Genomic DNA, 55,113 nt, shown 5'->3' on the forward strand with positions numbered 1-55,113 from the left:
TGCATCGCTGCCATCCGTGACAGTGGAGTGAGGGGTCTGACGATTGTCTCCAACAACGCTGGCGTGGACGGGTTCGGCCTCGGCCTGCTGCTCGAGACGCGGCAAATCGCCAAGATGATCTCTTCCTACGTGGGCGAAAACAAGGAGTTTGAGCGCCAGTATCTGGCTGGTGAGCTTGAAATCGAGTTCGTGCCCCAGGGGACGCTTGCGGAGCGGATACGAGCAGGTGGTGCTGGCATCCCCGGCTTCTACACAAAGACCGGTGTTGGCACGCTCGTCGCGCGTGGCAAGGAGCACAAGGAGTTCGACGGTGAGACCTATATTCTCGAGCGCGGCATCCGGGCGGATCTTGCCATTGTGAAGGCGTGGAAGGCGGACCCCTATGGCAATCTCATCTTCCGCAAGACAGCACGAAACTTCAATCCGGTGGCAGCGACCGCAGGGCGCGTGACGGTCGCCGAAGTGGAGGAGATCGTCGAACCCGGCGCGCTTGACCCCGACTGCATCCACACCCCGTCTGTCTATGTCCAGCGGCTGTTTGCCGGCCGCCATGAGAAGCGGATCGAGCAGCGCACAGTGCGGGCGCGCACGGCGGCATGAGGGGCATAGCACTCGGCCTTCTGCTGCTTGGCGGCTGCGCAACGGCACCGGCAGCAGGGGTGGCGCCGGCCGTCTCGCCAGCCCTGCAGGCCACCACCTGGACCTACGGATCGGCGGAAGCGGCCGTGCTTGCTGAAGCAAGCTTCCGGGCACTCCTTGACAAGGCCGAGTCGCAGCTTGGCAACTTCTATTTTGGCGCCCAGTTCGAGAGCGCCATTGTGCAGGCGATCGAAGGTGACAAGGTGCGGATGCGGGTATGCGATCGCACGTTCATGAAGCCGGCCGTGGTGTTCGACATTGACGAGACCTTGGTGTGGAACATGGGCGCGCAGGCCGACCAGGTCGCGCGCAACACGGGCTTCGATGCTGCGCGCTGGGCGCTCTGGGAACAGCAGGGCGGCGAGCTTGTTGTTGCCGTGCCGGGGGCCGTTGCTGCAGTCGCGCAGCTAAGGAAGCTCGGGATTACGCCTGTCTTCAATTCCAACCGCTCGGCTGCCTCGGCGACAGCGACGGCGCGGGCGCTCGCCCGGCTCGGCTTTGGCGAGGCCATCCATGGCGAGACGCTCTGGCTCTTGGGGGACGTCGATGGCAGCAGCAGGAAGCACGGCCGGCGGGAGGTGATTGCGTCCCGCTTCTGCGTGCTCGCCCAGGTGGGAGACCAGGTGGGCGACTTCGTCGACCGGATCGATTTTGCAGCGGATGGGAGCAAGAATCCGCCTCACGAGCGCAGGCGGCTTGCACAGACGCTGTTTTCGCCGCTGTGGGGTGAGCGCTGGTTCCTCATCCCAAACCCCATGTACGGCCGCTGGAACGAGCCGCCGCTTGCACTTGATGATGTCGTGCCGCCGGCCGCACGCTGGACCCCGAAGGAGTAGCTGATGGCCCACAACCCCAGGGGCTGGACTCGCGACGAGATGGCCGCGCGCGCAGCCCGCGAACTCAAGGACGGCTTCTATGTCAATCTCGGGATCGGGATGCCGACTTTGGTTGCAAACCATGTGCCCGAAGGCATTGACATCACGCTCCAGTCGGAGAACGGGATGCTCGGCATGGGTCCCTTCCCTTTCGAAGGGGAAGAGGACCCCGACCTCATCAATGCCGGCAAGCAGACAGTCACTGAGCTGCGGCGCACCAGCTACTTCAGCTCCGCTGAGAGTTTCGCGATGATCCGCGGTGGCCACATGGACCTCTCGATCCTGGGAGCCATGGAAGTGGCAGAGAATGGCGACCTCGCCAACTGGATGGTGCCGGGCAAGATGGTCAAGGGCATGGGCGGAGCCATGGACTTGGTCGCTGGCACGCCGCGCATCGTCGTCATGATGGAGCATCTCGACAAGGCGGGGCGGCCGAAGTTCGTGGCTGAATGCACACTGCCACTGACGGGACGGAACTGTGTCGACGTGCTCATCACCGATCTGGCCGTCTTCGAGCGACCCGACCGCCGGGGAAGCCCCTTCCGCCTGATCGAACTGGCACCCGGCGTGAGCGCCGAGGAGGTGCGGGCAAGGACTGGTGCCCACTATCTCGGCTGAGCCGGCAGCACCAAGGTCAGCTAGCCCTGGCCGAGCAGGTTCTGGGTGACCATGCAGTAGAGCATCGGCAGCGACAGGAAGGTGTTGGTGCGGCTGAAGATCATCGCCGTCGTCGCGGCCTTCGCCTTGGTGTCGGCATCGGCTTCGACGATGCCAAGCGCCTTCTTCTGATTGGGCCAGATCACAAACCAGACGTTGAAGGCCATGATGAGCGCAAGCCACATGCCAAGACCAATCAGCCGGTAGGGAGACTGGAGGGTGAGCGCTTCGACAAGATAGCCCGAAAGATAGGCGACGATCAGGCCGGTTAGCACCGTGACCGCTGCCGCCCAGCGGAACCAGAACAGCGCCTCGGGCGCGATATATTTGGAGACTGCCGGCTTCAGCTCGGCAGGGACCTTGGGCATCGTCGGGATCTGGACGAAATTGAAATAGTAGAGGAGCCCGATCCACATGATGCCAACCAGGACATGGAGGTAGCGGAAGAAGGCATTGACCCAGGTGGCGTCCGCCCCGCTTGAGAGATGGAAGCCAAACATCACGACCAGCAGCAGGGCAGTCCCGATGCCGACCGCGTTCCACAGATTGCCGAGAAGCTTCGCCATGCCCTTTCTCCTTGCCCCATGCGACCCCGCGTGCGCGCGGAAAGCGGACCCCCTTAATCCCCTTTTCCTTCGCCTTGCAATCGCTGGCGACCCTCGCGAAAGCCGCTCGGGCGATGCGAAGCCGTCCCTTCCTGCTCTATATGGTCGGAATCGCCTTCTTCTGCGCGATGGACGCAATCATGAAGGCGCTTGTTTCGACCAACCCGGCAGTGGTTGCGACCTTCTGGCGCTATGTGGCAGCCCTCGTCTTCATCCTGCCCTTCTGGTGGCGGGAGGGGCGGCCGCGCTTGCGCTGCGACATGGCCGCTCCCCATCTGCTGCGCGGGGCGTTGATTGCGACTGCTGCATTCCTGTTCTTCTGGTCGCTTTCGGTGCTGCCGCTCGCTGAGGCCGTCACCTTCGCTTTTGTGGCGCCGCTCCTGATTCCCCCCCTTGCGGCACTCTTCCTGGGCGAGCGGATGGACGCAAAGAGCCTTGCTGCCATCCTCCTCGGCTTTGTTGGCGTGCTGGTTGCTGTCGGCACCGACCCGACCGCGATAGCGCACGCACGCCTGCTTGGCGTTGTCGCTGTTCTCGGCTCGGCTGCCGCCTATGCTGGCTCGATCATCTTGATGCGAGCCCGAGCTGCCGTCGACGGCCCCTCGGTCGTGAGCCTCCTTGGCGCCATCGTGCCGGCCATCTTCCTCCTTCCTTTCGTCCTCTTGCTGCCCGAGGGGCGGGTGCCGCCCCCGTCAGACTGGCCGCTTTTGGCTGGCGCAGGGCTTACAGGGGCACTTGCGCTGCAGTTCATCGCCCGCGCCTACGCCAGGGCCGAAGCGCAGCAGCTGGCGCCGTTCGAATACACGGCCCTCTTCTGGGCTGCCCTGTTCGGCTGGCTCTTCTTCGCCGAGCCGCTCTCCTCACGCACGCTCGCAGGCGCGAGCCTCATCATCGCCGCCTGCCTGTGGCAGGCGCGGCGCGCTCAGCTTCCGGCGCCGTCGAGTCCGGCTTCCTAAGCGTCGAAGGTGCCGCGGGCAGCCAGTCGGTCGAGCCAGCCTGGGATCCAGTCGAGGTCCGCAGGCAAGGAGACGCCAGCGGCCGGGGCGAAACGAAGGAAGGCCCCAAGCGGAATGTCGGCAAGGCTGAAGCGGTCGCCGCACACGAACCGGCGGCCGGCGAGAAGCGCGTCGAAGAAGCGCAGCCGCTCGGCCCAGTGCGCCATCATCTCTTGGCCTGCGGCTTCAGAGAGGAGCGGCATCCGGGGTGCGAAGAAGCTGCGGGCCAGAGTTGCACGGAAGCCCAGCATAAAGGGTTCAAGAAGCGCGAGGTCGAAGCGGCGCACCCACATCCGTGTCTCGGCCCGCTCGACGGCGTTGGTGCCAATGAGGGCCGGCTGTGGGTGCAGATCTTCAAGGAGTTCGCAGATCGCCGTGACTTCGGTGACGACCGTGCCATCGTCGAGCTGGAGTGCCGGCATCTGGCCTAGGGGGTTGATGGCGCGAAAGGCTTCGCTGCGGTTCTCGCCGGCCATGATGTCGACAGGAACGCGCGCAAGCGCAATGCCCTTCTCGGCTGCGAAGGTGCGCACCACCTGCGGGTTGGGGCCAAGGCTGTCATAGAAGCGCATTCTCACGCCTCCCTTGCCGGCTGGGGCGTCCAACTTCTAGCAGCGCAGCCGTGGACCCTGCCACCTCTCTTCCCCGCCAGCATTTTGGCCTCGTCTTCATGGCGCTCTTGGTGACGGCGGCAGGGAACACGGCGCTCCAGTCGGTGCTGCCAGTCATCGGCCGGGCGCTTGCCATCCCCGACCTCGGGATCGCCTTCGTCTTCTCGCTGTCGGCGCTCATCTGGACCTTCTCGGCACCCTACTGGGCGCTCCAGTCGGACCAGCGCGGCCGGCGGCTGCTCATCGAAGTGGGTCTGGCCGGGTTCGGGATTTCGATGCTCTTGTGCGCGATCATCATCCTCTCCGGGCTGCGCGGGCTCATTGCACCGTTTCTGACCTTCGGCCTGTTCACGCTCGCGCGCGCACTGTTCGGGGTGTTCGGCTCGGCTGCCAACCCGGCCGCACAAGCCTTTGTCGCCAGCCGCACGACAGCTGCTGAGCGGACGAGTGCGCTTGCGCTCCTCTCTTCGGCCTTCGGGCTCGGCACCATCCTGGGGCCAGCCGTTGCCCCCCTCTTCATCCTGCCGGGAGTCGACTTGTCGGGGCCGATGTTTGCCTTCGCTGCGATTGCTGCAATGGTCATGCTTCTCGTGCGGCTGGGTCTTCCCGACGATGATCCCACGCATGCGCAAGCGCGAAGCGGGCGGGGCGCTGCAGTCTCGATCGCAAGTGTCGGCGGAGCGCCGGGCGCTGCGCATGTGATTGCCGCCGAGGCTGCAAGCGAATCGGGCGAGCGGCGGCGAGTCTCGGTCTTCGATCCACGCGTGCGCGCCTTCATGATCTATGGCCTGGCAATCGGTTCGCTCCAGGCGGCAACCGGGCAGGCACTCGGCTTCTTGATCATCGACCGGATCGCTGGCAGCGGTGGCGCCGAGGCTGCGAAGCTCATCGGTCTTACCTTCATGGCCGGCGCTGCAGCGACGCTTCTTGTGCAGTGGGGGCTCATCCGCCTGTTCGCCATGACTCCTGCGCAACTGATGCGCACAGGAGCATTGGCAGCTGGGATCGGGACTGCAGGGATCGCGCTCGCGCCCGATTTCCACGCCCTCGTGCTTGCATTCGCGCTGCAGTCAGCGGGCTTTGGCATGGCCCGGCCCGGCTTCACAGCTGGCGCCTCGCTTGCCGTCAACCGGGCCGACCAGGGGGCAGTGGCTGGCGCCGTCACGTCCGTCAACGGCGCCTGCTTTGTCGCGGCCCCCGCGATCGGAATCGGCCTCTATGAGCTGCTGCCTGCCCTTCCCTACTGGCTTGGAGCAGCCGGATGCTTTGCAAGCGCTGCCTATGCCTTGCTCAACCGGCAGCTCTACGACAGCCGCCCGCGCTGACTTTTGCGCGGCCTGACAGGCGCACTGTTCGATGCCAAGCGCAGCCCACCCGCTCAGGGCCTGGCGCAGACCACACATTCAGGGTCCTTGGGCACGCGCACCGCGCGGCTGGCAAGCGTTCGCCCATCAAACAGAAGGAGTTGGCCAGGCGGGCGGGTGGCAAAGCCGGTCAGATGGCGCAGCGCCTCAAGCGCCTGGAGGCTCCCCATCACGCCAGCAAGCGCACCGAGGACACCTTGCTCGGCGCAAGTCTCCCCCGGCCGGTCCTCGGCAGCGCCGGCAAAGCAGGCCCAGCAGGGCGAGTCGGGCAAGTGGCCGGCGAACAGGCCGAGCTGGCCATCGAACGGGCCCAAGGCGGCGGCAATGAGCGGTATCCCGAGCCTGACGCAGGCGGCGTTGACGGCTGCGCGCGTGGCGAAGCTGTCGGTGCCATCGAGGACGAGCTGGTGGCCGGCGAGCAGCGCCCGGGCATTGCCGGAGGTCAGGCGGACCGGCTGCGCGCAAAGCGCGACATGGGGGTTCAGGGCAGCGAGGCGCTCGCCCGCCACCTCGACCTTGCGTCGGCCGATGTCGGCGGTCGTGTAAAGCGTCTGGCGCTGGAGGTTGGAAAGCGCGACCACATCATCGTCGATCAAGGTCAGGCGCCCGATCCCGGCAGCGGCAAGATAGGGAAGCGCCGCCGAGCCGAGCCCGCCAGCGCCCACCATGGCAACCGACGCAGCCTTGAGCCGGGCCTGGCCAGCACCGCCGACATCGGGGAGGATGATGTGGCGGGCATAGCGTTCGAGCTCGGAGTCGGAGAAGCTCATTCCCGGCCGGTCGAGCCGAAGCCGCCGCTGCCGCGCGCTGTTGGCTCCAGTTCGTCCACTTCCGCAATGGCCGCCTGCACCACGGGGGCAAGCACCAGCTGGGCCACACGCATGCCAGGCCGGATGGCAACCGGTTCTGACCCGAGATTGGCGAGAATGATCTTCACTTCGCCGCGATAGTCGCTGTCGATGGTCCCCGGTGCATTGAGGACTGCAATCCCATCACGCAAGGCCAAGCCGGAGCGGGCGCGGACTTGAAGCTCATGGCCCTCTGGCACGGCGACCATGAGGCCAGTGGCCACTGCGGCGCGGGCACCGGGGGCAAGCGTCAGCGCTTCGGCAGCGCAGACATCCATGCCAGCTGCGCCTTCGGTCTGGTAGGCGGGCAGCGGCAGGCCCGAACCATGCGGAAGGCGCGCAATTCTCAGGGTTGGCCGGCTCATGGGCGTGCAAACCAGCGCGCGAAGCGGTCCGCAAGCATGGCAGCCACCTCCTCCTTGCTTGCCTCGGGCAGGCTTTCAACACCGTCAGCGGTGACAAGATGGACGGTGTTGCGCGCGCCTCCCATCACATCGCCAGAGACATCGTTGGCAACGATCATGTCACAGCCCTTGCCGGCCAGCTTGGCCTGTGCATGCGTGAGCACATCATGGGTCTCAGCAGCGAAGCCGACGACTCGGGCCGGGCGATGCGGCCCTGGTGCTGCGAGGCGCGCAAGGATGTCGGGATTCTCGACGAGCGCGAGCGTTGGTGCACCCTCCCCCTTCTTGCGCTTGGCCGGCGCCGGATCGACGCGCCAGTCCGCAACTGCGGCGACGAGGACGGCAAGGTCGGCGGGGAGTGCAGCCATGACGGCCGCCTCCATCTCGCGCGCGGTCTCGACATCGACTCGCCGGACACCTGCAGGCGTCGCTAGCGCAACAGGCCCGGCGACCAAGGTCACACGCGCGCCGCGGCTGGCCAGGGCATCGGCAATGGCGAAGCCCTGGCGACCTGAGGAGCGGTTGGCAAGGTAGCGCACGGGGTCGATGGGCTCATGGGTCGGGCCGGCAGTCACGAGCGCATGCCGGCCAGCGAGCGGGCCCTGAGGCGCAAGCCGGGCTTGGATGGCCGAGAGCAACTGGGCCGGTTCGGGGAGGCGGCCCGGCCCGTGCTCGCCGCACGCCATGGCGCCCACCTCCGGCGCGATCACATGAACGCCCCGGGCGCTGAGCGTGGCCACATTGGCTTGTGTTGCCGGATGCTCCCACATGCGCACGTTCATGGCAGGTGCGACCATGACGTGCTTGTCTGTGGCAAGAAGCAGGGTGGAGGCGAGATCGTCGGCAAGGCCGGCGGCCATTTTGGCAAGGAGGTCGGCCGTTGCCGGGCACACAAGCAGCAGATCGGCCTCGCGCGAAAGCCGGATATGGCCCATCTCGGCCTCGTCCTTGAGGTCAAAGAGGTCCGTATAGGCGCGCTGCTCGGCGAGTGCAGCAGCAGCCATCGGGGTGACAAACTGCTGCGCAGCCCGCGTGAGCACGGGGGTCACGCAGCCGCCAGCACTGCGGACGAGACGGATGAGCTCGAGGGCCTTGTAGGCAGCGATGCCGCCACCGATGATGAGGAGAAGGCGCTTGCCAGCAAGCATGGCCGGTGCCTAGCGGCCGCGCGTGCGGCTGCCAATCACCCCAAGAGCGCCATCGCAGCAGCCCCGAGGGCAGCGCCGGCCACAAGCCAGGGCCAGCGTGCCGGCCGGGGCGGCGGCAGCGGGGGCAAGGGAATGGCCGGCGGGGCGGCGCCATCGGGCGGCAGCAGCGCAAGCGCGCGCCGGGCAGCAGCGGGAAGCCCGCGCAAAAGCCCGGCGCCACCGAGCAGCCGGTCAGCAAGCCGCGCTTCGGGGCCGAGTTCGTCGCGGATCCAGCGTTTCACATAAGGCGAGGCGGCATCCCACATGTTGATATTGGGGTCGAGAGCGCTTGCCACCCCCTCCACCATCACCATGGTCTTCTGCAGCAGCAGGAGGTGAGGCTGCGTTTCCATGTCAAAGCTTCGCGTGATGGCGAACAGGCCATCGAGCAGGCCGCCGACCGAGATTTCGGAGGTGGCGCGGCCCCGGATGGGCTCGCCGACAGCGCGCAGCGCCGTCGCAAACGCACCGCGATCATGGTAGGGGGGCACATAGCCAGCTTCGAAATGAATATCGGCAACGCGCTGGTAGTTGCCAGTGATGAGGCCGTAGAGGATTTCGGCGAGATAGACGCGCGCCCGGCGGTCGAGCCGGCCCATGATCCCGAAATCGAGGAAAGCGATGCGGCCGTCCGGGCAGAGCAGCAGATTGCCCTGGTGCAAGTCGGCGTGGAAGAAGCCGCGGCCGATCGCCTGGGCGAGAAAGGCGCGCACCACCGTGCGGGCAAGCGCCGGCCGGTCGGCGCCGCTCGCCGCAACCGCAGCGAGGTCGGTCAGCTTGATGCCATCGACCCACTCGAGCGCAAGGACCCGGCGGCTGGTATAGTCCCAGCGGACGGCAGGAACTCTTACCCCCGGCTCGGCGCGCACGGCATCCGCAAGCTCCGAGGCATTGCCAGCCTCGCGGCGAAGATCGAGTTCGGCAAGCGTCCACTGGCGGAAGGTCGCGATCACCTGGCGAGGCCGCAGCCGCGCAAACTCGCCACCGAGCGCTTCGAGCCGGTCTGCGGCCCAGGCATAGGTTGAGAGAGCCGAGGCGAAACGCTCCTCGATCCCCGGCCGCAACACCTTCAAGGCGAGGACTTCGCCCCTGTGGGTGACAGCGCGATGGACTTGGGCAACGGAGGCAGCACCCGCTGGCAGGGGCGCCACTTCGGCAAAATGGGCCCGCCAGCCGCCGGGAAGGGCGCGGTCGAGCGCTTCTGCAATCGCGCTCCAGGGCGCAGGCTCCAAATCATCTTGGAGCCGCCGCAAGTCGTTGGCTGCATCCGCCCCGATGAGATCCGGGCGGGTGGCAAGCGCCTGGCCGAGCTTGACGGCTGCCGGGCCGCAGGCGCGCAAGCCCCCGGCGAAATCGGGGGTTTTCGGTGCAAACGCGCCGAAGCGGAGCAGCCGGGCGAGAAGGGCCAAGCCGCCAGGCACATCGGGGTGGCGCTCGAACGGGCGGAGCGCGCCATGCCGTGCCAGCCGGCGCGCGTCAGCAAGAAGGCGCAGCGCATGGCTGGAGGCGACGCGCAATCAGATCTTCCAGCCGCGGTGGATGGCGACCGCACCGCCAAGAATGGGGGTGACAACCACCCGCTTGAAGCCGGCAGCCTCGATCATGGTGCGGAAACTGGCCATGTCGGGAAACCGGCGGATCGACTCGACAAGATAGCGATAGGAATCGCGGTCGCGAGCAACCATGGCTCCGAGCCGCGGCACCACCTCCATGGCGTAAAGGTCATAGAGGCTGGCAAAGCCGGGCCATTCGGTCGTTGAAAATTCAAGGCAGAAGAAGCGGCCACCCCATTGGAGCACGCGATGTGCTTGAGCGAGTGCGCGCTCGATGTGCGTCACGTTGCGGATCCCGAAAGCGATGGTGACAGCAGCAAAGGCGGCATCGGCAAAAGGCAGCGCTTCGGCATTGGCTTCAACGAATTCAAGGTCGGTGAGCCCCCGTCGGCGCGCCCGCGCCTGGCCCACCTTGAGCATGTCCGGGTTGATGTCTGCAACCGTCACTCGGGCGCCTTTACGGGCAAGACGGAAGGCGATGTCGCCAGTGCCACCGGCAAGATCAAGGATGGGCTCGCCCGGGCGCGGCCGGACCAGGCGCACAAACCGGTCCTTCCAGGCGCGGTGCATTCCCGCCGACATGAGGTCATTCATGAGGTCGTAGCGCTGGGCAACCCGTGTGAAGACCTGGCCGACACGGGCTGTCTTCTCCTCGGGCGTGACATCGGCAAAGCCGAAGCTCACGGTTGCAGGCACGGGCGTTTGCTCGGTCATGCCCGCCCCTTGCCCGAGTGCTGCGCTGCTGTCACGGCGGCGCAATGCCCGAGCTGCCCGAAGTCGAGACTGTGGTCCGCGGCCTGCGCCCCCTTCTTCTTGGACAACGGATCGACCGGGTCTTGGTGCGACGCTACGACCTGCGCTGGCCCGTTCCCGCCGACCTTGCCGAGCGCTTGCGCGGTGCGCGTGTCACCACGCTCGGCCGGCGAGCCAAATTCGGCCTGGTTGCAACCGACCGGGGCGATACGCTCGTCTTCCATCTCGGCATGTCGGGCCGGTTCCGGCTCGACCCCGACCAGCCCATGGCCCATGATCATGTGGTGATCGAGACAGGCGGGCACCAGCTCGCCTTCTTCGACCCGCGCCGGTTCGGCTCGCTTCACCTGGTCGCAAGCGACTCCCTTCAGTCCCTGCCGCTCCTGGCAGGGCTGGGGCCGGAACCGCTCGACGACGCGTTCGACGGCCAAAGCCTCGCGCGCGCGGCAGCCGGGAGACGCACGCCGATCAAGTCGCTTCTGCTCGACCAGCGCGTCGTGGCCGGCCTTGGCAACATCTATGCAAGCGAAGCGCTGTTCCGCGCCCGCATTGCACCCGCCCGCAAAGCTGGACGGATCGCCCAGGCGCGCCTCGAGCGGCTTGCAGACGCCGTGAAGGCCGTGCTGGCAGAAGCGATTGCCGCAGGCGGCTCGTCGCTGCGGGACCATGTGACGGTCTCCGGTGAACTCGGCACGTTCCAGCACTGTTTCCAAGTCTATGGCCGCCACGGCAAGGCCTGTCCGAGCTGCGGAGGACGGATTGTCCGGCTCGTCCTCGCAGGCCGCTCCACCTATGCCTGCCGGCGCTGCCAGCGCTGAGGTCCGCCTTGACCGTGCGCCGCAGCGTCGCTATGCGCCCGCCCTCGCCCGGGTCGGCAAGGCTGGCCCGGCTGTCGTTCGGAGTGACCGGAGCCCATGGCGAATACCCCCTCGGCCGAGAAGCGCATCCGCCGCAACGCGCGGCGCGCGGCCGTGAACAAGGCCCGCAAGTCGCGGATCCGCACCTTTGTGAAGAAGGTCGAATCGGCAATTGCATCGGGAGCCCGTGCGGATGCCCTCAAGGCCCTCGCTGCTGCCCAGCCGGAGCTGATGCGTGGAGTGTCGAAAGGCGTGCTGCACAAGAACACGGCGGCACGCAAGATTTCCCGCCTTACCAAGCGAATCGCAGCCCTGCCCGACGCCTGAGACGAGGGCCAGGCAACGCTTGCGACATGCGTCTTGCACGCGCGCAAGACGCACTTCTCTCTGTCATCAATGCTTCACCAATTCGTCATCTTGTCGTTGCTGTCGCAGGGACTCGTTTCATTCGTATAATCAGAGAGTTGTCGCCGAATCCTGAAAGGTTGGCGCTATTTCCGATTCGCACGCTTGCAATCTTGCTGTCATATCTTCTTCGCGCCAAATCAGCGACTTAGAAAATAATCACGATTCTGTAATGGGTTGAGCTGTCAACCAATTTATTTGCAGTTCCGTGAATTTCTGGCCCTTGCCGGGGCACTCCGGAGTTTGGTTTAGTGATGTTTGCCGAGTCCATGGAGCTGAGTCCGAGAGGGTGAGGTTCCGCCAAATGGGGTCGGTTTCTAGATGCAGGGCAAACTGGGGGGCGGGTCGGATCGTGGGCACCCGTTCCGGGCAAGGGCGCGCCGAAGCCTTTCGGCGGCAAGGGCTGCTCTTGTCCGTCGCTCTCCCGGGCGCCGGGTTGGGAGGCAAGGGCAGTATGCGTGGGGACTGGAGCGGTGGAACGGGCGGGGCGGACGCGCTCGTGTCGGCAGTCAGCAAGAGGCGCGCAGAAGCTCGGCCTCCAGACCCCGGAGGTGCTGCGACCGTGGCCTGACCGGGCCAATTCGTCCGTGGCCGAGCTGGCCACTGCCTTATCCTTTTGCAGCCGGAGTTCCGTGGCCAATGCCGCAACAAGGGTTCCCTCTTCCCCACTCCAGCCAGAGGGCATCGCCGATGTCCTCGGCCAAGGATGGTCTCTTGGCTGAATTTGCAGCGGCCAAGCAGACGTTGCGGCACACCCTGGGTGCCGAGACCTTTGCGAGCTGGCTGGAGCCGCTGGCCTTGCGCCGGATCGATGGCGATTGTGCCGTGCTCGAGCTTCCGTCGCGCTTCATGGCCGACTGGGTGAAAACCCACTTCGGCCAATCGATCGCAGCGGCGTTGTCGGCGCGGATTGCAGGCATTGCCTCTGTCCGAATCGAGGCGGGCAGCACGTCTCCCCCAGGCGGGCAGCCGTCGCTTGCTGCCGATGCGGAGTCGGGTGCCCGCGCGGGTGCGATCAGAAATAGTGCCAGCAGTGACGATCCGATCGGCCTGCCGGCCTTCGAGCCGCGCTATTCCTTCGACCAGTTCATAACCGGCAAAGCCAATGAGCTTGCCTTCAACGCTGCCCAGACGCTCGCCAATGCAGTCGGTCAGGGACAGTCGGCCGGGTTCAACCCGCTCTTCCTCCATGGGCCGACTGGCCTTGGCAAGACTCATCTCATGCACGCCATTGGCCAGAGCGTGCTGGCAAGGCTTCCTCAGGCGCGCGTCGTCTATCTATCGGCCGAGCGGTTCATGGTCGAGTTTCTGGCAGCACTGCGGGAGCGGGAGACGATCCGCTTCAAGCAGCGGCTGCGCTCGGCTGACCTCCTCATGATCGACGATGTCCAGTTCATTGCCGGCAAGGACTCAACCCAGGAGGAATTCTTCCACACCATGAACGAGATCATCGGTGCTGGCCGGTGGCTCGTGATCTCGGCCGACCGCAGCCCGCAGAATCTCGAAGGCATCGAAAGCCGGATCCAGTCGCGCTTGGCCTGGGGCCTCGTTGCAGACATCAACCCGGCCGACTATGAGCTTCGGCTCAACATCCTCAAGGCCAAGGTGGCAGCGATTCCGGGCGCCTCCGTGCCCGAGGATGTCATCGAGTTCCTTGCCCGGAGGATCATCGCCAATGTCCGCGAGCTCGAAGGTGCACTCAACCGGGTGCTCGCCTATGCCAACCTGACGGGCCGCGCGGTCGATGTGGACTTCGCCCGCGAAGTGCTCGCCGACCTGCTTCGTGCCCACAGCAAGAAACTGACGATCGATGATATCCAGCGCCGGGTGGCTGAGCATTATCGGCTGAAACTCCATGATCTGGTGTCGCCGCGGCGGGCGCGCGAGGTAGCACGCCCGCGGCAGGTCGCCATGTATTTGGCCAAGCAGCTCACGCTGCGCTCCCTTCCCGAGATCGGCAGGCGCTTTGGTGGGCGCGACCACACGACAGTCATGCACGCCGTCAAGCGGATCGAGGAGCTGCGCGCCCAGGATCATGAGCTCGACCGCGACATCCAGCATCTGCGCCGGATCCTCGACTCCTAAGGCGCTGGCCGGCGCTCAGGGCTTCAGTTCGCGCGCCAGGGCCTTGTCAGTCTTCTCGCCATAGGGCGGCCGGAAGCCGGCCAGACCGGCCACATCAAGCTTGGGCTGATGATAGACGGACTTGGCATGGCTGAAGGTCTTGAAGCCATCGAAGCCATGGTAGTTGCCCATGCCCGAAGGGCCGATGCCGCCGAACGGCAGGTCTTCGGCTGCGACATGGAAGATGACGTCGTTTACCGTAACCCCACCGGAGATGGTGCGGTCGAGGACACGGCGCTCCTCGGCTTGGTCAGTGCCGAACCAGTAGAGGCCGAGCGGCCGGTCACGGCCGTTGATCCGCTCGATCGCCTCGTCGATCGTCTCATAGCGGACGATGGGGAGCAGAGGCCCGAAAATCTCCTCCTGCATGACGGTCATGTCGTCGGTCACGTCAAGAAGCAGGGTCAGGGGCATCTTGTTGGTATTTTGTTTCGAAAAATCCTCATTGGCCGGGTTCACCTCGATGATGCGAGCCCCCTTGTCGCGAGCATCGGCAACATGCGCGTCCAGCCGATCGCGATGCCGCTTCGAGATGACACTGGTGTAGTCGGGGTTCGCAAGCATGGTCGGATACATGGCAGCGGTTGCGACCTTGAGGCCGTCCACCACCTCAGCTTCCTTCTCGGCCGGGACCAGCAGCCAGTCGGGCGCGAGGCAGATCTGGCCGGCGTTCATGAGCTTGCCCATGGCGATGCGCTGGGTTGCCTGGGCAATGTCGGCCGAGCGCGAGACAATGGTGGGCGACTTGCCGCCAAGCTCGAGGGTGACGGGCACGAGGTTGCGTGCTGCTGCTGCCATCACATGGCGGCCGACCGACGTGGCCCCAGTGAAGATGAGGTGATCAAAGGCAAGGCCGGAGAAGGCCTTGCCAATTTCCGGCCCGCCGGTGATGACGGCGATTTCGGTTTCGTCGAAGGCCTCGGCGATGGCCGTCTTCATCAGATCGGAGGTGGCGGGGGTGAACTCGGACGGCTTGACCATGGCGCGATTGCCCGCTGCCAAGATGTTGGCAAGCGGCGCGAAGGTGAGGTTGACTGGGAAATTCCATGGCGAGATGACCCCGACAACACCCTTTGGCACCCACTCGACATGGGCGCGTGCACCGAGGAGTCCGAGCGGGAAATCAAGCCGGCGGCGCTCAGGCTTCATCCAGCGCTCGACATGGGCGAGCGCGTGCTTGAGCGGCTTTAGAGAGGCCATGATGTCGGTCATGAGGGACTGCTGTGCCGAGCGGTGGCCGAAATCGTCGGAAAGGGCCTTCACGAAGCCTTCCTTGTGGCGAAGCACGAGGTCGATGGCGCGGCGGAGGCGATCCTTGCGGACCTGCGCCGAAACGGGGAGCTCGGCCAGGAAAGCGGCCTTCTGCCGGCGCAGCAGCTCTTCCATGGCAGCGATGTCGCGGGCGAGCGTGTCAGCAATGACGTTCATGGCGAGTCCTCCTCAGAACCCAAGATAGGGCTAACCGCCGTCGCAGCAAGCGCAACATCGACACTTGCCTGGCCGGGCTCCTGCCTGGCCGGGCTCCGGCCTCTCAGACGATGGTGGCGCCGCCGTCGACGACGAAGCCCTGGCCGGTTGTGAAGCTGCCGGCCTTCGAGGCGAGGAACACGGCGAGACCGGCAATCTCGTCTGGCTGGCCAATCCGGCGAAGCGCTGAGCCGGCAGTTGCCTCAGCGAGAATGGCCGGATTCTCCCACAGCGCGCGGGCGAAATCCGTCTTGATGAGGCCGGGGCAGATGGCATTCACAGTGATGCCGCGCGGCCCGAACTCGGCGGCATAGTTGCGCACCATCTGCAAGTCGGCAGCTTTGGAAATATTGTAGGCGCCGATGACGGTCGAGGCCTTGAGCCCTCCGACAGAGGAGATGACGATGATCGAACCCTCGCCGCGAGCGAGCATCTGGGGCGAGAGCATCTGGATGAGCCAATGGTTCGAGACCACATTGTTCATGAGGATTTTCACGAACTGCTCGTCCGCAATTCCTGTCATCGGGCCGAAATAGGGATTGGACGCCGCATTGAGCACCAGCGCTGTCACCTTGCCGAACCGCTGCAAGGCAAAGTCGGCGAGAGCCTGAAGCTGGTCCTTGGACGAGATATTGGCTGGGCAAGAGACCGCCGCTTCGCGGCCTACGGCGGCATTGATCTCGGCCACTGCGGACCCGCAGGCGTCGGCCTTGCGGCTGGAGACGATGACCGAGGCGCCATGCTCGGCCATGCGGTGGGCAATGCTCTTTCCAATCCCCCGTGACGAACCTGTGATGACTGCGACCTGGCCAGTCATGTCGAAAAGATTGCCCATGGCGCCTCCTCCCTCTAGTCCACCCTTGCCGCGCGGGCATGCCATGCACAACGGGGGAAGATGACCAGCCACTCAACTGCTTCCACCGCCTGGCGCGCGACGGCCACGGTCTCTGCCTACTATGCCCTGTTCGGCGCCTTCATCCCTTGGCTTTCGCGCTGGATGGAGACGGTTGCCGGCTTCTCCGGCGAGACGATCGGCCTTGTCTTTACCCTCTCCACTCTCGCCCGGATCGTGCTCGGGCCGCTCACCTCCGCCTGGGCTGACGGCAGGCGCGATCGGCGCACACCGATTGTGGCGCTCGGGCTCATCACGCTTCTCGCCTTCCTCGCCCTCATCCCGCGCGGGCTTGTGGCCAAGGATTTCGCCCTCCTGTTCCTGACCCAAGTGACAGTCTGGGGACTGATTGCCTTTCTGGAAGCCGCGCTCTTCCGCCTGACGGGAAGGCCGCAGGGGCCGACCTACGGGTTTGCCCGGGGCCTCGCGTCCGCTGCCTTCATTGTCGGCAACTTCGGCGTGGGGCTCTTGATTGACTGGTTCGACGCGCGGGCGATTCTTGCCTGGATGATCATGATGACGGCGGTGATGCTGCTCTCGGCAACCTTGATGACTCCCGAACCCCAGCAGCGGGAAGCGGGACAGCCCTTTGCCGCGCGGCTTGCGGAAGGGCTTGCCATGCTGAAGCGCCCGGAGTTCTTCCTTCTTGCCTTTGCTGCCGGAATCATCCAGGGCGCGCACCAATATTATTATATTTTCTCGAACCTCATTTGGCGGGACGCCCAAGGTTACTCAGGGTTCACCATCGGCAGCTTGCAGGCCTTGGGCGTGTTCGCCGAAGTGCTGTTTCTCATGTTCGTGGCCGCCAGGATGGAGCGCATCTCGCCCGCCACTCTCATCCTGCTCGGCGGGCTTGCCTCAGTGGTGCGGTGGGGAGGCCTTGCGATGGCGCCGGGCCTGCTGCTTTTGGTGCTGCTGCAGGTGCTGCATGCGCTCACCTTCGCCTTCACCTTTCTTGGCACCATGCGCGGGATCCAGCTGCTCTTTGGCGACGAGCGGGGTGCGACTGCGCAGATGATCTACCAAAGCCTTGCCAATGCGCCGGCCACGGCTGCGGCAAGCTATCTTGCCGGCCGGCTCTACGGCGCTGGTTTGGGTGCCGGCGGCTACTGGAGCATGGCCGCACTTGCAGGCGTTGGTGCGCTCCTCGCCGTGCTGCTGCGGCTGCGCTCAGGCGCGGGATTGCGCCGGGCCTGAGGCCGCAGGCCGCCGAGGCGGTCAGTCGTCGTCGGGATCGGGGCGTCGCGGGGCCGGCGTCTCAAGATCGCGCCGGACACGCGGATTGCGTAGCAGGGCATCGATGCGAGCGCCTGCGGCAAAACTCTCGTCCACCCGGAAGTGGATTTCGGCGGCATATTTCGTGTTGACTGCCCGCGCCAAGGCAAGCCGGATGGCGCGGGCATTGTCATTCAGGGCCTTGAGGACAGCAGCTTCATCCTCTGCACTGCCACCAACCGGCATCACGAAAGCGGTCGCATGGCGGAGATCGGGGGAGACCCGCACTTCCGAGATCGAGACGATGCGGCCCTCAAGCTCGGCATGGCGCACCGCCCCGCGCGCCAGAAGCTCGGCCAGCGCATGGCGCATCGCCTCCCCCACCCGCAGTGTGCGAAGCGACCGGCCAGTCTCATCTGTCCCGCGCTTCACTATTCCTGCTCCCGGACTTCGCCTGCGCTACAAGCTGCGCAGACGCTCCTCAACTTCGAACGTCTCGATGATGTCGCCTTCGCGGATATCCTGGAAGCCTTCGAGGCCGATGCCGCACTCATAGCCCTTCTGGACTTCCGTCACATCGTCCTTGAACCGCCGCAGCGAGGCGATCGAGCCGGTGTAGACGATGACATCCTCGCGCAGCACGCGGGCCTTCAGGTTGCGCTTGATAAAGCCTTCGGTGACGAGACAGCCAGCCGCCTTGCCGAACTTGCCGGCCTGGAAAATCTGGCGGATTTCGGCGCGGCCGACCACATTCTCGAAATATTCCGGGCCAAGCTTGCCAGCCATGGCGACCTTGAGCTCGTCGAGCAGGTCATAGATCACATCATAATATTTCAAAGGCACGCTGGCCTGGTTGGCGACTTCACGCGCCTTGGCGTTGGCGCGGACGTTGAAGCCAATGATGAGCGCGCCGGAAGCGCGGGCAAGCGTGACGTCAGATTCGGTAATTCCCCCAACCCCCGAGTGCAGCACACGAACTCGAATCTCGTCGGTTGAGAGCTTGTTGACGGCAGCGACGATCGCCTCCACCGAACCATGGACATCGGCCTTGACGACGATGGGGAATTCCTGCGTCTTGGCTTCCTTCATCGCCGAGAACATGCTCTCAAGCGTCGCGGGTGCTGCTGCGGTGCGCTTGGCTGTCGCTTGCTTCTGGCGATAGGCAGCGATCTCGCGGGCGCGCGCTTCGCTCTCGACGACAGCAAGCCGATCGCCTGCGGCCGGCACGCCGGAAAGGCCAAGCACTTCAACTGGCATTGCAGGCTCTGCCGCCTTCACTGTCTGGCCCTTGTCATTGACAAGCGCGCGGACCTTTCCCCATTCGGCGCCAACAACGAAAATATCGCCTTGGCGCAGCGTGCCGCGCTGGACGAGAACGGTGGCCAACGGTCCGCGGCCCTTGTCGAGCTTGGCTTCGATCACAACCCCCTCGCCGGAGCGGTCAGGGTTTGCCCGCAGCTCGAGCAGCTCGGCCTGCAGAAGGATCTTCTCGATCAATTCATCAAGGCCAGTGCGCTTCAAGGCCGAGACTTCGACGTCGAGCACCTCACCGCCCATGGCTTCCACCTGCACGTCATGCTGGAGGAGCGCAGTCCTCACCTTGGCAGCGTCTGCGTCTGGCTTGTCCATCTTGTTGATGGCAACGATCATGGGGACGTTTGCGGCCTTGACATGATGGATGGCCTCGATCGTTTGGGGCATCAGCCCGTCGTCTGCAGCAACGACCAGGATGACGATGTCGGTCACGCTGGCGCCACGGGCGCGCATTTCGGTAAAAGCCTCATGGCCCGGTGTGTCGAGGAAGGTGATCCGCTCGCCCGAGGACAGCTGCACCTGGTAGGCGCCAATGTGCTGGGTGATGCCGCCGGCCTCGCCGGCTGCAACATCGGTTCCGCGCAGCGCGTCCAGAAGCGAGGTCTTCCCGTGATCGACATGGCCCATCACGGTAACAACGGGCGGCCGCGGCTTCATCGCCTCGGGCTGGTCCGCCTCGCCTTCCAGGCCGAGTTCGACATCGGCGTCGGAAACGCGCCGGGCGATGTGGCCGAACTCGGAGACCAGGAGCTCAGCCGTGTCCTGGTCGATCGTTGCCGTAATGGTCGTCGGCATCCCCATCTTGAACAGCGCCTTCACCAGATCAGCGCCGCGCTCGGCCATCCGGTTGGCAAGCTCCTGGACCGTGATCGCCTCCGGGATCTGGACTTCGCGCGGTGTCTTGGCCACGGCCGCCATGCCGCCACCGCCATGGGCGCGCTTCTGCTTCTCCGCAGCCCGGCGAAGCGAGGCGATCGACCGGGCGCGCACGCCATCCTCGTCGCCGAGCGCACGCGTTATCGTGAGCTTGCCGGATTGGCGGCGGTCGTCGGTGCGGCGGCCTGCCGGCCGCGCGAGCTCCGATGCGCGGCCCTTGAGCGGGCGGGCGGCACCGGCACGGCGCCTGCTCTCCTCATCCTCTTCATCATCGAGCGGGACGGTTGGGACAATGACAGGTGCCTCCGCCGCCCGGCGAGCCTCCTCCTCTGCGCGGGCCTTCTCCTCGGCTTCGGCGCGGGCCCGCTCCTCGAGCCGACGCTTCTCCGCTTCCTCGCGCTCGGCGGCCTCGCGGGCCTCGCGGACCCGGGCCTCCTCAGCACGCTGGAGCCGTTCCTCCTCTGCCAGCCTCGCCATCAGCGCCACGCGCTCGCGCGGGCTGAGCCGAGGATTGGCGAGCAACTTCTGGATGCGGGCAAGCTCGGGCGAAACTGGGGGTGAGGCCGGTCGCGGAGCGGGCGTCCCTGCCGCCGGCGCCGGCGGCGGGGAGGGCGCGGCACGCGGCGCAGCGGGCGCCTCGGGCTTGGGAGCTGGCGGTGCAGGCTTGGGGCGCGGCGTCAGATCCGCAAGCGGACGATCATCGTAGATGGGGCGAGGCGGCGGCGGCGCGACGGGCTTGGGCGCAACTGGCACGGCTGCAGCCGCGCCGACGAGTTCAGGTTCCCGCTGCGCGGGCGCTGGCGAAGCTGCCGCCACAGGCGCCGACTGCGAAGCTGCGGCTGCACCCGCTGGCTCGGAATCGCTTGGGCGACGCAGCGGCCGCGACCGCTTGGTTTCCACCACCACCTTGTGGGTACGGCCATGGCTGAAGCTTTGCTTGACTTGGCTCACTTCGGTCTTCTTGAGACCAAGCGCCGGCCGGAGCCCCAATTTCGGCTTGTCGTCGTTGCTCATTCCAATCCTTCGTCTTCATCTTCGACAGCGCGCGCGGCGGTGGGCTGGTGCGGGCGAAGCTCGATCTGTTCCCGGCCGGCAGGGACCTGCCCGTCCGGCCAACGCATGTAGGCGGCAAGACGCGTAAGCTCCCGCGCGACCCGCGCCGCCGTCCTGCCATCCGTGATGCCGACATGAACCATATTGTCACGCCCAAGCGCGCGGGACAAGCGCTCCCGCCCGAACGGCAGGAAGATGCCACGCGATTCCTGCCAATCCGCAGCACCGCCAACGCGGAAGGCTTGGTCGAGCCGCGCTGCTCCATCTTCTGCCGCATCAGCAGCATGAAGCAGCAAGGCAAGCCGGCCGGCGCGCGCTGCAGCGGCAATCTTCTCGGAACCAAGAAGGAGCCGGCCGGCGCGATGCTCCAGCCCGAGTCGGTCGAGCAGGCGGCGCTCGAGGCCGGTGCCGATTCGAGTCGCAAGATCGGCTGGTACCTCTGGCGGAGGTCGGCGCCACGCGCGCGCAAGCGCCCGAGCAAGCGTGCCCTGCGCTACCGCCTCGGCAATGAGGGCGCCATCAGCCAAGACCCAGGCACCACGGCCGGGAAGGCGGGCGGGAAGGTCGGGCCAGACGACGCCATCCGGGCCTTCAACGAGGCGGATAAGCAAGGCCCGGTCGCCATGGCGGCCAGTCAGGATGCAGCGCCGCTGCGGCCCTTCGCTGGCAAGGCGAGGGCCCGGGCAGTCGAGGCCTTCGGCCAGGGTGTCGGCAACGCTGTCATGGGCGCCTTTGCCCACATGCGCCTCCCGCGCCCGCAAGAGCGTGCCTCATGCCGCGTCTTCCGCAAACCAATGGGCGCGCGCAGCCATGATGATGGCGTTGCCCTGCTCTTCGGTGAGGCCGAAGGAGGCAAGAATGCCGGCAGGAATCTCGCGGCGCTTGTCCCCCCGGCCGATGAGCTCGTCCGTCGAGAGGTCGGCCAGATCATCGAGCGTGCGGATCCCCTTCGTGCCAAGCCGGACCAGCATCGCTTCCGTCAGATGCGGCAGTTCGGCAAGCGCATCCTCCACTCCTAGCGCACGCCGCTGTTCGCGAAATGCAGCCTCGCGCCGCTCGATCGCTTCCTCGGCGCGGCGCTGGAGTTCGGCCGCCGTCTCCTCATCCAGGCCCTCGATACCTGCAATTTCCTCAAGCTCGACAAAGGCCACTTCTTCAAGAGTGGTGAAGCCTTCAGCGACGAGCAGCTGGGCCAGCGTCTCGTCAAGGTCGAGTTCCTTCTCGAACATTTCGGAACGCTCGACAAACTCCTTCTGCCGCTTCTCGCTTTCAGCCGCCTCAGTCAGGATGTCGATCTGGTGGCCAGTCAACTGGCCAGCCAAGCGGACATTCTGGCCCCGCCGGCCGATGGCAAGCGACAGCTGATCGTCAGGGACGACCACTTCCAGACGATTCTCCCCCTCGTCGATGACGACCTTGGAAACTTGCGCCGGCTGGAGCGCATTGACGACGAAGGTGGCCGTGTCTGAGGACCAGGGAATGATATCGATCTTCTCGCCGGCAAGTTCCTGCACCACGGCCTGGACCCGGCTGCCCCGCATGCCAACGCAAGCGCCGACAGGGTCGATCGAGCTGTCGCGGCTGACGACAGCGATCTTGGCGCGGCTTCCCGGATCGCGGGCACATGCCTTGATCTCGATGACGCCATCATAAATTTCCGGCACTTCCTGCGCGAACAGCTTCTTCATGAACTCGGGGTGCGCGCGCGAGAGGAAGATTTGCGGCCCGCGATTCTCGCGCCGGACCGAAGTGATGTAGGAGCGCACCCGGTCACCGACACGGAGCACTTCGCGCGGGATCTGCTGATCACGACGAATGACGCCCTCCGCCCGGCCGAGATCGACCACAATGTGGCCGAACTCGACTCGCTTTACGACCCCAGTGATGATCTCGCCCTCGCGGTCCTTATATTCCTCATACTGGCGCTCGCGCTCAGCATCGCGCACCTTGGAGACGATGACCTGCTTTGCGGCCTGGGCGGCAATCCGGCCGAACTCGATCGGTGGCAGCGGATCGATGATGAAGGCGCCGACTTCAACCGACGGGTCTTTCACGCGCGCATCAGCAAGCGCGATTTGCTTGAAATGGTCCGTCACTTCCTCGACCACTTCAAGAACGCGCCACAGCCGCAAATCGCCGCCGCGCGGGTCGATCTTGGCGCGGATGTCATTTTCCGCGCCATAGCGGGCGCGGGCGGCACGCTGGATCGCTTCTTCCATCGCCTCGATGACGATCATGCGGTCGATCGACTTCTCGCGCGCCACGGCATCGGCGATGGCAATGAGTTCAGCCTTGTTGGCGGCAATGGGTGTCATTGGTGAACCCCTCCGGTATTTCGGGTTGTGGTGCGGCCATCGGCCGATTCCTCGACAACGATATCAGCGCCGCGCATGTCGAGGGGAGCGGTCGCGGCGATCAGGGCCTCCGTCAAGAGCAGCTTGGCCGAGCGGATGTCGGCAAAGGGCAGCCGCACGCGTCCGATTCCCTCCGCATCAAGCAGGATCTGATCATCTTCTACACCAGCGAGCGCGCCCTGGAAGCGCTTGCGGATAGCGCCGCCGATGGCAATGCCCTGGCTGAGCTCGAGGCGTGCGCGATGCGGCACGAAACGGCGAAAATCGCCAAGACGCGTGAGGGGCCGGTCGATTCCCGGTGATGACACTTCGAGCCGATAGGGGCCAGGGATCGGATCCGCCGCTTCAAGGAGCGGCGAGAGCGCGCGCGACAGCGCGGCACACTGGTCGAGGGTGAGCTGGCCGGTTGCTGGATCTTCTGCCATCACCTGCAAGGTGAGATTCCGCCCGCCGACAAGGGCCACGCGCACGAGCGCAAAGCCCTCGGCCGCCACTGCCGGCTCGAGCAGCTGCCGCAGATCTCGCGCTGCATCCGTCATCTCTCTCCTCTGCCTCGCAGGCCTCGCACCGGCGGCATGGCCCTTCTGCCCAAAGTGCCCGCTCGCTTCCCGGAGGGGCTGGCCCCGGGAAGCCCTGCATGCGCTGGCCATGAAGGGAACCCAGTTCTTATAGGCCGAGGGCGACCTGGTTGCAACGGTGCGTTGGAGCCGGCAAGGGCCGCGCCATGCCGCTTCGACCCGTCACGCTAGCGCTTCCCAAGGGGCGCATTCTCAACGAGGCCCTGCCACTCCTTGCGCGCGCAGGCATCAATGTCCCGCACGCCCTCGCCGATGAGTCCAGCCGGGCGCTGCGCTTTCCAACATCGCGGCCGGGCCTTGATGTCATCCGGGTGCGCAGTTTCGACGCTGCGACATTCGTCGCCTTCGGCGCGGCTGGCCTTGGCATCGTCGGCAATGATGTGATTGCCGAGTTCGACTATTCTGAGCTCTATGCGCCGCTCGACCTCGGGATCGGGCGCTGCCGGCTTTCGCTCGCGGCTCCCGCCGGCCACGCGTTTGATCTTGCAACGCCAAGCCATGTCCGGGTGGCAACAAAATATCCCGCCCTTACCAAGGCCTGGTTCGCCGCCAGGGGGATCCAGGCCGAGTGCATCAAGCTGAACGGAGCGCTCGAGCTCGCCCCTGCCATGGGGCTTGCGCCGCTCATCGTCGATCTTGTCTCAACCGGGCGGACTCTGGCCGAGAACGGGCTCGTCGAGCGGGCCGTCCTTCTTGACGTGACTTCGCGCCTGGTCGCCAACCGGGTGGCGATGAAGACCAACCCGGAAGTGGCGCATCTGGTCAGGGCGATTGCCGCAGCAGTTCCGGCTGCTGGTGCAGCGCGCGCGGCCTGAGGCAGGCAATGGTCCGCCGCCTTTCTTCGCGCGCGCCCGGCTTTGCCGATGCCTTCCAAGCGCTCGTTGCCGACACGCGCGAGAGCAGGGCTGATGTCGCTGCCGAGGTCGCCGGGATTTTGGCGCAGGTGCGGGCCGAAGGCTTTGCTGCAGTTGCCAAGTTCACGCGCCAGTTCGATGGAGTCGAGCTGACCGAAGCCGACGTTGAAGTGACGGCGGACGAACGCGCAGCAGCAGCAGCTCGGGTGGCGCCACCAGTCCGCTCTGCCCTTGAACTGGCTGCTGCACGCATCCGCCGCTTCCATGCGGCCCAGCGGCCGGCTGACCTTGACATGTGCGACGAGGCAGGCGTGCGGATGGGGGTGCGGCACAGTCCTGTCCGCTGCGCTGGCCTCTATGTGCCGGGCGGACGCGCTGCCTACCCCTCCTCGGTGCTGATGAACGCAATTCCCGCCCAGATTGCCGGGGTCGATGCGCTGGTGATGGCAACGCCAGTCGGTGGCGCTGGCCTTGTCCCTGAAGTGATGCTCGCTGCCGAACTTGCCGGCGTGTCGCGGGTCTTCCGCATTGGCGGTGCGCAGGCGGTGGCAGCGCTCGCGCTCGGAGTGGAGCCAGTGCCGCGCTGCGACATGATCGTCGGGCCGGGCAATGCGTGGGTCGCTGAAGCCAAGCGCCAGCTCTACGGCACGGTTGGAATCGACATGGTGGCAGGCCCATCCGAAGTGCTGGTCGTGGCCGACGCGTCAGCGCGGCCGGCCTTCGTTGCCGCCGACCTCTTGTCCCAGGCCGAGCATGATCCCCTCGCGCAAGCGATCCTTTTGACCGACAGCCCAACTCTTGCCGATGCCGTTGCGGCCGAAGTCGAGCGTCTGCTGCCCAGGCTTGCGACTGCGGCTGTCGCAAGGAGCAGCTGGGAGACCCATGGCGTCATCATCCTGGTCGACGATCTCGCCGAGGCGCCGGCGCTCATCGACGCGCTTGCGCCCGAGCATCTGGAGCTCATGGTCGCAGACCCAGGGCCGCTGTTCGCTGCCATCCAAAACGCTGGCTCCGTCTTCCTCGGCGAGATGACACCTGAGGCGATCGGGGACTATGTCGGCGGGCCCAACCATGTGCTGCCAACCGGCCGGCGCGCTCGCTTCGCCTCGGGCCTCTCGGTCCGGGACTTCATGAAACGCACCACCTTCCTCGAAGTGCCGGCCTCGGCCTACCCCGCGCTTGGCCAGGCGGCAGCAACCCTTGCTGATGCCGAGGGCCTGCCAGCGCACGCACTCTCCGCCCGGCTCCGGATCTAGAGGCGGCCAGCAGCGACTTCAGTGTTGAGCGCAGTCTGCAAGCCCGTGGCCTGGTCGAGCGGGAGCGCAATCCCCTGCAGCATCAGGACCACAGCGAACTGGCGCAATGGGTCGACCTGGAACAGGGTGCCTGCTGCGCCGCCCCAGCCGAAAGTGCCAGGAAGCGTGCCTGCAGGCGCCGTGCGGCTGTCCGCAAGGATGACCTGACCGCCGGCGCCATAGCCCTTCACCTTCTCGTAGAAAAGGCCGGGCGGCAGCATGTTGGTCATCGCCTGGCGGGCTGCCGCACGCGGCAGGAGGGTCCGGCCTTCGAACACGCCTTCGTTCAGGAGCATCTGCGCAAACCGCGCAAAATCCTCTGCCGAAGAGACGAGGCCAGCACCGCCTGCCGGCAGCGGCGGCGGCTTCAGCCACGCACTGCTTTCTGCCTTGTCAACCAGCATCGGGCTTTCGAGCTTCGCGCCCTTCTCGTCCTGCCAGGAATAGAGGGCGGAAAGCCGCGGTGCGTTGGCCGCAGTCACGGTAAAGCCCGTGTCGGCCATCCCAAGAGGTACGAACAGCTGGCGCTCGAGCAGTCGGTCAAAGGGGGTGGCAGACAGCCGCTGGAGCATGCCGCCTGCGACATCGAGGCTCAAGGAGTAGCGAAAGGCGGTGCCGGGGTCGAAGCGCAGGGGCAGATCAGCAAGGGCATCGAGAAAGCCTTCAAGGTCTGGCACAGGAGTGTCGAGCGGGGAGAGGCCGAGGTTGCCGATGGGGAGAAGGCCCCGGCGGCGATATTCCTGCTCGATGGGGTCATTGCCCATGATGTGGTAGCTGAAGCCAGCGGTGTGGGTGAGGAGGTGGCGGACCAGGATCGGGCCGCTGGCCGGGCGGGAGTCCAGGCCCTTGGCGGGCTCGACGAGCACGCGCATCGTGCGGAAGGCAGGCAGGATATCGCCGAGCGGCGTATCAAGCGTGAGGCGGCCGGCAGCCACTTGCTGGATGACGGCAACACCCGTGACCGGCTTGGTCTGGGAGTAGATGCGCCAGAGCGTCTTGCGGTCGACTGGCCGGCCGCCGGCAAAAGCGGTGTTGCCAGCGGCAACATAATCGGGCTGGAACCGGCCAGGACGAAGGATTGCCACAATGGCACCGGGAACCTTTCCGCCCGCAATCCAGCCCTCGAGCATGGCTTCGAGCGCAGCGTAGCGGCGCGCGCGACGGGCAAAGCCCGGCGCCGGGGCAAGAGCACCGGCCAAGGCCGCAGCAAGGAAAGCGCGCCGGTCGAAGCCCGCACTCAGCCTTCCGGGTTCAATTCCTCCCATGCCAGAAGCCCCTGTTCCAGTCGGTCGAGAAGCGGGCCGCTGTTCGTCAGCCGGCTTCGTTCGGCGGCGACGATGGCACGGAAGAGCCGGGCTTTCCAGTGGTTGGCACACGCACGGGCCACAACATCTAGCGGCGCTGCGGAAAGCAGGATATCAACCAAGCGCTCCGCAGCATTGAGCCGGCCCCAGAGATAGTCGTTCTCCCGCCAAGCCCGGCTGAAAAAGGCCCCGAAGGCATTGAGCTGCCAGCCTTTGAGCTCGGGCTCGATCCCGGTGGGCGCAAGTAGCGCCATGTCGTCGGGCGAAATGCGGTCGACCTTGATCTCATCGAGGCTGTCGACTCCTTCATCCGCCAATAGCGGCAGAAGGACGATGTCGTAGAAGGGGTAGCCAAGCCAGTCGCGCACGACGGCGCGCCGCACCTGGCCAGGGAGGGTGGAGGCATCGAGGGCATCGCGCAGCTGCTGGTCGGCAGACTGGTCGAGGAGCTCAAGTCCAAGGTCGGCAGCAAGCCCGGCAAGCGCCGGGGCGGCGGATGCGAAGTCGCCAGCGAACAGCGCCTGCGCAGTCCTGCGGGTTGCCGCCGACAGCCGCTCGACTTCCGTTGCAGCCACATAGCTCGCGTCCAGAATATAGGCGGTGGCCTTGAGGCCCTCGAGCGCGCGGCGGACCTTCTCCTCCTCGCATCCTTCGATAGCGGCGTTGAGGCGGCGGATGAGAAAGCGCAGCCGGCGCACGCGGAAGCGGGCGTCGAGTTGGTCTGGCGCAGCAAGATCGCCATGGCGACCAAGGCGGTCAGCCATGCGCCGGCCAGCCTCCGCACTTGCCCCGGCAGCCTCAGCAAGAATGCGGGCAGAATCCGCCATCACAAGGGCACGATGAAGCCCGCGATAGGCGGCATGCGCATAGCCGGCCTCCTTGGCAGCCAGGCGCGCCACATGCATGCGCGCCCGAGCAAGACGCGCTGGAGTAAGCGGCAGCAGCAGGAAGCGCGGGCCGACCGCCCGGGCGACCGCGGCATCGACATCGGGCGTCATGTCCTCAATAACCGCGCGGGCCCGGGCTGCTGCCGCAGAGAGGCGGGCGATTGCTTCCAGATTGTCGCGAATGGGCTGCTCACGCGGGATCTGGGCCAGCGCCCGCAGCATCGCGGTCAGAAAGCCAGGCGGGCGGTTGCGGCCGATGCCGCCGCCGAGCAAGTCCACACCCGGCTTGGGATCGACATAGACAAACCGGCGGTCGACTTCGCGATAGGCCGGCTTCATGCGGATGGCGTTGATGGCCGGGCCAAAGGGCGCGTTGTTGAGCACACTGCCGTCGATCAAGAGCACCTCTTCTGGTGGCCGGTCACCCTTGAGCTGGGTGGAGACGAACCATTCGCGATCGGGCCAGGGCGTGCCCGTCGCAGCAGCGCGGGCATCGATTTCGGCCAATGACGCGGCCGGGAAAGCGCCGGGGAAGGAGGAGGTGGCGCGCGCAGCAAAGACGAGACTGAGCCGGCTGGCGAGCGGGCGGGGAGCCATGTTGCGGCCATGACCGGTCTTGCAGGCCAGCCCGACAGCTGGCGGACTGCGGAAGGTGAGGATACGGCGATGCTCGGTTTCCTCGATGAGAGGCGGCGAATGAATGGGGATGACGCCTTTTGCGCCGAAATAGTCTGTGACCGTCACAAAGAGGTCGAAGCCAAGCGTTGCTGGCAACAACACCGGGCCACGCGGCAAGCCTTGCATGGCAGCCAGCGCATCATCGAGCATGGCAACAACGCCCGGGCCCGAGAAGGGCGGCTTGAACCAGCGGCTGCGGACGAAACGGCCGAGCTTCTCGGCCACTTCGCGACCAGTGCAGTCCGTGCGCAGCGTTGCCAGCGTCTCCGAGCGGCGCTTGGCATACCAGGCAACAGGCTCCTTGTAGAATTCAGCGAGGCGGCTGCCGGGCCGGGCGTCCGGGTCGAGCAGGCGATCAATGTCCGCACCTTCCAGCCACATGTCGGCAACCGGCTCGAGGTCGAGTCCCTCGGTGATGGCGGCGCCCAGCAGGATGCCATTGATACCGCCGGCGCTCGCACCGGCTACGACATCGACAATGACGCGCAGGTCCAGTCGCTCGCTGATGGCATCGAGGAGAGCCTGCCACACGGGCTCGCTGTCCCCTGGTGCCGGGCCCCGGCCGGCCTGGCGCGCCTCGCTTGCCCGCAACAGCTTCCACAGCTCCCGCGTGACACCATGCATGTAGACAACGAGGCTGACCCCGCCATAGCAGACAAGGGCGAGGCGCAGCTCCTTCTCGCGCATCAGGCGCCCTCGGGTCAGTAGTCCTCGAGGACCTGGTCTGGCGGTCGGTGCCCGTCGGCGAAGACGCGAATATTGGTGATAACCTTCTCCCCCATTTCCTGGCGGGCCTCGAAGGTGGCCGAGCCCATGTGCGGCAGCAGCACCACATCCGGCCTGCCTAGGAGGCCCGGATGAATGGCAGGCTCATGCTCGAAGACATCAAGCCCAGCGCCGGCAATCCGGCCCGCTTCCAGCGCCTCAACCAAGGCGGCCTCATCGATGAGGGTTCCGCGCGCGACATTGATGAGAAAGGCATGGCGTTGCATCAGCCGCAAGCGCTCGGCGTTGATGATGTGATGCGTCTCGGGCGTCTCCGGACAATTGAGGGAGACGATGTCAACACGTGCAAGCATGGCGTCGAGCGTCGGCCACCAGGTGGCCTCGAGCGGTCCCTCGATTGCCTTGGGCAGGCGGTTGCGGTTGTGATAATGGATGGCAAGGCCGAATGCCCGTGCCCGCAGGGCGACCGCCTGGCCGATACGACCCATGCCGACGATTCCGAGCCGCTTGCCAGTGATCCGGTGGCCGAGCATGCCAGTCGGTGACCAGCCGCTCCACGCGCCTTCGCGGATGAGGCGCTCACCTTCGGCGATGCGGCGCGGAACGGCGAGGATGAGTGCCATCACGAGATCGGCAGTATCATCGGTCAGGACTCCAGGCGTGTTGGTAACGGTGATCCCGCGGGCGCGAGCAGCAGCAAGATCGATATGGTCAACGCCAACACCGAAATTGGCAATAAGCTTCAGCTGCGGCCCGGCAGCTGCCAGCAACGCGGCATCGATGGTATCGGTAACGGTCGGGGCCAGCACTTCGGCCTCAGCGACGGCAGCCTCGAGCTCGGCGCGGCTCATCGGGTGATCATCGAGGTTCAATGTCACGTCAAACAGCTCAGCCATCCGGGTTTCGACGGCTTCGGGAAGACGGCGTGTCACGATCACCCGGGGCTTGTGATCGAACTTGGTGAAGCGGGGGCCGGGCATGGGATGACGATAGGAGAGGCGCTTCCTGCCTTGCAAGCGTACGCCTTGCCAGCCTAGGGCGCCACTGTGACCCGCCGTTCTGCTTCGTGCTGCCCGCGCGCGCTTGTCCTTGCGGCCCTGCTCGTGGCAACGCCGGCCGCGCCCCAGCCGGTGCAAAGCGGGCAAGACACTGCCAAAATGAGTGCAGATGCAAGGCGCAATCTCTCTGGCCTGCCCGTGCCGCGTTTCATGTCGCTTCGCGCCGGTCGGGCCAATCTTCGCGCTGGGCCTGGAACCCACTATCCGGCACGCTGGGCGCTCGTCCGCCCTGATGGCCGCCCGGGCGTCCCGCTCGAAGTGATCGCGGAATGGAATGTCTGGCGCCAGGTGCGCGACCCCGAGGGCGAGACCGGCTGGCTTGACCGGGCGATGCTCTCCACCGAACGGACCTTCCTCGTGACTGGCGAGACCCGGACTCTGCGTGCCCGGCCCGATCTTGCTGCGCCTGCGGTCTGGCGGGCCGCGCCAGGCGTGGTTGGCAACATCATCACCTGCGCCGAGCGCTGGTGCCGGATTGAAGTGGAAGGGCGCTCGGGGTGGATCCTGCGCGAACAGGGCTTTGGAACCTACCCGAACGAAGCGGTCGGAAACTGAGAGGAAGCGCTGAAAGGCTGGCGTGGATATTGGCTGGTGCGGGCTGGATGCTCGCCGGAGTCGCGCTTGCAGCTGCATTTTCCGCGTCACGCACAGCTTCCACCGATGCCCTGACCGGGCTTGGCAACCGCCGCGGCCTTGCCACTGCCTTCCGCGCGGATCGCGGGCGCAGGCAGCTCTCCTTCCTCGATCTTTCCGGCTTCCGGGCAATCAACGCCGCCCATGGCCATGCCGTTGGAGACTCGGTGCTCCAAGCCGTGGCGCGCCGGCTCGAACAGGCACTGCCAGCGGGAAGCGCGCTCTTCCGCCATGGCGGCGACGAATTCGTTGTGCTGGCACCGCCTGCAGCCGACATTTTGGACGCGTTCACACGCGCGCTTGCCCGCCCCTTCCCCCTGCCTGGAGGGGGGCAAGTGCAGCTTGGCGTGTGGCTTGGCAGCGCGCCCCCCGGGGCCGCGCCGCTCGAGGCAGCCCTTCGCGCTGCAATCACCGACATGGGCCGCCGACGTGCGGAGACACGCGCGCGCGCTGCTGCTTCAGCGAGGGTTCAATCAGCTTGAAGAAGACTTCTGCCATGCATCATTCGGCCCTTGCCCTTGCAGCTTTCTGCGCACTGTCGGCCTGCGCCTCCAGCCCTGGCGCCTGGCAGCAGAGCAGCTGGCAACAGCGGAGCGGGCACGACGGCGGTTGGCAGGACAGGGGCGGGCAAGACCGGGCCTTTCGGGGCAATGCAGCCGGGCTGAGGGCCCTTTATCCGCATGCCGCCGGCTGGTGGGGAAGACCACCGCCGACGCTTGCTGCCTTCAGCCCCCATCTTGCCACTTATGGCCGCTGGGTGGGGCATGGGCACTATGGCCGCGTCTGGCTTCCACGGGTCGGGCCGGGCTGGCAGCCCTATCGCTTCGGCAGGTGGGTGAACCACCCGCGCTGGGGCCGGATCTGGCTTTCGTTCGATCCCTTTGGCTGGATCACCTGCCATTATGGCCGCTGGGGGTTCGACCCCCGGCTCGGATGGTTCTGGGTGCCAGGCTTCGTCTTTGCCCCCTACTGGGCCGAGCTGCGCTGGTCCCCAGGCTGGATCGGCTGGGCGCCGCTGCCGCCGCCAGGCTGGGTCGGCTGGGACGCCGGTGGTTGGGGCTACGGCTACCCTGGCTGGGTTTTTGCGCCGCGCAACCGCAGCCACCAGCCGGAGACGCACACGCCGAGAAAGCCCGACCGCAGCGAATTCGAGCAGATGGTGCGCGCGCCGGCCCTCCCCCCCGCTTCCTCCGAAGTGACGCCGGAGGCTCCGCCTCCTCTTGCGCCACCAGCCCCGTTGCCGACCGCTCTTCCGCCTGCGGCAATCCTTGTCCCTCCCGGAGACATACCTCCTCCAGACCCTGTGACCGTGCGCCCCGGCCTGGTTGCTCCGGAAGCCGTCACACGACCCGCGTGGGTCGAGCACGGACGCCGCGCGCACACGCGCTCTGAGGAGCATGCGCCGCCAAGCCGGTCGCCAGCTGTCCGCGGCGGTCTCGAGCCGGGAGCAAGTGCAAGCGAGCCTTGACGGCCTCTGGCGGAGGCTTGCGCGCAGCCCGGGCAGCGGGCACAGCTTGCAGGCGTGGGCACGGCATTCGATGAAATGTTCGGAAGCGGGGGCTATCCGGAAACGGTGGACCCGTCGACAACCCGCACCCCCTATGCCCTGGTTGCAGCCTGGCTTGCGGCCTCAACGCCAGAGCTGCTCGAGACCCGCCGCCGCCAGGCCGAGCTCTTCTTCCGCCGGATCGGGATTACCTTTGCCGTCTATGGCGACCCGGATGCCGACGAGCGGCTGATCCCCTTCGACATCATCCCCCGCATCATTTCATCAGCAGAATGGGCGATTGTCGAGGAAGGGCTGAAGCAACGGGTCGCTGCGCTCAATGCCTTCTGCGCCGATGTCTATGGCGCGCGCGAAGTGCTGCGCGCCGGGATCATCCCCGAAGACCTCGTCATCCGCAACGATCAATTCTGTCTCCACCAGCTCGGCTTCCGGCCGCCTGGCGATGTGTGGGTGCATATTGCCGGCATTGACCTCGTCCGCACAGGGCCAGGCGAGTTCATGGTGCTCGAAGACAATGCCCGCACGCCCTCGGGCGTCTCCTACATGCTTGAGAACCGCGAAGTGATGCTGCGCCTCGTTCCCGAGCTCATCACCGGGGAGACCGGGGAGGGCGGCGTGCGCCCCGTTGAAACCTACCCCGAGCAGCTCTACGGTTCGCTGCGGTCGGTGGCACCGCCGGGTTGTCGCGGCGAGCCGACGGTTGCGCTCCTGACCCCAGGGCTCCACAACAGCGCTTACTATGAGCACAGCTTCCTTGCCGACAAGATGGGCGTGGAGCTGGTCGAGGGGTCCGACCTCTTCGTCTACGATGACGTGCTCTACATGCGGACAACTGCCGGGCCAGCGCGAGTCGACGTGCTCTACCGCCGCGTGGATGATGCCTTCCTCGACCCGCTCGTCTTCCGTGCCGACTCCGTGCTCGGCGTGCCGGGCCTCGTCAGGGCCTACCAGGCCGGCAACCTGACGCTTGCCAATGCGATCGGGACAGGGATCGCCGATGACAAGGCGATTTACAGCTACATGCCCGAGATCGTCCGTTTCTACACTGGCCGCGATCCGATCCTGCCGAATGTTCCCACCTGGCGCTGCCGCGAGCCGGAAGCGCTTGCCGAAGTGCTCGACCGGCTTCCCGAGCTGGTGGTGAAGGAAGTCGACGGCTCGGGCGGCTATGGCATGCTGATCGGCCCGCAAGCGAAGGCCTCCGAGATCGAGACCTTCCGGGCCAAGCTCAAGACCGATCCGGCCAAGTTCATCGCCCAACCCACGCTTGCGCTTTCAACCTGCCCGACGCTGACTGACAGCGGCATTGCCCCCCGCCATGTCGATTTGCGGCCCTTCATCCTGACTGGTGCCAATGGCGCCACCGTGCTGCCCGGAGGCCTCACAAGAGTTGCAATGCGCGAGGGCTCGCTGGTGGTCAATTCGAGCCAGGGTGGCGGCACCAAGGACACCTGGGTGCTTGGCCCGCGCAGCGAGGAAGCCGAGGCGCGCTGATGCTCTCCCGCAATGCTGCCAACCTCTATTGGCTTGGCCGCTATGTCGAGCGGGCGGACTATCTGTGCCGGCTCCTTAGCGCCACTGTCCGGCTGGCGGCCCTGCCGGCAACCCACGGCGGCGCTGGCAATGCCTGGGATGCTGCGCTCCAGTCGGCAAGTGCAGCCGACAGTTTTGCAGCAACCGGGCGACGCGCGACCGAAACCGAAGTGGCCCAGTTCCTCGCTGTCGATCCCGACAATCCCTGTTCCATCCGCTGCTGCCTCGAACGCGGACGGACCAACGCGCGGGCGCTCAGGACGGCGCTGACCGCGGAAACCTGGGAGGCGATCAACAGCGCCTGGCTTGAAGTGCAGCGGTTTGGCACCGGAGTCGCGGATCCGCTCACCCTCATGCGCCTCGTTGAGACGGTGAAGCAGTCACTGCTCGCCTTCGATGGTGCAGCACACCGGAACCAGCTTCGCGAGTCCACCTACTGGTTCATGCGCCTTGGCACTTCCATCGAGCGGGCCGACAACACCGCCCGCCTCCTGGACCAGAAATACCATATCCTGCTGCCACGCACCGAGCCGGTGGGGGGCAGCCTCGATTATTTTCAGTGGACGACCCTCTTGCGCACAGTCTCGGCCTTGACCGCCTATCGCTGGATCTACCGGGACTCGGTCAAACCCTGGCTTGTTGCCGACTTGCTGATCCTCAAGAAGCCAATGCCCCGTTCACTTGCTGCTTGCTACGAGGACACAGTATTCTATCTCGACCGTCTGGCGCTCGACCGGGGCCGGCAGGGCCCGGCGAACCGCCTGGCAGTGGCGGGATTGCGGCGCCTGGAAGCGGAGACCATCGACAGCCTGTTTCAGCGTGGGCTGCACGAATTCCTGTTGCAGTTCATTGCCGAGAACAATGCCCTCGGCACGGCCATTGCCGAGCAGTATCTGTTTTGAGGACACTTGGATGCGGCTTCTGATCGACCACCGCACCATCTACCGCTACGAGGGACAAGCCTCCGGGATCGTGCAAGTGCTCCGCCTGACGCCGCAGCCAGGCAATGCACAGGCAATCCTGCGCTGGCGGGTGGATGTCGAGGCCGATGGCGCCATCAAGCCGTTCACCGATGTCCACGGCAATCTCGCCCACATGTTCTATGCCGACGGACCGCTGAGCGAAGTGGCCATCCATGTCGCCGGCGAAGTGATGACGGCGGACACGGCGGGGATCGTTGGACCCGACGACGGGCGCGTGCCACTTGCTGCCTATTTGCGCACCACACCCTTGACCACGCCAGATGCGGCGCTTGCGACCTTTGCTGGCATGATGCGCCACGATCGGCCGCTCGACCAGGCGCATATGCTGATGGGAGCAATCCACACGCGCCTTGCCTTCGACCCGGACGTCACCCACCCGGCAACCGATGCCGCAACCGCCTTCCGCCTTGGCCGCGGCGTCTGCCAGGATCTCAGCCAGGTGATGATAACCGTCGCACGCCTGCTTGGGATTCCCGCGCGCTACGTCTCGGGCCACTATGCCGCCCCCGATCATCCCGAGCAGGAGGCAGCCCATGCCTGGGCCGAACTCTTTCTGCCAGACCTTGGCTGGGTCGCCTTTGATCCCACCCACGGAATCTGCGCCGGCGAAGGGCATGTGCGTGTCGCAGTCGGGCTCGACTCGCTCGATGCCGCCCCGGTCAGGGGAACCCGCCGCGGCGGCGGCACCGAGCAGCTTGAGGTCCTCGTCCACGGCCGCGAAGCGCGCGAACCGCAAGTGCGCGCCGACGACACGCCAGACCTCTTCCAGAGCCAGGAACAGCGCCAATGACCTATTGCGTCGGCCTCCTCGTGAAGGAGGGGCTCGTCATGCTGGCCGACACCCGGACCAATGCCGGCATCGACAACATCTCGACCTACCGCAAGCTCCGGGTCTTCGGCGAAGAGGGCAAGCGCATCGTCGCCATTGCTGCCGCCGGCTCGCTTTCGGTCACTCAGGCAGCCATCAACAAGCTGCGCGAGGGTGTTCGAATTCCAGGCCGTGATGGCCTTTTCTTTGTCGAGACGGCCCCGTCGATGTTCCGGGTTGCGGAAGTCGTCGGCCATGCCCTCAAGCAAGCTCGTCAAGAAATCGACGAGACCGTCGACAATGAGTCCGTTGCCACTGGCGCCTCCTTCCTCGTCGGGGGTTCGATCGGCGGCAGTGCGCCGGCCCTGTTCTTGATTTACGGCGAGGGCAATTTCATCGAGTGCGGGATTGAGACTCCCTTCCTCCAGATCGGCGAGCTCAAATATGGCAAGCCCATCCTCGACCGGATGCTCCTCTATCGCACCCCGCTTGAAGAAGCTGTCAAGGTCGGGCTTTTGTCCATGAACTCGACGATCAAGTCGAACTTGTCGGTCGGGCTGCCAGTTGATCTCCTCATCCTGAAGCCCGGCCATTCGGCGGCGACCAGCTTCCGGATCGAGGAAGGCGATCCCTATTACCAGGAGCTCGGCTTGCGCTGGCAGCTGGCGCTTCAGGAAACACTCGATGCGCTCCCAGATCCCCCCTTCCTCCCCAAGACCAAGGGCTAGGCCCGGAGCCGAAAAGGTCGGGCCGCCTGCGAGAAGGCGTCAGCTGTGGCTGGCCGGCAACATCAGCCGCAAGAGTTGGCCGGCGCGCTAAAAGAGCGCAAGCTTTGCCTTTTCGCTTTCATGACAGTCGGCATAGTTTTCCCTGCCATTTGTCAGGGGAAGTCCATGTCTGCCGCTCGCCGCTCTGCCATCCTTGCCCGGGTCTCGCTCCCGGCATTCCTTCTTGCCGCCATGCCCGCCCATGCCCAGCAGCAGACAACAGCCGCCGAAGCCGCCGAGGCGCCTGAGACCATCATCGTCACCGGAAGCCGAGTGGCCCGAGACCCCAATGCCGTCGCCCCCATTCCCATCCAGTCGCTGACTGGCGAGGACCTCATCAACTCCGGCCAAAGCGATGTGACGGCCGCACTGCGCCAGATCCCGGCCCTGATCTCGTCCTCAACCGTTGCCGACTCGCTTGAACGGGGCCCCGGCGGCTCGGTCGGCCAGGCCGTCCTCAACCTCCGCCAGCTCGGCTCCAACCGGACACTGGTGCTGGTCGATGGCCGCCGCCATGTCTCGGGCGTGCCCGAGCGGCAGGCCGTCGATGTTGCAACCATTCCCCCCACCCTCATTGAGCAGGTGGAAGTGCTGACGGGTGGTGCCTCTGCCGTCTATGGCGCAGACGCAGTCACTGGCGTCGTCAACTATCGCCTCAGGCGGAATTTCGAGGGTTTCGAAGTGGATGGCCAAGTCGGCACTGCGACCAAGGGCGATGGCCAGAGCTATCGCATCGCTGCCACCTATGGCCGCAACTTCGCCGAGGATCGCGGCAATTTCACCCTTTCCGCCGGCTTTGCCGAAGACAGCGAAGTCCTGATGAGCGACCGCGAGTTCACCCGCGACAATGGCCGCGCCAATAACTCGACCACCTATGCAAACCCTGCTCTTCGCTTCCAAAAAGGGGATATCGACCCAGCGACCATGCCGAATTTCGCCCGCTTCTACCGGATCGGCGGGCCCGGCCCGCGGCCGACTCGGATCAGCTTCGGCCCGCCCATCCCGCTGCCGGGCACGGCAATCTACAACAGTGTCTTTGGCACCAATACGCCGACTCCGGCCGAGCAAGCCTTGATCGACCGCGCGCGCAACGCCCCGACGCGAGTCATCGGCCGCCGGCCAGTCTTCGCCATTTCCGCCAACAATGGCCTTCTCTTCCGCGCCGATTACGCGTTCTGGAAGGCGGACATCAACCGCAACGGCATCAACGACTGCAACGAAAGCTATATCGGCTGGACCGGCTTCGGCGGCGGGGGCTGCTACGTGACCAACCCCGACGGCTCAGTCCGGATCTTCAATGACGGCATCATCTCGACGGGCTCGAACCAGTTCGGCGGCGACGGCGCCGTCGAGCGCACCAACCAAACCTCACTTCTTCCGGCCTCGGAACGGCTCTATGTCAACTCAACCGGCCGCTACGAATTCACGCCGGCGTTCGAGTTCTTCTACGATGCCAAGTTTGCCCGCAACAACACAACGGACCGCAACAACTACAACACCTTCTACGACAGCCTCTATCTCTCGCCCGAGAATCCCTTTATCCCGGCCGTGCTGCTGCCGGACGTGAACGAAGCCGGCGGTCTCCTCGTCTCCCGCGACTTCCTCGACCTTGGGCCCAATATCCGCACCTCCAACCGGCAGACGCTGCGCTTCGTCGGCGGGCTGCGCGGCGACCTTGCGGATCACTTGCGCTACGAAGTCTCAGGCGTCTGGGGCCGCACCAAGACCGAGCAGTCACAGTCCAATTCGGTACTCTATGACCGGCTCTTTGCTGCACTTGACGTGGTGCGCGATGCCCGCGGCAACCCGGTCTGCCGTTCCGAGATCGACCCGACAGCCGTTCCGCCTGGCTCCGATGTCTTCCCGGTGATCCAGAGCGGCTTTTTCACCTGGCGTCCGGGCCAGGGCCTGTGCAAGCCCGCCAATATCCTGCGCGGCACGTTTTCGGTCTCGCCTGAGGCGGTCGACTTCATCACGACCAAGACGACCGACCGCTCGACCTTGTCGCAGTCCGTCATCACAGGCTTCCTCGCAGGCGACAGCACCCGCTGGTTCTCGCTTCCCGGCGGTCCCGTCAATTTCGTCATCGGCGGTGAGTATCGGCGGGAAAGCTCCGAGACGATCCTGTCCGACCTGGAGAAAGGCCTGCTCCCGCCTGGCTCTCCGGCAGGGCCAGCAGGCACCTTCATTGGCGACATTTCGAGCAACAAGTCGCTGCTCTTCGACGCCCAGAACCAGGTGTTTGACTCCGGCGGCAGCTTCAATGTGAAAGAGGTGTTCGGCGAACTGCTGCTGCCGATCTTCAAGGAACGGCGTTTCTTCCACGATCTCTCGATCGGCGGCGCGGTGCGCTATGCGGACTATTCGACTGTCGGCGGTGCGCTCACCTGGAACGCCAATGGCAGCTTTGCGCCCATCCCCGATATCCGGATGCGCGGGACCTATGCGCAGGCCATCCGGGCGCCCGACGTATTCGAGCTCTTCAGCCCCCAGCAGGGCGCCTTCTTCCGGCCGCTCGACCCCTGCAATGCCTCGGAAATCGCCCGGCTGAAGGCGAGTGACCCCGCGCGCGGCGCCATCCGCGAGGCCAACTGCCTTGCCGCAGTGACAGCAACGGGCATTCCCAACCCGGCCGCCTTTCTTGCCACCTACGAGGACCCACTTACGGCACGGTTCGGCGGGACTTCCGGCGGCAACCCCAACCTTGAGGAAGAAACCGCGCGCACGTGGACGGCAGGCATCGTCCTCCAGCCGCGCTGGGTGCCGGGGCTCACCCTTTCCGCTGACTATTATTCGATCCGCATTGAAGATGCCATCGCGGCGGTGACAGCCCAAGACATCGTCAACACCTGCTACGATCTTCCCACCTTCCCAAACCAGTTCTGCGCTCAGTTTGAGCGGAACACCACCATCGGGTCGCCAACCTTTTTCGGCTTCCGGACGCTGCGGCAGACACAGATCAACTTCGGCAAGATCGAGACGGCTGGTGTTGACTTCTCAGCCAACTATCAGTTTGAGTGGCGCAACAATGGATTTGCGGTCGGCTTCACTGGCAACTGGGTGCAGAAGCTCGATCGGTTCTTTGACCCGGTCCGGCGAGACTTCGTGAACCCTGGCCTCCTTGAGACCAGTGCGCCGCGCTGGTCCGGCCTTGGCACCTTCGCCTGGAACCGTGGGCCCTTCACCCTTGGCTACCGGCTGCAGTGGATTGGCCGCCAGGCGATTGCGAGCGCCATCCAGATCGAGCGGCTGGAGACCGAGTTCGGCCCGGCCGGGCTTGCACCCCATTATTTCATCCACGACGTCTCGCTGGGCTTCGAAGTCAATGACAACATCAGCTTCCGCGCTGGGGTCAACAACCTGATGGACAAGGAGCCCTATATTGCAAGCTCGGCCTATCCGGTCTCGGGGCTTGGCCGGTTCGTCTTCATCGGCGCCACGGGCCGGTTTTAGACCATAGCGGGCGGCCGCGAGCGCACGCCGGCCAGACCTTGGCGGCCGGGCAGGCGGATTGGAGCCTAAGGCCTGCCCCGGCTGCTGCCGCGCGACTTGTCTTGCCGATGATGCAGCAGGGCGCAGCCTATTGGCGAAGAAGATCGCGCGCGATAATCACCCGCATGATCTCATTGGTGCCTTCGAGGATCTGGTGGACACGCAAGTCTCGCCACAGCCGCTCGATCGGATAGTCCATGAGATAGCCATAGCCGCCGTGGAGCTGCAGCGCCCGGTCGACGACAGCCGAGCCAGTGTCAGTTGCAAGCCGCTTGGCCATGGCCGCAAACCTGGTCTTGTCCGGCGCGTTTTCCTCCACCTTGGTCGCAGCAAGATAGAGGAGGGCGCGTGCGGCCTGGAGCTCCGTTTCCATGTCCGCAAGCCGGAACTGGGTCGCCTGGAAGTCGACTATGGCCCGGCCGAACTGGTGCCGGCTCCGGCAGTAGGCAATCGCCTCATCAAGCGCGCGCTGGGCGCCGCCAAGCGAGCAAGCCCCGATGTTGAGCCGGCCGCCATCGAGCCCGGCCATGGCGATGCGAAAGCCCTCGCCTTCAGCACCGAGCCGGTTTTCGACTGGAACCCGCACCTGGTCGAAATGGACAAGGCTGGTCGGCTGGGAGTGCCAGCCGAGCTTCCGCTCCTGGGCACCGAAGGAGACGCCGGGCATGTCCTTCTCGATGACAAGGCAGGAAATCCCGTGCGGACCCTCCGCGCCTGTGCGGACCATGGTGACATAGAGGTCGCTTGCACCGCCGCCGGAGATGAAGGCCTTGGAACCCGAGACGACATAATGGTCGCCTTCGCGCACGGCGCGAGACTTTAGTGCCGCCGCGTCCGAGCCGGAGCCGGGCTCGGTCAGACAATAGCTTGCAATCTGCTCCATGGTCACAAGCGCAGGAAGGTAGCGGGCCTTGACCGCTTCGGCGCCGAACTGGTCGATCATCCAGCTTGCCATGTTGTGGATCGAGATGAAGGCGGAGGTCGAAGGGCAGCCATGGGCCATGGCTTCCATAACAATTGCCGCTTCGAGCCGGCCGAGCCCAGTGCCGCCGGAGGCTTCGGACACGTAGATGGCACCAAAGCCGAGCGCGCCGGCCTTGCGGATGGTCTCAACCGGGAAGATGTGCTTTTCGTCCCAGTAGGCGGCGTGCGGGGTGATTTCTTCCGCCGTAAACCGGCGCGCCAGGTCCTGGATGGCGCGCTGGTCCTGGGTGAGGTCGAACTGTGACATAAGCTGCCCCTAGCAAGCCGATCCGGCTTGCGGGAGAGTGCGAAGCCCGCCGGGGCGGACTCGTTGACGCGGCCGCACGCCTCGCCTAAGGCCTCGCGGCTGCCGCCGTAGGCGCGCCCCACGGTGCCATGTCGGTTGGCTTGAAGTTCGTGTTTGAAGGAACCGCGAGATGAAGCGCACCTATCAGCCGTCCCGGCTGGTTCGCAAACGGCGTCATGGCTTCCGTGCGCGCATGGCGACGCCCGGTGGCCGCAAGGTGCTCGCCAACCGGCGCGCACACGGCCGCAAGAAGCTCAGCGTCTGAAAAGTGCGGGCACGCATCGGCCGCAACCGGCGGTCCGGGCGCGCCGCGACTTTCTTGCCGCCAACCATGGGGTCCGGGTGGTCACTCCCGCCTTCATCCTGCTCGTCCGCATGAACGGTCTTGGCGAGATGCGCTGTGGCTTCACCGTGAGCCGGCGGATCGGCAATGCGGTCGCGCGCAACCGGGCGCGACGGCGGCTGCGTGAGATGGCGCGCCATGTGCTCCCGCAAGCTGGCGTGCCCGGTGCCGACCATATCTTCATCGCTCGTCCACTCCCGACCGAACGGCCCTTTGCCGCCATGGTGGCCGATGCGCGCGCAGCGCTCGCAAAGGCGGCAGGCAAGGTGGCAGCATGAGCAGCGGCACCATGAATGGCAGCGTAAGTGGCAGCGTGAGCCGTGCGCCGGCATCCTCGCGCCTAGGGCCGGTTGCGTTCCTTTTCATTGGGGTCGCGCGCTTGTGGCAGCTGACCTTCTCCGCCATCCTGCCGCCATCCTGCCGCTTCTCGCCAAGCTGCTCGGCCTACGCGATTGAAGCCATCCGAACCCACGGGGCAGCTCGCGGCGGCTGGCTGGCGCTCAGGCGCATCAGCCGCTGCCACCCGTGGGGCGGCATGGGCCATGACCCGGTGCCACCGCCCCGAGAACGCTCCACACCATGACAGGCGAAACCCGCAATCTGGTGCTCGCGGTGGTGCTTTCGGCCATCGTGCTGTTTGGCTGGCAGTTCCTTGCCGAGCGCTATTTCCTGCCGGCACCGCCCCCCCCGCCCGCCGAAAGCACAGCCCCCGGCGGGGCACCAACTCCCGCTGCCGGACCGCTCTTGCCAGAAGCTGCAGTGCCGGCAACGCCTTCCCCAGTCCGCGTTCCGAAAACCGTGGCCGAAGCGGTCGCCGCCTCGCCTCGCATTCCGATCCGCACCCCGCGACTTTCCGGCTCGGTCAATCTTGTTGGGGCGCGGATCGACGACCTCGTCCTTCTCGACCACCGCGTCAGTCTCAAGCCCAATGCGCCACCAGTCCGGCTGTTCGCACCTTCGCCCGGGCCGCAGGCCTATTTCGCCGGTTTCGGCTGGGCGGGGCCCGGCGCACCCCCGCCAGATGCCCGCTGGCGTGCCGATGGCGAGCTGCTGGCCCCCGGCAAGCCGCTCACCCTCTCCTGGACCAACCCGGAGGGTGCGACCTTCGAGATCCGGCTCGAGGTCGACCAGAATTTCCTTTTCACAGCCACCCAGCGGGTGGTGAACGGCAGCGCCGGCGCCGTTGCTGTCCGCCCATTCGGCTACGTCAACCGCACCGGAACTGGCCCCGAGCGCGACGCCTTCAACCTCCATGTGGGGCCGATCGCAGTCATCGAGGGCACGCTCAAGGAAGGCGACGTCGGCTACGACCGGCTGCGCGAACGCGGACCGCAGATCTTCCAGACCAAGGGCGGCTGGCTCGGCATCACCGACAAATACTGGCTGGCCGCGCTCATTCCCGACCAGTCCACGCCCATTGAGATGCGCTTCGCCCACGCCGCTGACGGTGACCGGTTCCAGACCGACTTCGTGGCACCTGCAAAACTGGTGGCCCCCGGTGCAACCGCCGAAACCCGCGCCCATCTCTTCGCTGGCGCCAAGGAAGTCCGGCTCATGAACGCTGTGCGCAAGGCACTTTCTGCGCCCCTGTTCGACCGCGCGCTGGCCTGGGGCTGGTTCTGGTTCCTGGCCCAGCCGATCTTCTGGCTGCTCGCCTTCTTCCATGGACTGCTCGGCAACTGGGGCCTTGCCATCATCGGGCTCACTCTGGTTGTGCGCCTGCTCCTGTTCCCCATTGCCAACAAGCAATACGCCTCAATGGCAAAGCTCAAGGTCTTCGCACCGAAGATGAAGGAAATTCAGGAGCGCTACAAGGATGACAGGGTCCGCCAGCAGCAAGAAATGATGGAGCTTTACAAGAAGGAAAAGATTAACCCCCTTGCAGGATGTCTGCCCATTCTTCTCCAGATTCCCATCTTCTATGCGCTCTACAAAACGCTCCTTATCGCAATCGAAATCCGGCATCAGCCACTCGGGCTGTGGATCAAGGATCTCTCCGCACCCGATCCGCTGACGCCCTTGAACCTTTTCGGCCTGCTTCCATTCCAGCCGCCGGCGGTCATCGCAGTTGGCATGCTCCCGATCCTCCTTGGTGTTACCATGTGGCTCCAGTTCCGGCTCAATCCAGCACCGATGGACGAAGTGCAGAAGATCGTCTTCGCCTGGATGCCGTGGATCTTCATGTTCGTGATGGCGCCGTTCGCAGCCGGCCTCCAGCTCTACTGGATCGTAAACAACATCGTCTCGATCGGCCAGCAATGGTGGCTCAATCGCAAATATGCCTCGCCAGCGCCGGCACCTGCCGGGGGGAAATGACTGCTGCGCCGCCGCGAGAGGCAGCCGAGGCAGCAGCGCGCAAGCTCTTTGCCGGCCCCATTGCCTTCGAGCTCGGGGCGCCGCGGCTTGATATTCTGCCCGCAGATGATCTGCCCGAGCTCGCTTTTGCCGGCCGCTCGAATGTTGGGAAATCCTCGCTTCTCAATGCACTGACTGGCCGAACCGGGCTTGCGCGCACATCAAATACGCCTGGGCGCACGCAAGAGCTCAACTTGTTCCTCGTCGGCGACCCGCCGGCATTCCGGCTCGTCGACATGCCTGGCTATGGCTATGCCGCAGCGCCAAAGGAGGTTGTGAAGCGCTGGACTCGCCTCGTCGGCGATTATCTTTCCGGGCGGCCGAACTTGCGGCGCGTGCTGCTCTTGGTGGACAGCCGGCATGGGCTGAAACCCACCGACCGCGAAGTCATGGCGCTTCTTGACCGTGCCGCTGTGAGCTACCAGCTGGTCTTGACCAAGACCGACAAGGTAAAGGACGCAGCTACTGTTGCCACCCGGGTTGCTGCTGAGGCCCGCGCGCACCCGGCAGCGCACCCGGACGTGCTCGCAACAAGCGCTGCAAAGGGCCATGGCGTTGCGGGTTTGCGCCTGGCGGTGCATGCGGCAATCGCAACCTAAAGCTGTCGAAAATCGGGCGCGCATTGGGCCGTGAATACTGCTAAGCAAGCGCCCAAGGAGACAGGCCCATGATCGCTCTTGACAGTCTGCGCATCGGCGGGCGCGAGCTCCTGCCTTTGGTCGAGGGCGGCAAGGGCATTTCCGCAACCAACCACCGCTCGTCGGGTGCCTGGGCGGCAACAGGAGGCATTGGCACGATCTCTGCCGTCAATGCCGACAGCTATGATGCCGACGGCCTCCCCGTTCCCCAAGTCTATCGCGAAAAGACTCGGGTCGGTCGCCATGAGGAGCTTATCGCCTATGCGATCGAAGGTGCAGTCGAGCAGGTGAAACGCGCCTTTGATATCGCGGCTGATGAACTTCGCGCTGGGCGCGGCGCACTCAACATCAATGTGCTTTGGGAGATGGGCGGAGCGCAGCGCGTGCTCCATGCCGTGCTCGAGCGCACTCGCGGGCTGGTGCATGGTGTCACTTGCGGCGCTGGCATGCCCTATCGGCTGGCCGAGATCGCAGCCGCCTATGGAGTCAATTATTATCCGATCATTTCCTCAGCACGTGCCTTCCGCGCACTTTGGAAGCGGGCCTATTCCAAGCTGGCCGAGTGGCTTGGTGCGGTCGTCTATGAAGATCCCTGGCTTGCCGGCGGCCACAATGGTTTGTCCAACGCCGAGGACCCCCTGCAGCCTGAGCCGCCCTATCCGCGGGTGCGCGAGCTGCGCGCCGTGATGCGGGAGAGCGGCATATCTGATGACGTGCCGATCGTGATGGCAGGGGGTGTGTGGTATCTGCGCGAGTGGAAGGACTGGATTGGAAACCCGGAGCTCGGCACCATCGCCTTCCAGTTCGGCACCCGTCCTCTGCTTACCAAGGAAAGCCCAATTCCCGACGCCTGGAAGGCGAAGCTGACCAGCATCGAGGAGGGGGATGTCCTGCTCCATCGCTTCTCGCCCACGGGCTTTTATTCCTCGGCAGTGCGGAATCCCTTCCTACGCGAGCTCGAAGCCCGTTCCGAGCGGCAGATCGCCTTCTCAACCGAAGCCGCTGGCGATCATCAGTATGTGCTCGATGTCGGGGTGGCGCGCGGGCGAACCTATTATGTCACGCGGGATGACCTGCTGCGCGCTCGCAGCTGGGCCGGCCAGGGCTTTACGGAAGCGCTGAAGACTCCAGACAATACGCTTGTCTTCGTCACCCGCGAGAAGCGGGCGGAAATCCGCCGCGACCAGACTGACTGCATGGGCTGCCTGTCCCACTGTCAATTCTCGGCCTGGAAGGACCATGACGACCATTCAACCGGCCGCCTTGCGGATCCCCGCAGCTTCTGCATCCAGAAGACCCTGCAAGACATCGCCCATGGCGGCGACCCGGACCGGAACCTCATGTTTGCTGGCCACGCTGCGCATAATTTCCGCACCGACCCCTTCTATTCCAATGGGTTCATCCCGACAGTGCGCGAGCTCGTGGACCGCATCCTCACCGGAGACTGAGCCTCAGCTGGCGCGGTTTTCGCTCGGAGCGTCAACTCCAAGCGCTTGGAACACTGCTGCCAGGAAGCGGGCATGGTCCCAAGCGGAACGGTCGGGCTGGAAGCCCATGCGCACGATGACGGTGCGAGTCTCGGGCACGATGGTCACATACTGGCCGCCATAGCCGGCGAGCTCGATGGTGCGGCCCGGTTCTCCCGGCACGCCGCCGCGAAACCAGGTCTGCGTGCTATATTCGCCCTTCGAGAGGGCGCTCGGCGTCCGCATCCGCCGGACCCAGGCTTCCGGCACCACTTGCCGCCCCTTCGCCCGGCCCATGTCCGCCAACATGAGGCCAAAACGGGCCCAGTCGTTGGCGGAGGCGAGCACGAAGGTGGAGCCGAGGAAATCGCCTTGCGCGTCCTGCTCGAACAGCGCCGAGCGCATGCCAACAGGCGCGAACAGCGCCTCCTCCGGAAAGCGGTTCCAGGCGTCACGGTCACGCCTCGCGCGAAGCCTGGCAACCCGCATCAGGATGTTCGTGTCGCCCGAGGAATAGGCAAAGCGCGTGCCTGGCGGGTCGCGCAGGGGCTTGGCTGCCGCAAAGCGCGAAGCCGAAGGCTCAGCATAAAGCATTCGCCCCGGATCCGCCGGGCCAGCATAGGTCTCGTCGAACGCAAGGCCTGACTCCATGTCAAGAAGATGGGCAAGGCGAATGGCACGGCGGCCGTCGGTCCATTCCGGAAGGAGCCCTTCATCGTCGAGCCTGAGCTTCCCCTCTGCGACCAGAATGCCAATGAGCACGGCGGCAACCGTCTTCGACATGGAGGCGGAATAATGCGGCGTGGTTGGGCCCCAGCCGTCGGCATGGGCCGCGGCAACGAGCTGGCCCTGGTGGACGATGACGACCGAGCGCGTGACCGGGTCCTTCGCCCGATTGCCGAAGCTTCCAGGCACAAAGGCGGCGGCAACTGCAGTCTCGAGCGCCTGGCGGTCGGCGATGAGGCCGTCGGCATTGCCTGATGCCGCATCGCCGGCCGGGAAGGGGCGCGGATCGGGTGCGACCCGGACCGGCGTGCCCGGCCCCTGCCCTTCCCGTCCGACAGCGCAGCCGAGGCCGGGCGTGTGGCCAGCGCTTGCAAGGGTCAGGCCGAAGCGGCCGGCGCGCACTTCGCCTTTCTCCCGGTCGATGCTGGCGCGGAACAGCGCCAGACGCGGATCAACGTCGGGCCCAAGATCATGGGGCCAGACATCCTCGGGCGCGCGGCCCTGGACAAAGACAGCCGTGCAGATCGTGCGGGCAACATAGCCAGCGCCGACATCCGCCACCTCGCCAAGCTCCCGGACCTCGCCGCAGCCGGCAAGCGCGGCAGCAGCGAGGGCCGCCAAGGCTTGCGCACGCGCCTGTCTCTGCAACCATGGCCCCATGATTCGCTTCCTTCTCCTCGCCCTTGCCGCGCCGCTCGCCGCGCAGGAAGCCCCACCGGTGATGCCCGCCGGTGAAGCGCCCGTGCCAAGGACCGAGACGGTGGCGCTCGAGACCGCGCAGGGCACGATCCGGATCGCAGTCGAAGTGGAGCGTGCACCCGTGACCGCGGCCAATTTCCTGCGCTATGTGCGCGAGAAGCGCCTTGATGGCGCGAGCTTCTACCGGGCGCTCCGGCTGACCCCCGATGGGACCTATGGCCTGATCCAGGGCGGCCTGAAAAACGACCCCAAGCGCGTGCTGCCGCCGATCGCGCACGAGTCGACCGCAAAGACCGGCCTTTCCCATGTTGATGGCGCCATCTCGATGGCACGCGCCGCACCAGGCTCAGCGCAGGGGGACTTCTTCATCATCATCGGGGGCCTCCCCGCGCTCGACGCACAGGCCTCGGGCGAGGGCGACATTGCCGGCTATGCCGTCTTCGGCCGCGTGATCGAGGGGATGGAGGTGGCAAAAGCGATTCTTGCAGCACCGGTCGATCCCGATGCCGGCGAGGGGGCCATGAAGGGCCAGATGATCGCCGCCCCGGTCCGGATCATCCGCGCCACCCGCCTTCCCTGAGGCGGCTCGGCACCAGGTGGACGCGGGATCGGGGCGGACCTCTTGCGCTCTGGTTACGCGTGCGAGCTGCAGCCCCTTGACACGCTTCGCGTTCCGTCGTGAGGTGGGCTTGGGAGAGGGGTATGGAACCGGAGATCTGGCCGGCCGAGCCGCAAGAGGAGGGAATTGCAGGCGAGATGATGGCTGGCGCGGCGGGACTTGGCGTGGTCGCAATTGCCATGCTGTTCCTGCTCGATCTCGCGCTTGGCTGGCACCTCGCCAGCTAAGCCTCGAAGCGGGAGGTTGACGCCGGGCGCCCGGCGATGGCTAGCAGCACGCAAGAAAGGCGTGCCATGGCAGATAAGGAAGCGGACAACCCGAGCTTAGAGACATGGGCGGCCCTTGCCGCACGCGAAGTGAAGGGGCGCGATCTCACCTGGCACACGCCCGAGGGAATCGCCGTGAAGCCGCTTTATACCGAAGCCGATCTTCCCCGCCTGCCGCCCGGCCTTCCCGGTTTTGCGCCCTATACCCGGGGAATCCGCGCCACCATGTATGCGGGCCGGCCCTGGACGATCCGCCAATATGCCGGCTTCTCAACCGCCGAGGAATCGAACGCCTTCTACCGCCGCAACCTCGCAGCCGGGCAGATGGGCCTCTCGGTCGCCTTCGATCTTGCGACCCACCGCGGCTATGACAGTGACCACCCACGCGTCGTTGGCGATGTCGGGAAGGCGGGGGTTGCCATCGACACGGTTGAGGACATGAAGATCCTGTTCGACGGCATTCCATTGGACCGCATGTCCGTCTCAATGACGATGAACGGTGCTGTGCTGCCCACCATGGCCTTCTACATCGTCGCTGCCGAAGAACAGGGGGTGCCGGCAGCGAAGCTCGAAGGGACCATCCAGAACGACATTCTCAAGGAATTCATGGTCCGCAACACCTACATCTATCCGCCCGAGCCTTCGATGCGGATCGTCGCTGACATCATTGCCCACACGGCCAAGGAGATGCCGAAGTTCAATTCCATCTCCATCTCCGGTTACCACATGCACGAGGCGGGTGCGACGGCAGTGCAGGAGCTTGCCTTCACGCTCGCCGACGGCATGGAATATGTGCGCGCCGCGATGAAGCAGGGGTTGCCGGTTGATGCCTTCGCCGGCCGCCTCTCCTTCTTCTTCGCAATTGGCATGAATTTCTTCATGGAAGTGGCGAAGCTCCGCGCCGCGCGCCTGCTCTGGTCGGGCATTATGCAGGGATTCGGCGCCACGGATCCCAAGAGCTGGATGCTGCGCACCCACTGCCAGACGAGCGGTGTCTCGCTCCAGGAGAAAGACCCGTACAACAATGTGGTGCGCACCACTGTCGAGGCGCTGGCGGCGGCACTTGGCGGCACCCAGTCGCTCCATACCAACGCGCTCGACGAAGCGATCGCGCTTCCTACCGACTTCTCCGCCCGGATTGCCCGCAACACCCAGCTCATCCTCCAGGAAGAGACGGGGATCACCAAGGTCGTCGATCCGCTGGGCGGCTCCTACTATATCGAGGCGCTCACAGAGGAGCTCGCCGACAAGGCGTTCGCCCTCATCCAGGAAGTCGAAGCGATGGGCGGGATGACGGCCGCCGTCGCCAGCGGCTGGCCCAAGGCCGAGATCGAGAAGGCCGCAGCTGCCAAGCAGGCCGGAATCGATTCCGGCGAGACGGTGATCGTCGGCGTCAACCGCTTCCAGCCAGCCAATGACGATGTGCCTGAGCTTCTCGAGGTGGACAACCGCGCCGTCAGGGACTCCCAGATCGCGCGCCTCGCCGAAGTACGAGCCCGGCGGGACCCGGCGCGAGTGAAGGCCACGCTGGCCGCACTCGCAGACGGGGCGCGCGGCCAGGCAAACCTGCTTGCGCTTGCCATCGAGGCCGCCCGCGCTCGCGCAACACTTGGCGAGATTTCCGATGCGCTTGAGAGTGTGTTCGGCCGCCATGTTGCCGAAGTGAAAACGGTGACGGGCATCTACGGGCCCCGCCTTGCCCGCCACCCGCTGACCGCCATGGTGAAGGAAGGGATCGACTCGGTCGCAGCAAGGCTCGGCCGCAAGCCGCGCGTGCTGATCGTCAAGATGGGGCAAGATGGCCATGACCGTGGCGCCAAGGTGGTGGCCTCGGCCTATGCCGATCTCGGCTTCGAAGTGATGGTGGGCCCGCTGTTCCAGACGCCAGCGGAAGCCGCCGCACTTGCACTCGACTTCGGCGCTGACGTGGTGGGCGCCTCGAGCCTCGCTGCCGGCCACAAGACGCTCGTGCCCGAGCTCATCCGGGCACTCAAAGACTCCGGCCGGCCCGACATCCGCGTGGTTGCCGGCGGAGTCATCCCGCCAGACGACTATGCCATGCTGAAGGACGCAGGCGTGCAAGCCATCTTCGGCCCCGGCACCAATGTCGTCGAGGCGGCCGCCGAGCTGCTGCGCCTCCTTGGCCACAACATGCCCCCCCTCGAGGCCGAAGCGGCGGAATGAGGAGGCGGGCGAGGCGGCGGCGAAGCGCGTCCTCGAGGAGCGCGAAGAGACAGTTGCTGTGAACCCGGTGCTGGCGGTCGGCTAGGGCAGCTCCGTCAGACCGAGCTCCGCTTCGGCGAGCGCCCGGAGCTCCGGGGCCAATGGCGGCGGTGAAAGATCGAGCCCTTCCGACAGGCGCTCGGCGATATGGGCAAGTCCAGCAATCCGGGCATGCGCCTTGCTGTTGGCGCCGACGAGATGCCAGGGGGCGAATGCCGTATCCGTCGCCTCAAGCATGTCTTCGATGGCGACTTCATAGGCTGCCCGCTTGCGGCGGTTGCGGAAATCCTCCGTGCCCATCTTCCAGCGCTTCCAAGGGTCCATCAGCCGCTCGCGGAAACGCGCGTCCTGTTCCTTCTGGCTGATGTGGAGGAAGAGCTTGATGATAACCACACCCGCCTCGGCAAGCATGCGCTCGGTCTCGACAATCTCGCCATAGGCGCGGCGCCACGCGTCTTCCGCAGCGAAACCCTCGACTCTCTCGACCAAGACTCGGCCATACCAGGTACGGTCGAAGATGGTCCATTCGCCCGTCGCCGGCAGCCAGCGCCAGAAGCGCTGGAGCCAGTGCTCCGCCTTCTCCTGCGGGCTCGGCGCAGCGATTGGCACCACTTCGAAAAAGCGCGGGTCAAGCTCGGCAGTCAGCCGCTTGATGAGGCCGCCCTTGCCGGCTGCGTCCCAGCCCTCGATCAGGATGAGACCAGAGCGACCGCCCCGGCGGCAGGCGGTCTGGAGCGCGTAGAGCCGAAGCTGAAGGGCCTTCAGCCTCGCCTCATAATCGTCCGGAGCCTTGGGATGGGCGAGCCTGGCCAGCCGGCTCACGCCGCGCGCGCCTTCCTTGGCGCCTCCGCACGGGCCTTGGCGAGCTTCTTCAGGAGCATGTCGCGCTTCAAGCGCGAGAGATGGTCAATGAAGAGGATGCCATTCAAATGGTCCATCTCGTGCTGCAGGCAGGTCGCAAGCAGACCGTCGAGCACCTCGTCATGCTCGACCCAATGCTCATCCAGCCAGCGCGCACGGATGATGGCCGGCCGCTCGACTTCCGCATATTGGTCAGGAACCGAGAGGCAGCCCTCATTGTAGACCGAGCGCGCGTCTGACGGGTCGAGAAGCTCGGGGTTGATGAAAACGCGCGGGTTTGGCGTGCCCTTCCCTTCCGCGTCCGGCGGCCCATCGGCAAGGTCCATGACGAGAAGGCGGAGCGGCACATCCACTTGCGCTGCCGCAAGGCCGATGCCCGGTGCGGCATACATGGTCTCAAACATGTCAGCGATAAGCGCGCGGATCTCGTCTGTCATGGCTGCAACGGGTGCCGAGATGCGCCGGAGCCGGGGATCGGGAACTTCAAGAATGGGGCGAATGGCCATCCTTGCAATCTAGGCAAGGCCTGGCCACGTGAAAAGCCCAAGGCTCAAAGCGGGCGGCGGAGGCGGAGCGCCTGGGCGAGCGTGCCTTCGTCCAGATGGTCGAGCTCACCGCCGACCGGCACTCCATGCGCAAGCTGGCTCACCTTGACGGGTAGGCCAGCGAGGCGCGCGGCGACATGATGGGCGGTGGTCTGGCCCTCGAGGGTCGCGTTCATGGCGAGCACCACTTCGGTCACCCCGTCGAGCCGGGTGAGAAGGCGGGGGATCGAAAGATCCTCAGGCCCCACACCATCAAGCGCCGACAACAGCCCGCCGAGCACATGGAAGCGGCCCGGAAACAGCCGCGCCCGGTCCAGCGCCCAGACATCGGCCACATCGGCAACCACGCACAGCAACGTCGGGTCACGCCGGGGATCGGTGCAGATCCGGCAGGGCGAGACGACATCGAGATTGCCGCATTCAGGGCATTCGCCAAGCGCTGCCGCAACCCGAGCGAGCGCGTCCACGAGCGGGGTGAGCAACCGCTCGCGATGTTTCAGGAGATGAAGGAGGGCGCGGCGGGCCGAGCGGGGGCCAAGGCCCGGAAGCCGCGCCAGCATTGCCTGGGCGATCTCAAGTTCGTCAGCTCCGGTTGCGTGCGGCGTGGCCATTGCTAGGGCCCTGCCATGCGCCTCGCCTTCATGGGAACCCCCGAATTCGCCGTGCCGGCACTCGATGCCCTGGTGGAAGCCGGGCACGAGATTGCAGCTGTCTATACCCAACCGCCGCGGCCGGCCGATCGCGGTCGGCTCACCCCCTCCCCAGTGCAGCGCCGCGCCGAGAAGCTGGGGCTCAGCCTCCACACGCCAGCGCGCCTGCGCGGAGCAGAAGAAGAGTTTCAAGCCCTTGCGCTCGATGCCGCAGTGGTGGCGGCCTATGGGCTCATCCTGCCGCACACCATCCTCGCCGTACCACGGCTGGGCTGCTTCAACATCCATGCCTCGCTGCTGCCGCGCTGGCGCGGAGCAGCCCCGATCCAGCGCGCAATTCTTGCTGGCGATACCGAGACGGGTGTGACCATCATGCGCATGGAGCCCGGCCTCGACACCGGCCCCATGCTTCTGAAGCAATCGACGGCCATCGATAGCAAGACTGCAGGCGCACTTGCCGCCGAACTTGCAGCAATCGGCGCGCGGTTGATAGTCCAGGCGCTGGCAGCGCCCGAGGCCCTGGTGGCAACGCCGCAAGACGATGCGCTTGCCACATGGGCTCCCAAGATCGCCAAGGCGGAAGCCCGGATCGACTGGCGGCTGCCGGCCGTTGCCATCGAGCGGCTGGTCCGGGCAATGCAGCCTGCGCCGGGCGCCTGGTTTCTGGCTGGCGACCGGCGGATCAAGCTGCTCGCCGCTGAACTGGCCGGCGAGGGGACAGGAGCACCAGGTCTGCTTGCAGGCGATGGCGTGGTGCAATGCGGCACCGGTGCGCTCCGGCTTCTTGCCGTCCAGCCGGCCGGCCGCCCCGCCATGGCAGGCGATGCCTGGCTGCGCGGAGCCCGCCTGGGTGCTGGAGCGCGGCTGGCATGACCCGCTTTCGCCTGACGCTTGAGTGGGACGGCCGTGGCTTCATGGGCTGGCAGCGCCAGGCCCACGGCCCGTCGGTGCAGGAAGCGCTGGAGGTCGCCCTTCATGCCGTAACTGGGGAAAGGCAGAGGTTTCACGCCGCCGGGCGCACCGATGCCGGAGTCCACGCCCTTGCGATGCCAGCCCATGTCGATGTGGCGCGGCCGATTTCGGCGTTCCGGCTGATGGAGGCGCTGAACGCACGGCTGCGCGCAGCCACAGCGCCGATCGCCGTCCTCGACTGCGTCGAGGCGCCAGCAGATTTCCACGCCCGCTTCTCCTGCACTGGGCGGGCCTATTGCTACCGGCTGGTCATGCGCAGGGCGCCACTCACGCTCGAGGCTGGCCGGGCCTGGCGCGTACCACGGCGGCTTGAGCTTGAAGCGATGCGCGCTGCAGCCCGCCACCTCCTTGGCCGGCACGATTTCACGACCTTCCGCTCGGTCCACTGCCAGGCGGCCTCGCCCGTCAAGACTTTGGACCGGTTGGACCTGCTTGAAGTCGACCCTGAGCGAATCACAATCGTGGCCGAAGCGCGCTCCTTCCTTCACCACCAGGTCCGCTCGATGGTGGGCGCACTGGTGCTGGTCGGACTCGGCCGATGGCCGGTGGCACGCGTGGGCGAAGCCCTGGCCGCGCGCGATCGCACCGCACTGGCGCTCAACGCCCCGCCCGATGGGCTATATTTTGCCGCAGCGCACTACAGCAATGTGTCGGGAAAGTTTACAGTTGATAACCGGCCAAAAGTCGGAAGCCTTTGATTCTTGGGACCAGCCGAAATTGGCACGTTTTTTGCTGGTGAGTGGGGACTGGTGGCGGTAAGCGGAGCGCAGGGAACGGCATGATGCGCGATGAGAAAGGCCCTGGCAGCCGCAGCGCCCTTCTGGTGTGGCTGATCGGGCTTGCCCTTGGGATCGCAGCAGGCGCGCTCACTGCCAAGATCCTGCTGCCGCCGCGCGATACGCTCACTCCTCCTGTCGATGGTTCGGTCAGGGATCGGTTCCTGAACCCTTGAGCGGGTCGGCAAGGATTTCTGCCGGCGGCGGATGGCCGAGAAACGCTTCCGGACTCGCGGTGCGGCCATAGGCACCGGCCATGAACAGGGCGAGGAGGTCGCCGACAGCCGTCTCGGGGAGGGTCACCGCGTCGGCCAGCCGATCGAGCGGCGTGCACAGGCAGCCGACGACATTGGCCGTCTCGAAGGGGCCATGGCTGCGCAAGGCATTGACCAGCGGATAGTTGCGACGGATCACGGTGCCGAAATTGCCGCTGGCAGCAAGCTGGTGGTGGAGACCGCCGTCAGTCACGAGGAACAGCTTCCCCGCTGAGTGCTTCCGGTCGATGACCCTGGTCAGATAGACTCCCGCCTCGGCCACAAGGTAGCGACCCAGT

Annotated in this window: 54 protein-coding genes (1 of these 54 only partly in view); 31 read left to right on the plus strand and 23 right to left on the minus strand. The window is 65.7% G+C overall.

The features are described 5' to 3' along the window. The 3 genes from ACWIQA_RS03260 to ACWIQA_RS03270 form a co-directional block, all read left to right on the plus strand. Positions 1–600, plus strand: a 600-nt coding sequence (locus tag ACWIQA_RS03260) for a CoA transferase subunit A (protein ID WP_448581632.1), incomplete at its 5' end; no start/stop codon positions are given. Then, positions 597–1,475: an HAD family acid phosphatase gene (locus ACWIQA_RS03265; RefSeq protein ID WP_448581633.1), complete on the plus strand. Its 879-nt coding sequence runs from the start codon at positions 597–599 to the stop codon at positions 1,473–1,475. The genes ACWIQA_RS03260 and ACWIQA_RS03265, both read left to right, overlap by 4 nt. 3 nt (positions 1,476–1,478) lie before the next feature. Further along, positions 1,479–2,132, plus strand: coding sequence for a CoA transferase subunit B (locus ACWIQA_RS03270; RefSeq protein ID WP_448581634.1), 654 nt, complete (start codon positions 1,479–1,481; stop codon positions 2,130–2,132). A 20-nt stretch (positions 2,133–2,152) separates the two neighbouring features. Here ACWIQA_RS03270 and ACWIQA_RS03275 read toward each other — a convergent pair whose 3' ends face one another. Further along, a complete protein-coding gene (locus ACWIQA_RS03275) occupies positions 2,153–2,737 on the minus strand; it encodes a urate hydroxylase PuuD (protein WP_448581635.1) in 585 nt (194 codons plus the stop codon). A 113-nt stretch (positions 2,738–2,850) separates the two neighbouring features. On the opposite strand from ACWIQA_RS03275, the gene ACWIQA_RS03280 reads away from it, so the two are divergent. Next, the gene (locus ACWIQA_RS03280; protein WP_448581636.1) at positions 2,851–3,732 is read left to right on the plus strand and encodes a DMT family transporter; all 882 of its coding nucleotides are present in this window, start codon (positions 2,851–2,853) and stop codon (positions 3,730–3,732) included. Here the strand turns inward: ACWIQA_RS03280 and ACWIQA_RS03285 are convergent. After that, entirely contained in the window at positions 3,729–4,343 is a 615-nt protein-coding gene (locus tag ACWIQA_RS03285) for a glutathione S-transferase family protein (protein ID WP_448581637.1), read from the minus strand. The genes ACWIQA_RS03280 and ACWIQA_RS03285 overlap by 4 nt on opposite strands. 50 nt (positions 4,344–4,393) lie before the next feature. Here ACWIQA_RS03285 and ACWIQA_RS03290 point away from each other — a divergent pair, with 50 nt between their 5' ends. Then, on the plus strand, positions 4,394–5,707 hold the full coding sequence (locus tag ACWIQA_RS03290; protein WP_448581638.1) for an MFS transporter: 1,314 nt from the start codon (positions 4,394–4,396) through the stop codon (positions 5,705–5,707). Positions 5,708–5,760: 53 nt separating this feature from the next. Here ACWIQA_RS03290 and ACWIQA_RS03295 read toward each other — a convergent pair whose 3' ends face one another. From ACWIQA_RS03295 to ACWIQA_RS03315, 5 genes are read right to left on the minus strand one after another with little or no spacing between them, the layout of a single operon-like run. After that, entirely contained in the window at positions 5,761–6,516 is a 756-nt protein-coding gene (locus ACWIQA_RS03295) for a HesA/MoeB/ThiF family protein (RefSeq protein WP_448581639.1), read from the minus strand. Then, positions 6,513–6,959 (minus strand): dUTP diphosphatase, encoded by a 447-nt coding sequence (dut, locus tag ACWIQA_RS03300; protein WP_448581640.1) that lies wholly within the window; start codon positions 6,957–6,959, stop codon positions 6,513–6,515. The genes ACWIQA_RS03295 and dut overlap by 4 nt, the downstream gene beginning before the upstream one ends. Further along, positions 6,956–8,146, minus strand: a complete 1,191-nt coding sequence (coaBC, locus tag ACWIQA_RS03305) for a bifunctional phosphopantothenoylcysteine decarboxylase/phosphopantothenate--cysteine ligase CoaBC (protein ID WP_448581641.1) — start codon at positions 8,144–8,146, stop codon at positions 6,956–6,958. The genes dut and coaBC overlap by 4 nt, the downstream gene beginning before the upstream one ends. A 35-nt stretch (positions 8,147–8,181) precedes the next feature. Then, the gene (locus ACWIQA_RS03310) at positions 8,182–9,702 is read right to left on the minus strand and encodes an AarF/UbiB family protein (protein WP_448581642.1); all 1,521 of its coding nucleotides are present in this window, start codon (positions 9,700–9,702) and stop codon (positions 8,182–8,184) included. After that, entirely contained in the window at positions 9,703–10,452 is a 750-nt protein-coding gene (locus ACWIQA_RS03315) for a class I SAM-dependent methyltransferase (RefSeq protein ID WP_448581643.1), read from the minus strand. A 44-nt stretch (positions 10,453–10,496) separates the two neighbouring features. On the opposite strand from ACWIQA_RS03315, the gene mutM reads away from it, so the two are divergent. From mutM to dnaA, 3 genes are all read left to right on the plus strand, one after another. Further along, a complete protein-coding gene (gene mutM / locus ACWIQA_RS03320; RefSeq protein ID WP_448581644.1) occupies positions 10,497–11,309 on the plus strand; it encodes a bifunctional DNA-formamidopyrimidine glycosylase/DNA-(apurinic or apyrimidinic site) lyase in 813 nt (270 codons plus the stop codon). A gap of 96 nt (positions 11,310–11,405) precedes the next feature. Next, a complete protein-coding gene (gene rpsT, locus ACWIQA_RS03325; protein ID WP_448581645.1) occupies positions 11,406–11,675 on the plus strand; it encodes a 30S ribosomal protein S20 in 270 nt (89 codons plus the stop codon). 768 nt (positions 11,676–12,443) lie between these two features. Beyond that, positions 12,444–13,838: a chromosomal replication initiator protein DnaA gene (gene dnaA / locus ACWIQA_RS03330; protein ID WP_448581646.1), complete on the plus strand. Its 1,395-nt coding sequence runs from the start codon at positions 12,444–12,446 to the stop codon at positions 13,836–13,838. A gap of 15 nt (positions 13,839–13,853) precedes the next feature. Here the strand turns inward: dnaA and ACWIQA_RS03335 are convergent, their stop codons facing one another. Both ACWIQA_RS03335 and ACWIQA_RS03340 read right to left on the minus strand, forming a co-directional pair. After that, a complete protein-coding gene (locus ACWIQA_RS03335; protein ID WP_448581647.1) occupies positions 13,854–15,305 on the minus strand; it encodes a coniferyl aldehyde dehydrogenase in 1,452 nt (483 codons plus the stop codon). A 103-nt stretch (positions 15,306–15,408) separates the two neighbouring features. After that, the gene (locus ACWIQA_RS03340; RefSeq protein ID WP_448581648.1) at positions 15,409–16,179 is read right to left on the minus strand and encodes an SDR family NAD(P)-dependent oxidoreductase; all 771 of its coding nucleotides are present in this window, start codon (positions 16,177–16,179) and stop codon (positions 15,409–15,411) included. Positions 16,180–16,239: 60 nt separating this feature from the next. Between ACWIQA_RS03340 and ACWIQA_RS03345 the strand changes: the two genes are divergently transcribed. Continuing rightward, positions 16,240–17,433 (plus strand): MFS transporter, encoded by a 1,194-nt coding sequence (locus ACWIQA_RS03345; protein ID WP_448581649.1) that lies wholly within the window; start codon positions 16,240–16,242, stop codon positions 17,431–17,433. A gap of 21 nt (positions 17,434–17,454) precedes the next feature. Here the strand turns inward: ACWIQA_RS03345 and rbfA are convergent, their stop codons facing one another. Genes rbfA through ACWIQA_RS03370 form a run of 5 tightly spaced genes read right to left on the minus strand, consistent with a single transcriptional unit; the run spans position 17,455 to position 23,587 of the window. After that, a complete protein-coding gene (rbfA, locus tag ACWIQA_RS03350; RefSeq protein ID WP_448581650.1) occupies positions 17,455–17,883 on the minus strand; it encodes a 30S ribosome-binding factor RbfA in 429 nt (142 codons plus the stop codon). Positions 17,884–17,910: 27 nt separating this feature from the next. Next, positions 17,911–20,655 (minus strand): translation initiation factor IF-2, encoded by a 2,745-nt coding sequence (gene infB / locus ACWIQA_RS03355; RefSeq protein ID WP_448581651.1) that lies wholly within the window; start codon positions 20,653–20,655, stop codon positions 17,911–17,913. After that, positions 20,652–21,434, minus strand: coding sequence for a DUF448 domain-containing protein (locus ACWIQA_RS03360; protein ID WP_448581652.1), 783 nt, complete (start codon positions 21,432–21,434; stop codon positions 20,652–20,654). The genes infB and ACWIQA_RS03360 overlap by 4 nt, the downstream gene beginning before the upstream one ends. Positions 21,435–21,464: 30 nt before the next feature. Beyond that, positions 21,465–23,009, minus strand: a complete 1,545-nt coding sequence (nusA, locus tag ACWIQA_RS03365) for a transcription termination factor NusA (protein ID WP_448581653.1) — start codon at positions 23,007–23,009, stop codon at positions 21,465–21,467. After that, the gene (locus tag ACWIQA_RS03370) at positions 23,006–23,587 is read right to left on the minus strand and encodes a ribosome maturation factor (RefSeq protein WP_448581654.1); all 582 of its coding nucleotides are present in this window, start codon (positions 23,585–23,587) and stop codon (positions 23,006–23,008) included. The genes nusA and ACWIQA_RS03370 overlap by 4 nt, the downstream gene beginning before the upstream one ends. Positions 23,588–23,772: 185 nt before the next feature. Between ACWIQA_RS03370 and hisG the strand changes: the two genes are divergently transcribed. Further along, positions 23,773–24,441, plus strand: a complete 669-nt coding sequence (gene hisG, locus ACWIQA_RS03375; RefSeq protein WP_448581655.1) for an ATP phosphoribosyltransferase — start codon at positions 23,773–23,775, stop codon at positions 24,439–24,441. Positions 24,442–24,449: 8 nt separating this feature from the next. Further along, positions 24,450–25,736, plus strand: a complete 1,287-nt coding sequence (gene hisD, locus ACWIQA_RS03380) for a histidinol dehydrogenase (RefSeq protein ID WP_448581656.1) — start codon at positions 24,450–24,452, stop codon at positions 25,734–25,736. On the opposite strand, the gene ACWIQA_RS03385 is transcribed toward hisD, so the two are convergent. From ACWIQA_RS03385 to ACWIQA_RS03395, 3 genes are read right to left on the minus strand one after another with little or no spacing between them, the layout of a single operon-like run. Beyond that, entirely contained in the window at positions 25,733–27,040 is a 1,308-nt protein-coding gene (locus tag ACWIQA_RS03385) for a serine hydrolase domain-containing protein (protein ID WP_448581657.1), read from the minus strand. The two genes, hisD and ACWIQA_RS03385, sit on opposite strands and share 4 nt — an antisense overlap. Beyond that, positions 27,013–29,331 carry a patatin-like protein gene (locus ACWIQA_RS03390; protein ID WP_448581658.1) on the minus strand — a complete coding sequence of 773 codons (2,319 nt, stop codon included), beginning with the start codon at positions 29,329–29,331 and terminating at the stop codon, positions 27,013–27,015. The genes ACWIQA_RS03385 and ACWIQA_RS03390 overlap by 28 nt, the downstream gene beginning before the upstream one ends. Positions 29,332–29,345: 14 nt before the next feature. Further along, positions 29,346–30,350 carry a 2-hydroxyacid dehydrogenase gene (locus tag ACWIQA_RS03395; RefSeq protein WP_448581659.1) on the minus strand — a complete coding sequence of 335 codons (1,005 nt, stop codon included), beginning with the start codon at positions 30,348–30,350 and terminating at the stop codon, positions 29,346–29,348. 177 nt (positions 30,351–30,527) lie between these two features. Between ACWIQA_RS03395 and ACWIQA_RS03400 the strand changes: the two genes are divergently transcribed. From ACWIQA_RS03400 to ACWIQA_RS03435, 8 genes are all read left to right on the plus strand, one after another. Then, on the plus strand, positions 30,528–30,983 hold the full coding sequence (locus ACWIQA_RS03400) for an SH3 domain-containing protein (protein ID WP_448581660.1): 456 nt from the start codon (positions 30,528–30,530) through the stop codon (positions 30,981–30,983). A gap of 29 nt (positions 30,984–31,012) precedes the next feature. Then, positions 31,013–31,543, plus strand: a complete 531-nt coding sequence (locus ACWIQA_RS03405; RefSeq protein ID WP_448581661.1) for a GGDEF domain-containing protein — start codon at positions 31,013–31,015, stop codon at positions 31,541–31,543. Positions 31,544–31,557: 14 nt separating this feature from the next. After that, positions 31,558–32,529 (plus strand): DUF6600 domain-containing protein, encoded by a 972-nt coding sequence (locus ACWIQA_RS03410; protein WP_448581662.1) that lies wholly within the window; start codon positions 31,558–31,560, stop codon positions 32,527–32,529. A gap of 75 nt (positions 32,530–32,604) precedes the next feature. Further along, entirely contained in the window at positions 32,605–34,062 is a 1,458-nt protein-coding gene (locus ACWIQA_RS03415; RefSeq protein WP_448581692.1) for a circularly permuted type 2 ATP-grasp protein, read from the plus strand. Continuing rightward, entirely contained in the window at positions 34,062–35,003 is a 942-nt protein-coding gene (locus ACWIQA_RS03420) for an alpha-E domain-containing protein (protein WP_448581663.1), read from the plus strand. Before ACWIQA_RS03415 ends, ACWIQA_RS03420 begins: the two co-directional genes overlap by 1 nt. Positions 35,004–35,013: 10 nt before the next feature. Further along, positions 35,014–35,874, plus strand: coding sequence for a transglutaminase family protein (locus tag ACWIQA_RS03425; RefSeq protein WP_448581664.1), 861 nt, complete (start codon positions 35,014–35,016; stop codon positions 35,872–35,874). Then, positions 35,871–36,620 (plus strand): peptidase, encoded by a 750-nt coding sequence (locus ACWIQA_RS03430; protein WP_448581665.1) that lies wholly within the window; start codon positions 35,871–35,873, stop codon positions 36,618–36,620. Before ACWIQA_RS03425 ends, ACWIQA_RS03430 begins: the two co-directional genes overlap by 4 nt. Positions 36,621–36,785: 165 nt before the next feature. Then, positions 36,786–40,112: a TonB-dependent receptor domain-containing protein gene (locus tag ACWIQA_RS03435; RefSeq protein ID WP_448581666.1), complete on the plus strand. Its 3,327-nt coding sequence runs from the start codon at positions 36,786–36,788 to the stop codon at positions 40,110–40,112. A gap of 127 nt (positions 40,113–40,239) precedes the next feature. On the opposite strand, the gene ACWIQA_RS03440 is transcribed toward ACWIQA_RS03435, so the two are convergent. After that, complete coding sequence (locus ACWIQA_RS03440; protein WP_448581667.1) at positions 40,240–41,382, minus strand: acyl-CoA dehydrogenase family protein; 1,143 nt, start codon at positions 41,380–41,382, stop codon at positions 40,240–40,242. Positions 41,383–41,551: 169 nt separating this feature from the next. Here ACWIQA_RS03440 and rpmH point away from each other — a divergent pair, with 169 nt between their 5' ends. The 6 genes from rpmH to ACWIQA_RS03470 all read left to right on the plus strand — a co-directional run bounded on the left by rpmH (position 41,552) and on the right by ACWIQA_RS03470 (position 46,205). Further along, positions 41,552–41,686 carry a 50S ribosomal protein L34 gene (rpmH, locus tag ACWIQA_RS03445; RefSeq protein ID WP_194744849.1) on the plus strand — a complete coding sequence of 45 codons (135 nt, stop codon included), beginning with the start codon at positions 41,552–41,554 and terminating at the stop codon, positions 41,684–41,686. Beyond that, complete coding sequence (rnpA, locus tag ACWIQA_RS03450; protein WP_448581693.1) at positions 41,683–42,042, plus strand: ribonuclease P protein component; 360 nt, start codon at positions 41,683–41,685, stop codon at positions 42,040–42,042. The genes rpmH and rnpA overlap by 4 nt, the downstream gene beginning before the upstream one ends. Positions 42,043–42,053: 11 nt before the next feature. Beyond that, a complete protein-coding gene (yidD, locus tag ACWIQA_RS03455; RefSeq protein ID WP_448581694.1) occupies positions 42,054–42,347 on the plus strand; it encodes a membrane protein insertion efficiency factor YidD in 294 nt (97 codons plus the stop codon). Further along, complete coding sequence (gene yidC / locus ACWIQA_RS03460) at positions 42,344–44,080, plus strand: membrane protein insertase YidC (RefSeq protein WP_448581668.1); 1,737 nt, start codon at positions 42,344–42,346, stop codon at positions 44,078–44,080. The genes yidD and yidC overlap by 4 nt, the downstream gene beginning before the upstream one ends. Beyond that, the gene (yihA, locus tag ACWIQA_RS03465; protein WP_448581669.1) at positions 44,077–44,718 is read left to right on the plus strand and encodes a ribosome biogenesis GTP-binding protein YihA/YsxC; all 642 of its coding nucleotides are present in this window, start codon (positions 44,077–44,079) and stop codon (positions 44,716–44,718) included. Before yidC ends, yihA begins: the two co-directional genes overlap by 4 nt. A 68-nt stretch (positions 44,719–44,786) precedes the next feature. Then, positions 44,787–46,205, plus strand: a complete 1,419-nt coding sequence (locus tag ACWIQA_RS03470) for an NAD(P)H-dependent flavin oxidoreductase (protein ID WP_448581670.1) — start codon at positions 44,787–44,789, stop codon at positions 46,203–46,205. A 3-nt stretch (positions 46,206–46,208) separates the two neighbouring features. Here ACWIQA_RS03470 and ACWIQA_RS03475 read toward each other — a convergent pair whose 3' ends face one another. Then, entirely contained in the window at positions 46,209–47,609 is a 1,401-nt protein-coding gene (locus tag ACWIQA_RS03475; RefSeq protein WP_448581671.1) for a serine hydrolase domain-containing protein, read from the minus strand. Here ACWIQA_RS03475 and ACWIQA_RS03480 point away from each other — a divergent pair. From ACWIQA_RS03480 to scpA, 3 genes are all read left to right on the plus strand, one after another. Further along, a complete protein-coding gene (locus ACWIQA_RS03480; RefSeq protein ID WP_448581672.1) occupies positions 47,608–48,228 on the plus strand; it encodes a peptidylprolyl isomerase in 621 nt (206 codons plus the stop codon). The genes ACWIQA_RS03475 and ACWIQA_RS03480 overlap by 2 nt on opposite strands. A 122-nt stretch (positions 48,229–48,350) precedes the next feature. After that, complete coding sequence (locus ACWIQA_RS03485; RefSeq protein ID WP_448581673.1) at positions 48,351–48,494, plus strand: hypothetical protein; 144 nt, start codon at positions 48,351–48,353, stop codon at positions 48,492–48,494. 66 nt (positions 48,495–48,560) lie between these two features. Further along, positions 48,561–50,717 (plus strand): methylmalonyl-CoA mutase, encoded by a 2,157-nt coding sequence (gene scpA / locus ACWIQA_RS03490; RefSeq protein ID WP_448581674.1) that lies wholly within the window; start codon positions 48,561–48,563, stop codon positions 50,715–50,717. 81 nt (positions 50,718–50,798) lie between these two features. Here the strand turns inward: scpA and ACWIQA_RS03495 are convergent, their stop codons facing one another. From ACWIQA_RS03495 to recR, 3 genes are read right to left on the minus strand one after another with little or no spacing between them, the layout of a single operon-like run. Then, positions 50,799–51,578 carry a polyphosphate kinase 2 family protein gene (locus ACWIQA_RS03495; RefSeq protein WP_448581675.1) on the minus strand — a complete coding sequence of 260 codons (780 nt, stop codon included), beginning with the start codon at positions 51,576–51,578 and terminating at the stop codon, positions 50,799–50,801. Further along, positions 51,575–52,123, minus strand: a complete 549-nt coding sequence (gene def, locus ACWIQA_RS03500; RefSeq protein WP_448581676.1) for a peptide deformylase — start codon at positions 52,121–52,123, stop codon at positions 51,575–51,577. The genes ACWIQA_RS03495 and def overlap by 4 nt, the downstream gene beginning before the upstream one ends. A 44-nt stretch (positions 52,124–52,167) precedes the next feature. Next, positions 52,168–52,773 carry a recombination mediator RecR gene (gene recR, locus ACWIQA_RS03505; RefSeq protein WP_448581677.1) on the minus strand — a complete coding sequence of 202 codons (606 nt, stop codon included), beginning with the start codon at positions 52,771–52,773 and terminating at the stop codon, positions 52,168–52,170. Positions 52,774–52,788: 15 nt separating this feature from the next. Here recR and fmt point away from each other — a divergent pair, with 15 nt between their 5' ends. The 3 genes from fmt to ACWIQA_RS03520 all read left to right on the plus strand — a co-directional run bounded on the left by fmt (position 52,789) and on the right by ACWIQA_RS03520 (position 54,736). Then, entirely contained in the window at positions 52,789–53,685 is an 897-nt protein-coding gene (gene fmt, locus ACWIQA_RS03510) for a methionyl-tRNA formyltransferase (RefSeq protein WP_448581678.1), read from the plus strand. After that, positions 53,682–54,482, plus strand: coding sequence for a tRNA pseudouridine(38-40) synthase TruA (truA, locus tag ACWIQA_RS03515; RefSeq protein ID WP_448581679.1), 801 nt, complete (start codon positions 53,682–53,684; stop codon positions 54,480–54,482). Before fmt ends, truA begins: the two co-directional genes overlap by 4 nt. A gap of 83 nt (positions 54,483–54,565) precedes the next feature. Then, positions 54,566–54,736, plus strand: a complete 171-nt coding sequence (locus tag ACWIQA_RS03520; RefSeq protein WP_448581680.1) for a hypothetical protein — start codon at positions 54,566–54,568, stop codon at positions 54,734–54,736. On the opposite strand, the gene ACWIQA_RS03525 is transcribed toward ACWIQA_RS03520, so the two are convergent. After that, on the minus strand, positions 54,711–55,113 hold the 3' end of the coding sequence (locus ACWIQA_RS03525; protein ID WP_448581681.1) for a pyridoxal-dependent decarboxylase, exosortase A system-associated. Its footprint extends 857 nt past the window's final position; the window shows 403 of its 1,260 coding nt (coding positions 858–1,260); its start codon lies beyond the right edge, outside the window — the gene reads right to left on this strand; the stop codon is at positions 54,711–54,713. The genes ACWIQA_RS03520 and ACWIQA_RS03525 overlap by 26 nt on opposite strands.

Source organism: Thermaurantiacus sp., assembly GCF_053487655.1.

Bases quoted from the DNA above. Each gene is read 5' to 3' on its own strand.
- infB (WP_448581651.1), bottom strand. From the start codon at position 20,655: ATGAGCAACGACGACAAGCCGAAATTGGGGCTCCGGCCGGCGCTTGGT.
- ACWIQA_RS03485 (WP_448581673.1), top strand. From the start codon at position 48,351: ATGGAACCGGAGATCTGGCCGGCCGAGCCGCAAGAGGAGGGAATTGCA.
- rpmH (WP_194744849.1), top strand. From the start codon at position 41,552: ATGAAGCGCACCTATCAGCCGTCCCGGCTGGTTCGCAAACGGCGTCAT.
- dut (WP_448581640.1), bottom strand. From the start codon at position 6,959: ATGAGCCGGCCAACCCTGAGAATTGCGCGCCTTCCGCATGGTTCGGGC.
- ACWIQA_RS03435 (WP_448581666.1), top strand. From the start codon at position 36,786: ATGTCTGCCGCTCGCCGCTCTGCCATCCTTGCCCGGGTCTCGCTCCCG.
- fmt (WP_448581678.1), top strand. From the start codon at position 52,789: ATGCGCCTCGCCTTCATGGGAACCCCCGAATTCGCCGTGCCGGCACTC.
- dnaA (WP_448581646.1), top strand. From the start codon at position 12,444: ATGTCCTCGGCCAAGGATGGTCTCTTGGCTGAATTTGCAGCGGCCAAG.
- ACWIQA_RS03415 (WP_448581692.1), top strand. From the start codon at position 32,605: ATGTTCGGAAGCGGGGGCTATCCGGAAACGGTGGACCCGTCGACAACC.
- ACWIQA_RS03475 (WP_448581671.1), bottom strand. From the start codon at position 47,609: ATGGGGCCATGGTTGCAGAGACAGGCGCGTGCGCAAGCCTTGGCGGCC.
- ACWIQA_RS03295 (WP_448581639.1), bottom strand. From the start codon at position 6,516: ATGAGCTTCTCCGACTCCGAGCTCGAACGCTATGCCCGCCACATCATC.
- yihA (WP_448581669.1), top strand. From the start codon at position 44,077: ATGACTGCTGCGCCGCCGCGAGAGGCAGCCGAGGCAGCAGCGCGCAAG.
- ACWIQA_RS03265 (WP_448581633.1), top strand. From the start codon at position 597: ATGAGGGGCATAGCACTCGGCCTTCTGCTGCTTGGCGGCTGCGCAACG.
- yidD (WP_448581694.1), top strand. From the start codon at position 42,054: ATGAATGGCAGCGTAAGTGGCAGCGTGAGCCGTGCGCCGGCATCCTCG.
- ACWIQA_RS03470 (WP_448581670.1), top strand. From the start codon at position 44,787: ATGATCGCTCTTGACAGTCTGCGCATCGGCGGGCGCGAGCTCCTGCCT.
- ACWIQA_RS03280 (WP_448581636.1), top strand. From the start codon at position 2,851: ATGCGAAGCCGTCCCTTCCTGCTCTATATGGTCGGAATCGCCTTCTTC.
- ACWIQA_RS03420 (WP_448581663.1), top strand. From the start codon at position 34,062: ATGCTCTCCCGCAATGCTGCCAACCTCTATTGGCTTGGCCGCTATGTC.
- def (WP_448581676.1), bottom strand. From the start codon at position 52,123: ATGGCCATTCGCCCCATTCTTGAAGTTCCCGATCCCCGGCTCCGGCGC.
- scpA (WP_448581674.1), top strand. From the start codon at position 48,561: ATGGCAGATAAGGAAGCGGACAACCCGAGCTTAGAGACATGGGCGGCC.
- ACWIQA_RS03275 (WP_448581635.1), bottom strand. From the start codon at position 2,737: ATGGCGAAGCTTCTCGGCAATCTGTGGAACGCGGTCGGCATCGGGACT.
- yidC (WP_448581668.1), top strand. From the start codon at position 42,344: ATGACAGGCGAAACCCGCAATCTGGTGCTCGCGGTGGTGCTTTCGGCC.
- hisG (WP_448581655.1), top strand. From the start codon at position 23,773: ATGCCGCTTCGACCCGTCACGCTAGCGCTTCCCAAGGGGCGCATTCTC.
- coaBC (WP_448581641.1), bottom strand. From the start codon at position 8,146: ATGCTTGCTGGCAAGCGCCTTCTCCTCATCATCGGTGGCGGCATCGCT.
- ACWIQA_RS03410 (WP_448581662.1), top strand. From the start codon at position 31,558: ATGCATCATTCGGCCCTTGCCCTTGCAGCTTTCTGCGCACTGTCGGCC.
- nusA (WP_448581653.1), bottom strand. From the start codon at position 23,009: ATGACACCCATTGCCGCCAACAAGGCTGAACTCATTGCCATCGCCGAT.
- recR (WP_448581677.1), bottom strand. From the start codon at position 52,773: ATGGCCACGCCGCACGCAACCGGAGCTGACGAACTTGAGATCGCCCAG.
- ACWIQA_RS03270 (WP_448581634.1), top strand. From the start codon at position 1,479: ATGGCCCACAACCCCAGGGGCTGGACTCGCGACGAGATGGCCGCGCGC.
- hisD (WP_448581656.1), top strand. From the start codon at position 24,450: ATGGTCCGCCGCCTTTCTTCGCGCGCGCCCGGCTTTGCCGATGCCTTC.
- ACWIQA_RS03440 (WP_448581667.1), bottom strand. From the start codon at position 41,382: ATGTCACAGTTCGACCTCACCCAGGACCAGCGCGCCATCCAGGACCTG.
- ACWIQA_RS03370 (WP_448581654.1), bottom strand. From the start codon at position 23,587: ATGACGGATGCAGCGCGAGATCTGCGGCAGCTGCTCGAGCCGGCAGTG.
- ACWIQA_RS03345 (WP_448581649.1), top strand. From the start codon at position 16,240: ATGACCAGCCACTCAACTGCTTCCACCGCCTGGCGCGCGACGGCCACG.
- ACWIQA_RS03425 (WP_448581664.1), top strand. From the start codon at position 35,014: ATGCGGCTTCTGATCGACCACCGCACCATCTACCGCTACGAGGGACAA.
- mutM (WP_448581644.1), top strand. From the start codon at position 10,497: ATGCCCGAGCTGCCCGAAGTCGAGACTGTGGTCCGCGGCCTGCGCCCC.
- ACWIQA_RS03385 (WP_448581657.1), bottom strand. From the start codon at position 27,040: ATGGGAGGAATTGAACCCGGAAGGCTGAGTGCGGGCTTCGACCGGCGC.
- ACWIQA_RS03315 (WP_448581643.1), bottom strand. From the start codon at position 10,452: ATGACCGAGCAAACGCCCGTGCCTGCAACCGTGAGCTTCGGCTTTGCC.
- ACWIQA_RS03400 (WP_448581660.1), top strand. From the start codon at position 30,528: ATGAGTGCAGATGCAAGGCGCAATCTCTCTGGCCTGCCCGTGCCGCGT.
- truA (WP_448581679.1), top strand. From the start codon at position 53,682: ATGACCCGCTTTCGCCTGACGCTTGAGTGGGACGGCCGTGGCTTCATG.
- ACWIQA_RS03430 (WP_448581665.1), top strand. From the start codon at position 35,871: ATGACCTATTGCGTCGGCCTCCTCGTGAAGGAGGGGCTCGTCATGCTG.
- ACWIQA_RS03335 (WP_448581647.1), bottom strand. From the start codon at position 15,305: ATGAACGTCATTGCTGACACGCTCGCCCGCGACATCGCTGCCATGGAA.
- rpsT (WP_448581645.1), top strand. From the start codon at position 11,406: ATGGCGAATACCCCCTCGGCCGAGAAGCGCATCCGCCGCAACGCGCGG.
- ACWIQA_RS03395 (WP_448581659.1), bottom strand. From the start codon at position 30,350: ATGCCCGGCCCCCGCTTCACCAAGTTCGATCACAAGCCCCGGGTGATC.
- ACWIQA_RS03480 (WP_448581672.1), top strand. From the start codon at position 47,608: ATGATTCGCTTCCTTCTCCTCGCCCTTGCCGCGCCGCTCGCCGCGCAG.
- ACWIQA_RS03390 (WP_448581658.1), bottom strand. From the start codon at position 29,331: ATGCGCGAGAAGGAGCTGCGCCTCGCCCTTGTCTGCTATGGCGGGGTC.
- ACWIQA_RS03340 (WP_448581648.1), bottom strand. From the start codon at position 16,179: ATGGGCAATCTTTTCGACATGACTGGCCAGGTCGCAGTCATCACAGGT.
- ACWIQA_RS03520 (WP_448581680.1), top strand. From the start codon at position 54,566: ATGCGCGATGAGAAAGGCCCTGGCAGCCGCAGCGCCCTTCTGGTGTGG.
- ACWIQA_RS03285 (WP_448581637.1), bottom strand. From the start codon at position 4,343: ATGCGCTTCTATGACAGCCTTGGCCCCAACCCGCAGGTGGTGCGCACC.